General features: G+C 37.3%; 49 protein-coding genes and 1 other annotated feature. Of the genes, 39 read left to right on the top strand and 10 right to left on the bottom strand.

Going from position 1 to position 57,671, the window contains the following annotated elements:
* Positions 1–92: 92 nt before the first annotated feature.
* From L323_RS36985 to L323_RS36965, 5 genes are all read left to right on the top strand, one after another.
* Positions 93–1,751 carry a nucleoside kinase gene (locus L323_RS36985; RefSeq protein WP_020816725.1) on the top strand — a complete coding sequence of 553 codons (1,659 nt, stop codon included), beginning with the start codon at positions 93–95 and terminating at the stop codon, positions 1,749–1,751.
* 128 nt (positions 1,752–1,879) lie between these two features.
* The gene (locus L323_RS36980; protein WP_020816724.1) at positions 1,880–2,203 is read left to right on the top strand and encodes a DRTGG domain-containing protein; all 324 of its coding nucleotides are present in this window, start codon (positions 1,880–1,882) and stop codon (positions 2,201–2,203) included.
* Between the two features lie 30 nt (positions 2,204–2,233).
* Positions 2,234–3,031, top strand: a complete 798-nt coding sequence (locus tag L323_RS36975) for a TrmH family RNA methyltransferase (RefSeq protein ID WP_020816723.1) — start codon at positions 2,234–2,236, stop codon at positions 3,029–3,031.
* Between the two features lie 96 nt (positions 3,032–3,127).
* Positions 3,128–4,141, top strand: coding sequence for a LacI family DNA-binding transcriptional regulator (locus L323_RS36970; protein ID WP_020816722.1), 1,014 nt, complete (start codon positions 3,128–3,130; stop codon positions 4,139–4,141).
* Positions 4,142–4,217: 76 nt separating this feature from the next.
* Positions 4,218–6,572, top strand: a complete 2,355-nt coding sequence (locus tag L323_RS36965; protein WP_020816721.1) for a GH36-type glycosyl hydrolase domain-containing protein — start codon at positions 4,218–4,220, stop codon at positions 6,570–6,572.
* Positions 6,573–6,609: 37 nt separating this feature from the next.
* Here the strand turns inward: L323_RS36965 and L323_RS36960 are convergent, their stop codons facing one another.
* From L323_RS36960 to L323_RS36950, 3 genes are read right to left on the bottom strand one after another with little or no spacing between them, the layout of a single operon-like run.
* Complete coding sequence (locus L323_RS36960) at positions 6,610–6,960, bottom strand: hypothetical protein (RefSeq protein ID WP_020816720.1); 351 nt, start codon at positions 6,958–6,960, stop codon at positions 6,610–6,612.
* 21 nt (positions 6,961–6,981) lie between these two features.
* A complete protein-coding gene (locus tag L323_RS36955) occupies positions 6,982–7,926 on the bottom strand; it encodes a hypothetical protein (RefSeq protein WP_020816719.1) in 945 nt (314 codons plus the stop codon).
* 57 nt (positions 7,927–7,983) lie between these two features.
* Positions 7,984–8,697 carry a hypothetical protein gene (locus L323_RS36950; protein ID WP_020816718.1) on the bottom strand — a complete coding sequence of 238 codons (714 nt, stop codon included), beginning with the start codon at positions 8,695–8,697 and terminating at the stop codon, positions 7,984–7,986.
* A 146-nt stretch (positions 8,698–8,843) separates the two neighbouring features.
* Positions 8,844–9,087 (top strand) — a binding site (T-box leader).
* A gap of 268 nt (positions 9,088–9,355) precedes the next feature.
* Here L323_RS36950 and pheS point away from each other — a divergent pair.
* Both pheS and pheT read left to right on the top strand, forming a co-directional pair.
* Positions 9,356–10,387, top strand: a complete 1,032-nt coding sequence (pheS, locus tag L323_RS36945) for a phenylalanine--tRNA ligase subunit alpha (protein ID WP_020816717.1) — start codon at positions 9,356–9,358, stop codon at positions 10,385–10,387.
* 12 nt (positions 10,388–10,399) lie between these two features.
* Entirely contained in the window at positions 10,400–12,781 is a 2,382-nt protein-coding gene (pheT, locus tag L323_RS36940; RefSeq protein ID WP_020816716.1) for a phenylalanine--tRNA ligase subunit beta, read from the top strand.
* A gap of 104 nt (positions 12,782–12,885) precedes the next feature.
* Here pheT and L323_RS36935 read toward each other — a convergent pair whose 3' ends face one another.
* Positions 12,886–13,116, bottom strand: a complete 231-nt coding sequence (locus tag L323_RS36935) for an alpha/beta-type small acid-soluble spore protein (protein WP_020816715.1) — start codon at positions 13,114–13,116, stop codon at positions 12,886–12,888.
* A gap of 221 nt (positions 13,117–13,337) precedes the next feature.
* Here L323_RS36935 and L323_RS36930 point away from each other — a divergent pair, with 221 nt between their 5' ends.
* From L323_RS36930 to L323_RS36890, 9 genes are all read left to right on the top strand, one after another.
* Complete coding sequence (locus tag L323_RS36930; protein WP_020816714.1) at positions 13,338–14,690, top strand: glucose-6-phosphate isomerase; 1,353 nt, start codon at positions 13,338–13,340, stop codon at positions 14,688–14,690.
* Positions 14,691–14,838: 148 nt separating this feature from the next.
* Complete coding sequence (locus L323_RS36925; RefSeq protein WP_020816713.1) at positions 14,839–15,423, top strand: hypothetical protein; 585 nt, start codon at positions 14,839–14,841, stop codon at positions 15,421–15,423.
* 98 nt (positions 15,424–15,521) lie between these two features.
* Positions 15,522–16,796, top strand: a complete 1,275-nt coding sequence (locus L323_RS36920) for a bifunctional folylpolyglutamate synthase/dihydrofolate synthase (protein WP_020816712.1) — start codon at positions 15,522–15,524, stop codon at positions 16,794–16,796.
* 33 nt (positions 16,797–16,829) lie between these two features.
* Positions 16,830–17,957 (top strand): tetratricopeptide repeat protein, encoded by a 1,128-nt coding sequence (locus L323_RS36915; protein WP_020816711.1) that lies wholly within the window; start codon positions 16,830–16,832, stop codon positions 17,955–17,957.
* Between the two features lie 157 nt (positions 17,958–18,114).
* The gene (locus tag L323_RS36910; protein WP_020816710.1) at positions 18,115–19,200 is read left to right on the top strand and encodes a patatin-like phospholipase family protein; all 1,086 of its coding nucleotides are present in this window, start codon (positions 18,115–18,117) and stop codon (positions 19,198–19,200) included.
* Between the two features lie 163 nt (positions 19,201–19,363).
* On the top strand, positions 19,364–20,887 hold the full coding sequence (thrC, locus tag L323_RS36905; RefSeq protein WP_020816709.1) for a threonine synthase: 1,524 nt from the start codon (positions 19,364–19,366) through the stop codon (positions 20,885–20,887).
* A gap of 126 nt (positions 20,888–21,013) precedes the next feature.
* A complete protein-coding gene (locus L323_RS36900; protein ID WP_020816708.1) occupies positions 21,014–21,454 on the top strand; it encodes an ACT domain-containing protein in 441 nt (146 codons plus the stop codon).
* Between the two features lie 35 nt (positions 21,455–21,489).
* Entirely contained in the window at positions 21,490–22,734 is a 1,245-nt protein-coding gene (locus tag L323_RS36895) for a homoserine dehydrogenase (RefSeq protein WP_020816707.1), read from the top strand.
* Positions 22,735–23,274, top strand: a complete 540-nt coding sequence (locus tag L323_RS36890; RefSeq protein WP_020816706.1) for an ECF transporter S component — start codon at positions 22,735–22,737, stop codon at positions 23,272–23,274. It abuts the gene before it with no gap.
* A gap of 49 nt (positions 23,275–23,323) precedes the next feature.
* On the opposite strand, the gene L323_RS36885 is transcribed toward L323_RS36890, so the two are convergent.
* Positions 23,324–24,721 (bottom strand): hypothetical protein, encoded by a 1,398-nt coding sequence (locus L323_RS36885; protein ID WP_020816705.1) that lies wholly within the window; start codon positions 24,719–24,721, stop codon positions 23,324–23,326.
* A gap of 219 nt (positions 24,722–24,940) precedes the next feature.
* Between L323_RS36885 and L323_RS36880 the strand changes: the two genes are divergently transcribed.
* The 3 genes from L323_RS36880 (at position 24,941) to secA (ending at position 28,476) form a co-directional block, all read left to right on the top strand.
* Positions 24,941–25,249: a YerC/YecD family TrpR-related protein gene (locus L323_RS36880; RefSeq protein WP_014312859.1), complete on the top strand. Its 309-nt coding sequence runs from the start codon at positions 24,941–24,943 to the stop codon at positions 25,247–25,249.
* Positions 25,242–25,649, top strand: coding sequence for a hypothetical protein (locus L323_RS36875; RefSeq protein WP_020816704.1), 408 nt, complete (start codon positions 25,242–25,244; stop codon positions 25,647–25,649). Before L323_RS36880 ends, L323_RS36875 begins: the two co-directional genes overlap by 8 nt.
* An 88-nt stretch (positions 25,650–25,737) precedes the next feature.
* Positions 25,738–28,476 carry a preprotein translocase subunit SecA gene (gene secA, locus L323_RS36870; RefSeq protein ID WP_020816703.1) on the top strand — a complete coding sequence of 913 codons (2,739 nt, stop codon included), beginning with the start codon at positions 25,738–25,740 and terminating at the stop codon, positions 28,474–28,476.
* A gap of 113 nt (positions 28,477–28,589) precedes the next feature.
* On the opposite strand, the gene L323_RS36865 is transcribed toward secA, so the two are convergent.
* Positions 28,590–29,198, bottom strand: a complete 609-nt coding sequence (locus L323_RS36865; protein ID WP_020816702.1) for a hypothetical protein — start codon at positions 29,196–29,198, stop codon at positions 28,590–28,592.
* A gap of 205 nt (positions 29,199–29,403) precedes the next feature.
* Between L323_RS36865 and L323_RS36860 the strand changes: the two genes are divergently transcribed.
* The 19 genes from L323_RS36860 (at position 29,404) to L323_RS0121105 (ending at position 50,538) form a co-directional block, all read left to right on the top strand.
* Positions 29,404–32,880: a DNA polymerase III subunit alpha gene (locus L323_RS36860; protein ID WP_020816701.1), complete on the top strand. Its 3,477-nt coding sequence runs from the start codon at positions 29,404–29,406 to the stop codon at positions 32,878–32,880.
* Positions 32,881–32,947: 67 nt separating this feature from the next.
* Positions 32,948–33,181: a trp RNA-binding attenuation protein MtrB gene (gene mtrB, locus L323_RS36855; protein WP_004617461.1), complete on the top strand. Its 234-nt coding sequence runs from the start codon at positions 32,948–32,950 to the stop codon at positions 33,179–33,181.
* A gap of 26 nt (positions 33,182–33,207) precedes the next feature.
* Positions 33,208–33,405 (top strand): LAGLIDADG family homing endonuclease, encoded by a 198-nt coding sequence (locus L323_RS36850; RefSeq protein ID WP_024833688.1) that lies wholly within the window; start codon positions 33,208–33,210, stop codon positions 33,403–33,405.
* 112 nt (positions 33,406–33,517) lie between these two features.
* On the top strand, positions 33,518–33,943 hold the full coding sequence (locus L323_RS36845; RefSeq protein ID WP_020816700.1) for an acyl-CoA thioesterase: 426 nt from the start codon (positions 33,518–33,520) through the stop codon (positions 33,941–33,943).
* Positions 33,944–34,047: 104 nt separating this feature from the next.
* On the top strand, positions 34,048–34,611 hold the full coding sequence (locus tag L323_RS36840) for a CDP-alcohol phosphatidyltransferase family protein (protein ID WP_020816699.1): 564 nt from the start codon (positions 34,048–34,050) through the stop codon (positions 34,609–34,611).
* A gap of 95 nt (positions 34,612–34,706) precedes the next feature.
* A complete protein-coding gene (locus tag L323_RS36835; protein ID WP_020816698.1) occupies positions 34,707–35,585 on the top strand; it encodes a DUF5685 family protein in 879 nt (292 codons plus the stop codon).
* On the top strand, positions 35,569–36,210 hold the full coding sequence (locus tag L323_RS36830; RefSeq protein ID WP_020816697.1) for a J domain-containing protein: 642 nt from the start codon (positions 35,569–35,571) through the stop codon (positions 36,208–36,210). The genes L323_RS36835 and L323_RS36830 overlap by 17 nt, the downstream gene beginning before the upstream one ends.
* Positions 36,211–36,244: 34 nt before the next feature.
* Complete coding sequence (locus L323_RS36825) at positions 36,245–36,760, top strand: hypothetical protein (RefSeq protein ID WP_020816696.1); 516 nt, start codon at positions 36,245–36,247, stop codon at positions 36,758–36,760.
* 123 nt (positions 36,761–36,883) lie between these two features.
* Complete coding sequence (locus L323_RS36820; RefSeq protein ID WP_020816695.1) at positions 36,884–37,171, top strand: hypothetical protein; 288 nt, start codon at positions 36,884–36,886, stop codon at positions 37,169–37,171.
* A gap of 112 nt (positions 37,172–37,283) precedes the next feature.
* Positions 37,284–37,832, top strand: coding sequence for a helix-turn-helix domain-containing protein (locus L323_RS36815; protein WP_020816694.1), 549 nt, complete (start codon positions 37,284–37,286; stop codon positions 37,830–37,832).
* Between the two features lie 40 nt (positions 37,833–37,872).
* Complete coding sequence (locus L323_RS36810; RefSeq protein ID WP_020816693.1) at positions 37,873–39,552, top strand: AMP-binding protein; 1,680 nt, start codon at positions 37,873–37,875, stop codon at positions 39,550–39,552.
* Between the two features lie 59 nt (positions 39,553–39,611).
* On the top strand, positions 39,612–41,990 hold the full coding sequence (locus tag L323_RS36805) for an endonuclease MutS2 (protein WP_020816692.1): 2,379 nt from the start codon (positions 39,612–39,614) through the stop codon (positions 41,988–41,990).
* A 155-nt stretch (positions 41,991–42,145) separates the two neighbouring features.
* Positions 42,146–43,963, top strand: coding sequence for a translational GTPase TypA (gene typA / locus L323_RS36800; RefSeq protein ID WP_020816691.1), 1,818 nt, complete (start codon positions 42,146–42,148; stop codon positions 43,961–43,963).
* Positions 43,964–44,051: 88 nt separating this feature from the next.
* Positions 44,052–45,332: an endolytic transglycosylase MltG gene (gene mltG / locus L323_RS36795; RefSeq protein WP_020816690.1), complete on the top strand. Its 1,281-nt coding sequence runs from the start codon at positions 44,052–44,054 to the stop codon at positions 45,330–45,332.
* A gap of 105 nt (positions 45,333–45,437) precedes the next feature.
* Positions 45,438–46,079, top strand: a complete 642-nt coding sequence (locus L323_RS0121115) for an O-methyltransferase (protein WP_031342406.1) — start codon at positions 45,438–45,440, stop codon at positions 46,077–46,079.
* A gap of 19 nt (positions 46,080–46,098) precedes the next feature.
* Positions 46,099–47,319: a peptidase U32 family protein gene (locus tag L323_RS36790; protein ID WP_020816689.1), complete on the top strand. Its 1,221-nt coding sequence runs from the start codon at positions 46,099–46,101 to the stop codon at positions 47,317–47,319.
* A 601-nt stretch (positions 47,320–47,920) separates the two neighbouring features.
* Positions 47,921–48,286 carry a hypothetical protein gene (locus L323_RS41515; RefSeq protein ID WP_020816688.1) on the top strand — a complete coding sequence of 122 codons (366 nt, stop codon included), beginning with the start codon at positions 47,921–47,923 and terminating at the stop codon, positions 48,284–48,286.
* Positions 48,287–48,334: 48 nt separating this feature from the next.
* On the top strand, positions 48,335–48,790 hold the full coding sequence (locus L323_RS36780) for a GNAT family N-acetyltransferase (RefSeq protein ID WP_020816687.1): 456 nt from the start codon (positions 48,335–48,337) through the stop codon (positions 48,788–48,790).
* Positions 48,791–48,882: 92 nt separating this feature from the next.
* Entirely contained in the window at positions 48,883–50,538 is a 1,656-nt protein-coding gene (locus L323_RS0121105) for a peptidoglycan D,D-transpeptidase FtsI family protein (RefSeq protein WP_031342403.1), read from the top strand.
* A 90-nt stretch (positions 50,539–50,628) separates the two neighbouring features.
* Here L323_RS0121105 and L323_RS36775 read toward each other — a convergent pair whose 3' ends face one another.
* The 4 genes from L323_RS36775 to L323_RS36760 form a co-directional block, all read right to left on the bottom strand.
* The gene (locus L323_RS36775; RefSeq protein WP_020816686.1) at positions 50,629–51,333 is read right to left on the bottom strand and encodes a hypothetical protein; all 705 of its coding nucleotides are present in this window, start codon (positions 51,331–51,333) and stop codon (positions 50,629–50,631) included.
* On the bottom strand, positions 51,326–51,622 hold the full coding sequence (locus L323_RS36770) for a hypothetical protein (RefSeq protein WP_020816685.1): 297 nt from the start codon (positions 51,620–51,622) through the stop codon (positions 51,326–51,328). Before L323_RS36770 ends, L323_RS36775 begins: the two co-directional genes overlap by 8 nt.
* A 318-nt stretch (positions 51,623–51,940) precedes the next feature.
* Positions 51,941–52,159 carry a helix-turn-helix domain-containing protein gene (locus tag L323_RS36765; protein WP_020816684.1) on the bottom strand — a complete coding sequence of 73 codons (219 nt, stop codon included), beginning with the start codon at positions 52,157–52,159 and terminating at the stop codon, positions 51,941–51,943.
* Positions 52,108–52,458, bottom strand: coding sequence for a sigma-70 family RNA polymerase sigma factor (locus L323_RS36760; protein ID WP_014312889.1), 351 nt, complete (start codon positions 52,456–52,458; stop codon positions 52,108–52,110). The genes L323_RS36765 and L323_RS36760 overlap by 52 nt, the downstream gene beginning before the upstream one ends.
* Before the next feature lie 366 nt (positions 52,459–52,824).
* Between L323_RS36760 and L323_RS36750 the strand changes: the two genes are divergently transcribed.
* The coding region (locus tag L323_RS36750; protein ID WP_020816682.1) for an OmpL47-type beta-barrel domain-containing protein at positions 52,825–57,671 on the top strand (4,847 nt) is incomplete at its 3' end.

Raw genomic sequence — 57,671 nt, 5'->3', positions numbered from 1 at the left:
ATTGGAAAGGGTATTTAAAAATTCTTATAGAATAGTATAATTAGGTAAATGTTATATAAAGTCATATATAATAAAGCATTCGGAGGTTTTGGATGAGCAATAGTCAAATATTTATTACTATAAAGAATCAGAAGTATGAATTGGAGGATAGCACTACCTTACTGGAGTTGAGTGAACGCTTTAAAAAGGAATACGTATCCACCATTGTTGCAGCAAGAGTTAATAATGATATTAGGGAACTTAGCTTCAGAATAAAAGAAAATGCTGAAATAGGGTTTATAGATTTAACCGATGAAGACGGAATGAGAATTTACAGGAGAAGCCTGTATTTTATATTTATTATGGCAGTTCATGATGTGTTTCCGGATAGAAAAGCAGTGATAACCCATCCTATGAGCAACGGTGTTTACTGTGAAATAAACGGTAAGGATGAGCTTACCCAGGATGATATTGAGCTGGTTGAGAAAAGAATGAGAGAGATAGTCTCAAGGAAAATACCTTTTGAAAAAAAGGAGATTTCAACAGAAAGTGCGAGAAGGCTGTATAAGGAAAGCGGCAAACTTGACAAGTATGAGGTGCTGGAACACAGGCAGAAACCTTATGTAACTTTTTACAATTGTGGAGGATATGAAGATTACTATTATGGGTACATGGTACCCGATACAGGGTATATTAATTGTTTTGCACTAAAGTTTCATAAACCGGGGGTAGTCATTCAGTTTCCATCAAAGACAGACCCCTGCAGACTTCAGCCATTTACGGAGCAGAAAAAGCTGTTTAACGTATTTATTGAGTATAAAAAATGGGTGAGGATATTAGGTGTTGAAAACATCGGTTCACTTAATGAAATTGTAAGGGCTGGTGAAATTGGGGATCTTATAAGAGTAAGTGAGGCCCTGCATGAGAAAAAGATTGCGCAGATTGCAGATAAAATAACAAATCATGAAGAGGAAAAAAGAATTGTACTTATTTCAGGTCCATCGTCTTCAGGCAAAACTACATTTGCAAACAGGCTGGGTATTCAGCTGAGGGTAAACGGTTTTGTACCAAGAACGATTTCCCTTGACAACTATTTTGTAAATAGGGACAAAACTCCTATAGATGAAGATGGGGAATTTGATTATGAAGCACTGGAAGCTATCGATATTGAGTTGTTTAATGAACATCTTTCACAATTGTTGAAGGGCAATGAAGTTGAAATACCTCTTTATAATTTTGAAAGTGGCTCACGAGAACCTAAGGGTAAAAAAATGGTTATGAAGGATAATAATATCCTTGTAATAGAAGGGATTCACGGCCTGAATGACAAACTTACCGAAGCAGTGTCCAGTGAAGACAAATATAAAATCTATGTAAGTGCATTAACATCTTTAAACATTGATGACCATAATAGAATACCGTCAACTGATACCAGAATAATAAGGAGAATTGTAAGAGATAATCAATTCAGAGGGTGTTCTGCAATTAATACAATAAGCAGGTGGCCTTCGGTGAGAAGGGGTGAGGAAAAAAACATATTCCCGTTTCAAGAAAATGCAGACATTATGTTTAATTCATCCCTTGTATATGAGCTGTGTCTTTTAAAAGTATATGCAGAGCCTTTGCTGCTTAAACTGGGGCCTGATAATGAAAGATACTCGGAAGTGAAAAGATTAATAGAGTTTTTAAGCTACTTCCTGCCAATAGATGCAAAAGATGTTCCAAATAATTCAATTGTAAAAGAGTTTATCGGAGGAAGCTGTTTCTTCTAAAAGCCTTTTAAAAAGCTGTTTTTTAAGTGCTGTTCTGCTGGAAGGACGCAACAATTATCCTATAAAGCAGAGCAGCCGGGAAATTGGGGTTCATTGGGGTTATTTAACCTGTTTTTAGGAGGGAATGTATGACTTTGGAAAATCTTTTAAAGAAAATTGACGGTAAAGTGTTAACGGATAATTTAAAAGAGATTACTATTGATAATATTTACATATGCGATTTATTGAGCTGGGTTATGTCACATGCTAAAAAAGGCGATGCATGGATTACCGTACTAACAAATGTTAATGTACCTGCGGTTGCACTTCTCACTGAAGTAGCCTGTGTTATTATACCTGAGGACATTAGTGTAGAGGAGATGACATTAAGAAAAGCCAAGGGAAACGGCATTATAATGATAAGCACACGGTATAATGCTTTTGATATTTGTAAAAAGTTTACAGACCAATAGCTCGTACAATTTACGGAGGAAAAATCTTATATGAATTATATACAAAGCAGCCAGAATTCAACTTTAAAGGAAATCAAGTCACTGCACCTGAAAAAAAACAGAGATGCTCTGGGCTTATTTTTTGTAGAGGGAATACGCTTTGTCAACGATGCCATCGACAACGGACAGGTTATATCAAAAATAATAATTTCCGATAAGCTGGAAGGCCTTAATGGAGGTAGTGAACTGATAGAAAAGGCTAAGGGTGTTTGCAGCGACATAAGCCTTGTTCCTGAAAAATTGTTCAAAGAAGTCTCAGATACTCAGACCCCTCAAGGTATCCTTGCAGTGCTTGAAAAGAATCAATTTAATTTTGAGAAGGTTATTGAGGAAGGCAATTCTTTGGTGATATTGGATTGTCTGCAAGATCCCGGCAATGCGGGAACAATAATTAGAACTGCAGATGCCGCGGGAATCTCAGCTGTACTTATGTCAAAAGGCTGCGTTGACCTTTATTCTCCAAAAGTTCTTAGATCTACAATGGGTTCTGTTTTTCATGTCCCTATATTTGAAGGATTGAATATTACAGAAACTATCCAAATACTTAAACAAAAGGGTTACAAGGTAATAGCCTCTCATTTATCAGGCAAAAACAATTACTTTCAGGAGGACCTGACAGGCAAGAGTGCCATTATTGTAGGCAACGAGGCAAATGGTATTTCTGAGGAAACAGCCCATATGGCGGACAGTCTCGTAAAAATACCCATGCCGGGCAAGGCTGAATCCTTAAATGCTTCTATTGCAGCTTCTATAATGATATATGAAATTGTAAGACAAAAAGTCATGTAAATTTTTGTTATAAGTGCTTGTAGATTTACCAAAACCCGTATATAATATTCTTGAATGGGAACGTTCCCATTTTTATCAAATTTCATGGAGGAATTTTTGAACAATATTTTTGATATAGCGAGAATGGCAGGTGTATCAAAAACTACGGTTTCAAGGGTAATAAATAATCAGCCCGGTGTCAGGGAGGAAACCCGTATAAAGGTACAGGAAGCCATAAAAAAGCTAAATTACGTTCCAAATCATGCTGCCAGGAGTCTGGTTTCAAGAAAATCCGGAGTTATCGGAGTAGTTTTAAATGAGTTTAATGCTTCTGTGTATCTCAAACTTGCAAATTATCTGGAGAAATATGCTGCTCTATATAACTACAATGTAGTTTTCTGTAGCTCAAACGACAATTATGAGTCCAAATCCAGATATGTTCAGTACTTCACTGGAGGTGCTGCAGACGGACTTATACTTTTTGGAAGTGACACAAGAGACAGAGAGTTGGTTAAGAAAATTCTAAAAACAGGTTTTCCATTAGTATTAATAGAGAATTACTTTAACGATATAAATGTAAATGATGTAATAATTGACAACTTTTCGGGAGCAGTAAATGTTGTAAACTATCTGGTTAAGCTGGGACATCGTAAAATTGCACACATTACCGGAAATATAAACCACAAGGTTGCGTTGGAAAGGCTTAACGGCTATATAAAAGCCTTAAACGAAAACGGTTTAGCCTACAACAAGGAATACGTCATACATACAGATTCCGGCGAGCAAAGCGGATGCAAATCTGTAGACCAATTGCTAAAATTAAAGGAACCTCCCACAGCAATATTTACTTTTAATGATATGCAGGGATATGAGGTAATCCAAAGGGCTGCCGAGTTGGGAATAAGTGTTCCGCAGGATTTATCAGTGGTTGGTTTTGATAATATTTACGATATACTCAGGTTTATACCGTCAAATATACGGTTGACTTCTATGAAACAGCCCATGGACAAAGTAGCTGAGGCTGCAATAGGTTTAATGATGACAAATATTGAGGACGTTAATGCAAAACCTCAGATTATTTCATTTGAAACAGAAATATTTCATGGTACATCTTGTCGTGAAAAGAAATAGCTTGGTGAAAGCTTAATAAAATAATATATTTTAGCATAAAATGGGAACGTTCCCACTGTATGCAGAGGAGGTAAATATGAGGTTCGGATATTTTGATCGACAGAACAGAGAGTATGTTGTTACTAGGCCTGATACACCAACGCCATGGATTAATTACATAGGCAGCGGAAATTATGGGGGGATAGTTTCAAATACAGGAGGAGGGTACAGTTTTCATAAGGACCCTCAGAATCGCAGGGTAACACGATACAGATACAACAATATACCAATGGACAGACCCGGACGGTACATTTATATAAGGAATAAGGAGACAGGGGAGTACTGGAACCCCGGATACCAGCCTGTCCAGAAAAAACTGGACAGTTACAGCTGCCGTCACGGTCTGGGCTATACTGTTCTGACTGGAGAATATAAAGGGGTTATTGGAGAGGTTACATACTTTGTACCCGACGATAAGAATTTTGAACTATGGTTTGTCAAAGTATCAAATACACGGAGTATAAAGCAGAATCTTCAGATTTTCGCATACTCCGAATTCTGCTTCTGGGATGCAATCATGGATCAGCAAAATGTTGACTGGGTTCAGCAGATTAATCAGGGCAGGTTCGATGATGGAATTATCACCTGGCATCCCCACCACATCAGTGACAATTCTGCTTTTTTTGCAACAGGTGAGAAAGTAAGCAGCTTTGATACCAATCTCGAAACCTTTATAGGAAAGTATAGATCCGAAAGCAATCCGATTGCCGTAGAACAGGGAGGTTGCAGTAATTCCGTATCTTACAGGACAAACGGAGTAGGAGCTTTTTGTATAGATTGTGACCTTGGACCTAATGAAGAACGTGAGTTGGTTTTTGTACTTGGATTTGCAGAGGAGAAATCAGAAATAAAAAATGACATAAAGGATTACCTTCTGCCGGAAAATGCCAAGTCAGCTTTCAGCAGACTACAGGGCTCATGGGTTGACTTTATATCCAAGCTCAGTGTTGAAACACCTGATGAGGATATGAATCTTTTTGTAAATATATGGAACCAATATCAGTGCAAAACAACCTTTAACTGGTCAAGGTTTGTTTCATTGTATCAACTGGGTCTGGGAAGGGGTATGGGAATCAGAGACAGCGCTCAGGATACACTGGGGGTAATGCATACCATACCTGAAGAGGCAAAGGAGCTTATTATAAAGCTTCTTAAATGTCAGTACACAGACGGAAGGGCATATCATTTGTTTTTTCCGCTTACAGGGGAAGGCGGACAGGGGGATGCTCCCGTCAAGAAATTTGACTGGTACTCCGATGACCATCTGTGGCTAATACTTGCTGTAAATGCATATATAAAGGAAACGGGAGATTTTGATTTCCTTAACATGGAAATTCCGTATAACGATAAAATTACCTCCCAGACGGTAATGCAGCACCTTGATAAGGCCTTGGAATTTACAAACAATAACCGTGGCCCTCATAATATTGCTCTGGCGGGCCGAGCTGACTGGAATGACACACTTAACCTTGATACAGGTAAGGGTATTGCAGAAAGTGTATTTACGTCTATGCTTTATTGCAGGGCATTAATAGAAATGATTGAAATACTGGAATTCTTAAAAAAGACGGATAAGATAGAAAAATATTCCAACATGTATGAGGATATGAAGAAGGCCATAAACGATACCTGCTGGGATGGAGAATGGTACAAGAGGGCTTTTGATGACAACAGTCAGCCGCTTGGCTCAAAGGAAAACAAGTTTGGCAAAATATTTATTAATTCCCAGTCATGGGCAGTTTTAAGCAAAGTAGCTGAAAACGGAAGAGAAGAGCAGTCAATGGAATCCGTTGAAAAGTATCTGAATTCAAAGTACGGTATTGTAACCATGTATCCTTCTTACACGGAGCATGACACCACAAAAGGCGGAGTAACGACATATCCTCCTGGAACAAAGGAGAATGGAGGGATTTTCCTTCACACAAATCCTTGGGTAATGATTTCAGAAGTAATGCTTGGTCACGGAGACAAGGCATTTATGTATTACAATCAGATTTTGCCGGGCAAAAGGAATGATGATGCGGAGCTTTATGAGGTGGAGCCTTATGTCTATTGTCAGAATATTCTGGGCAAAGAGCATCCTCAGTTCGGAATAGGCAGAAATTCCTGGCTTTCAGGAACGGCTGCATGGAATATGGTAGCTTCCAGCCAGTACATACTGGGAATAAGGGCAAACTATGATTCACTGACAGTTGACCCTTGTATTCCTTCTAGCTGGAAAGGTTTTAAAGCTACAAGAGTATTCAGGGGTGCTACCTATAATATAGAAGTGCAAAATCCAAACAGGGTTTGTACAGGAATAGCAAAGATAATTGTAGACGGCGTTGAAGAGGAAAAGATACCTATTTTTAAGGCTGGAACAGAACACAATGTAGTGGTTGTGATGAAATAAGATAATTAAAAGGGAGTGCCGTGGGGCACTCCCTTTGCTAATTCCTTTCTTTTGAGAAAAAGCCATAAATAATGACCATAAGACAAATAATAAATTGTACATAAATCAAAAGTCTGGCAACCGGATTTAATTCACTTAAAATTCCTTCTCCGGGGCCTCCGCCATATGTCCTGCGGATTATGTTTGCATCATTCAAAGTGATTAATGTCAATAATTCTAATATACCTACAAACAGCAGAGCAATTCCGAATTTAAGCATAGATAATCCGATTTGGGATATTCTGTATACATGTTGGGGAACATCAACTCGTTCTACAAGGTCGATATGACAGTCACTGCACTTGGTATAACCTTTTTCATATTCTATTTTACATTTTGGACAAATCATTATTGCAGCCTCCTATAAAGCTTATATTTCTATGGACGAGATAAGGTCTGCCTTTTTGCTTTCATTATCGGACAGGTTTTTCTTTAGTTCCTTTCTGTTGGTTTCAAGAATTCTCAATGTTTTATTTATTTTATCAATAAGATTTCTTAGACTTTCAGCATCACTTCGTATTCTGTCTCTTACTTTTAAATCCGTAAAAATATTATCAAACCAGAAATCAACAGCTCTGGTAGTAGAATCTATTTCAGAAGAAAGGTACGAAGCCTGCAGATTCACATCCTGTAGTTCGCTCTCGAAATTTTTAACCTGTGAATTCAGTATGTTAAAATTTCTTTGTGCTTCTTCAATGTGGTTATATTTTGCCTTGTGAGTACAAATTCCTCCATCCAGCCATACATCAAGCGTAGCCAGATCTTCAGCCTTATTAAGATGCTCCATTGCATTGCCTGCTGTAATCAACACATTATTACCGGCCCTGATAGCCTCCTCGGCCTCAACCAGCTGCCCGGAAAGGAATTCATGCTCTTGCTCTATTTCTGTGTACGTTTTGTATGATTCGGCTGAAATATTATTTTTTATTGATTCCTCACGTTTTGCCAATTCATCCTCTACTGTGTGTTTCAATTCGTAAAGTTCAGACAGCCTAACATTTAGTTCTGATTCTTCCTTGCACAATACACTTACATTTTCGGTAGCCCTATCATACTCCATTTTGGCAGCAAACATTTCCTGAGTTTCCTTATTTACTTTTCCCTCGTATTTTCCAAGAAGTTTTCGTAGAGAGTTTGCCAAGGAATCCTTTTTTATATTTTCCACATCCAGAGATTCAGCTTCAAATTTATGAAGAAGAGTATTCACATTGGCCTTGGCAACAGATACTTTTCCACGAAGATTTTCCATTCTATGTTCCAGTACAGGAAGTACTTCGAGACGGTCTTTTATTTCCTGTAATTGCTTGTTGTCCATTTTAGTCCCCTCCGGTTATTTAAATTATTTTAGTATAAAGAACCATATTCTAAATTTTCAGGTAATATGTATAGGTGGTGTATCAACTACATATATTATTTTCTTCAATACATTTTCGTTTTCCTTGTAATAATCACTGTCCTTCAGGATATTAAGACTGGTTCCGTAGTCTATAAGTCCTCTTGAAATAATAGTGCCTTTTCGTATAAGAATACTGTCAACCTTCAATATATTTTTCCAGAATTGCTTTGAACTTGCCAAATCTATCTCCTTGCCGTTTTTAAACTTTAAAACATAGTGAAGGTCAACTTTTGAAGTAGATTTTCTGTTGTATGAACAGTAAACCTCCGCATTATTTATATCCTTCCAGCTATATGTCTGGGTTTTATGAATAAAACCATTGCATGATGCTATTTCATTCTCGTTTACCTTGGCATATGTAGAAAACATTTGAGTTACTGTTATTAAGAAAATAACAGAAATAATCAGAAAGACTTTCTTAGTACCCAATCGTGTTATGATTTTGTAGATTAAAACAGGAAAATAAGCTGTTTCTTCACGAGAGATAATTATAAAAAATACAGCAAAACCATACAAAACAAATACCCATTTCAGAAAGCCTGAACTAACTAACAGTAAATCTCCCGTGGACATAAATGTTTTTTGTTGAATATAAATAAAAAGATTGTAAAGCATAATTAAAACCAAAGAAATCGGTGCACCTGTAAATACACACTTTAACGTAAAACTTATTTTTTCTGCAGAATCCATGAAAACCTCATAAATTATAAAATATTTCCCAACCATTATATAATTTGGAAAAGCTGTAGTCAAATATAAACATGCAAAATTCTGCCTTGATTGTTTTGTACTAAGTTGCTATAATACCTTTATATATGTGGTTTTGAAATTATAATCCAATGGCAATGATGGAGAAAAGTAAGCGAGAGACGAATATTTCAGAGAGAAGGTATCATCGGCTGAAAGTACCTTTATTATACGACTTGCCCAAGTTCCCTCCGAAGCTGCAGCTTTGAACCGTGATATGATTTTTTATCATTTGTAGAGGTTGCCGGTTAAAACCGTTATATTTATAAAAGAGTCCGGGTAATCGTATCCGGAAATTCGGGTGGTACCGCGAAGATATCCTTCGTCCCTTTATTGGGGCGGAGGTTTTTTATTGCCTAGGATAGTATAAAGTTTTTTGTAAAAAATGAGTATTGGAAAGCCCACGGATTAAGGAGTATAAGACAAATGTAAAAGTTTTCCTAGACAATAAAAAACTATTAATTTATGCGCGTGCCAAATTTTCCTTGGCTAATAAGTGCAATGAAAACATTATCTGCGAGGAAAGGCACATGCGCAAACAAAAGTGGCCTTGCCACCTTTGTTATTTTGTGACAGTAAGTAATGAAAGGAGATAATAGAAGTGATTGAAAAAATCAGTAAGTTAAGAGATACTGCCATCGGCAGGATCAAGGAAGCCGTCAGCAGTACAGAGGTAGAAGAACTCAGAGTAAAGCTGCTGGGCAAAAAAGGTGAATTGACTGAAATGCTAAAGGACCTCAAGAATATGGATATTGAGGAAAGAAAGCAGTTCGGGCAGGAAGCGAACGCATTGAAAAATGAATTAACTGAAATAATTGAAGGAAAATTTAAGGAGCTTAGTGCAAATGATGTAAAGAAGTCTTTATCCAGTGGGTCAAACTTTGATATATCTTTACCGGGTACTAACTTCAAGCTTGGTTCTTTGCACCCTGTAACTATTGTTCAAAAGGAAATTGAAAGAATATTTACGGGAATGGGCTTCAATATAGTTGATGGGCCTGAGGCAGAGGAAGAATTCTTCAATTTTGAAGCATTAAATATACCAAAGCACCATCCCGCAAGAGATATGCAGGACACGTACTGGCTGGAAAACGGCTCTTTGCTGAGAACCCATACATCTCCATGCCAGGTTAGGGCAATGCAGAAGTACGGAGCACCTCTCAAGGTAATTGCTCCGGGAAGATGTTTCAGAAATGAAAGTACTGATGCTTCTCATGAAAATACATTTTTCCAGTTAGAAGGAATGATGATTGATAAAAACGTATCAATTGCAAATCTCATTTATGTTATGAAGCTGCTTTTGTCAGAGGTATTTCAGAGAGACGTTAAAATAAGACTAAGACCCGGGTTTTTCCCATTCGTTGAACCGGGCTTTGAACTTGACTTGAACTGTATGATTTGTGGCGGAAAAGGCTGTCCTACCTGTAAGCATTCGGGCTGGATAGAATTACTGCCTTGTGGAATGGTTCATCCCAATGTACTCCGCTACGGTGGCATAGACCCTGAGGAATATACAGGTTTTGCATTCGGACTTGGACTTACAAGACTTGCAATGATGAAATATGGAATAAGTGATATCCGTGTTCTTAATTCAGGTGATTTAAGAGCTATGGAACAATTTTCGGTAAGATAGGAGGGAAAAAGGTTGAAAATATCATTAAACTGGATTAAAGATTATGTTGATTTAGAAGGCATTGATATAAAGGAATTATGGTATAGGTTTACCATGTCCACAGCTGAAGTAGAAGATGTGGAGTTTGTGGGGCAGGACATAAAAAACGTAGTTGTGGCTAAGGTTTTAAGTGTAGTTCCCCATCCTGAATCTAAAAAGTTGAAAATTACACAGGTAGATTCCGGAGATGGTGTAATTCAGATTGTTTGCGGAGCTCCTAATGTAGCCGAGGGAATTCTGGTACCTTTAGTAAAAATCGGAGGTTCTGTAAATAAAGTACCAAAAATTGGAAAAGCAAAGCTTGTGGGAGTTGAAAGCTTTGGTATGCTGTGTTCTGCTTCAGAGTTGGGAATCAGTGATGATCACAGCGGGCTTCTTGTTCTGGACGGCGATTATGCACCGGGTACTGACATAAAATCAATAATTGATATTGATGATGTAATAGTTGAGATAGACAACAAGTCGCTTACTAACAGGCCTGACCTGTGGGGACACTATGGAATTGCCCGTGAAATTGCAGCTATTTACGGCAGAGAGCTAAAGCCAATGAACCTTGATAGTCTGGAAGGTTCCGAGGAAAAGGCAAAACTGGATATAAGTGTTGAGGATACAGAGAAATGCCTCAGATATTCAGGGCTCAAAATAGATGGCGTAAAGAAACTGGAAACTCCGTTGAATATGAAGGTAAGGCTTTTCTACTGTGGAATGAGATCAATATCTCCGCTTGTTGATTTAACTAACTATCTTATGCTTGAAATGGGCCAGCCTATGCATGCATTTGACAGCAGACAGGTTGAAAGCGGAATAGTTGTTCGCTCCACAAAAGAAATTACACCATTTACAACTTTGGACGGAGTTGAGAGAAAGCTCCCTGAGGATGTACTGCTTATTTGCACAAAGGAGCGTCCTGTTGCAATAGCAGGTATAATGGGTGGGGAAAATTCAGAGGTACTGGAAGATACCACTTCAATATTACTGGAATCTGCTACTTTTGAGGGTTCATCAACCAGAAAAAGCTCAACTAAAATAGGGCTTCGTACAGAAGCAAGTGCAAGGTATGAAAAAATGCTTGACCCCAATTTGACGGTTCAGGCAATACAAAGGTTTGTAAAACTCCTACGTGATATGCAGCCTGATATACAGTTTGCATCAGCTTTAACAGATATTTATTGCAATAAGCTAGAACCAATTGATATAGAAATAACCAAACCGTATATTGACAAGTATATCGGAAACACCCTGACTACCGAAAAAATGGTTGAGATACTCCGTGCTCTGGAATTCAAGGTTGACGTGGACGGAGATACTTTCAGAATAAAAGTTCCAACCTTCAGAGCAACAAAGGATATAACTATGAAGGTAGATATAATTGAAGAAATAACAAGAGTTTTCGGTTATGACAACATTCAGCCTCAGACTCTTGATATTGCCTTAAAACCGCTGCAATATAATGAAGAAAGACTTCTTGACCACAAAATAAAGGAACTGCTTTCAGAAAGATTTGGTGCTTCTGAGGTCAACAGCTATATATGGTATGATAATACTTTCAATTCAAGAGCAGGTATTGAAACTAATGCACAAGTAAAGGTTCTGAACCCTCAGGCTCAGGATTCCAATACCTTGAGAGATAGTATGGTTCCGGAAATGCTTTCATTTGCTGAAAAAAATGAAAAGACATATGACGATTTTTCATTGTTTGAAATTGGCAGTGTATTCAAAGCTGCAACCCCAAAAGAAAAGTGTGAACAGCACAAGAATATATGTGTTTTGGTTGCCAGCAAGATTAAAAGTGAAGATGAGCTTTTCTATGAATTGAAAGGAATGCTCTCCTTTATTGCCAAAACCGTAAAAAATATTGATCTTGAATTTACTGCAAGTACAAGTGGACATAACTGGGTTCATCCTATGAAATCAGTTGATGTAAGCTTTAACGGGAACATGATGGGATACATTTCGGTAGTTCACCCCATGATTAAGAAAAACATCGGCAAGAAACTGAACATTGCAGTGTTTGAGATAAACAGGGATGTTCTCCAGAGTATTGAACAAAAACTGGTTAAATACAAAGAACCGTCAAAATATCCGGAAGTTCTTCTTGACTACAGCTTCCTGGTTGACAATAGTGTAACATTTGACAAGATGATGCAGGACATCAGAGGCTTCAAGTCAAAGATACTAAACGGTTTTGAATTCGTTACAATATACAATGGAAAAGGTTTACCTGAAGGAAAAAAGAGTATGACTTTCAGATTTGTAATCGGTTCAGCTGAAAAAACCCTTTCCAGTGAGGATATAAATGAATTTGCAAACAGCCTGCTGAATTATATGGCGGGAATTGGTTACACCCTCAGATAGGGATGTAGTAGTTACTGATATAGATTGAGAAAAATAAAGCACATTAGCAAAAAGCTCTATTAACACTAGTTTCTAGCTAATGTGCTTGTTTTTTATTTATACATTTATTCTTGATTTTTCAACTGACTTTCATAGGCTTCAATCATTCTCTTAACCATTTGTCCACCAATAGGACCGCCTTCAGAGCCGTTCTGTCTTGCTGTCAAATCTCCCTTGTAGTGGTCGTTGTTTTCTTTGGTAAATTGAGTTCTGCCAATTTCAGCAGCACACTCCATTTTAAATCTGGTAAGAGCTTCTCTGCTGTCTTCCACAAGTGGTGTTTTAGGTCTCGACATAAATATTCTCCTTTTTGTTCATATTATTAACGGAAACCTTCCGTTTAAATGTAGTTTTGTCAACATCGCTGATTTTGTTACATGTAAATATTACTCGAATTGGTTCTAAGAACATTTCTTTTATGATAAAAAAAGGAAATATAACTTTTATTTGCTAAGACCTAATGTTATACTAGTAAAGATAAAATTCTTTAGCAAAAGAGCAATTTAGGAGGGTACTTATGGAAAAAGTAACATTTGACAGCTCCAAAGCTTCTGGCTTTGTTAGCGATTATGAGATTAACTATTTCGAGGGCTACGTAGAACAAGCACACAAAATGCTTCACGAAAAAAATGGTCCTGGAAGTGATTTTTTAGGATGGGTTGATTTACCATTAAATTACGATAAAGATGAATTTGCACGTATAAAGAAGTCAGCTGAAAAAATCAAATCCGATTCTGATGTGTTGATAGTTATAGGAATCGGGGGTTCATACCTTGGTGCAAGAGCAGCAATAGAAATGCTTTCACATTCTTTTTATAATATGTTGCCAAAGGACAAGAGAAAAACCCCTGAAATCTACTTTGTAGGAAATAACATCAGTTCTACTTATCTTTCTGACCTTTTGGAATTAATAGAAGGTAAAGAAGTATCAGTTAACGTTATATCAAAATCAGGTACAACTACAGAGCCTGCAGTCGCTTTCAGAATATTCAAGGAATACATGGAAAACAAATATGGCAGGCAGGAAGCTCAGAAAAGAATATATGCTACTACAGACAAGGCTAGGGGAGCTTTAAAGAAACTTGCTGATGAAGAAGGCTACGAGTCCTTTGTAATACCTGATGATGTAGGAGGCAGATTTTCAGTTCTGACAGCTGTTGGACTTCTGCCAATTGCTGTTAGTGGTGCAGATATTGATATGATTATGAAGGGAGCTCTTGACGCATACAATCAGTACAAGGACTTTGAATTCAAAAACAATGACTGCTACAGATATGCAGCTGCAAGAAATGCACTTTATAACAAGAATAAAACTATTGAAATTATGGTTAACTATGAGCCATCGCTTCACTTCTTTACAGAATGGTGGAAGCAGCTTTACGGAGAAAGTGAAGGAAAGGATCAGAAGGGCATTTTCCCTGCAGGGGTTGATTTTACAACTGACCTTCATTCCATGGGACAGTACGTACAGGATGGTTTGAGAAACCTGTTTGAAACTGTTATAAATGTTGGTAAGGCTAAGAAAAGCATAACAATAAAGGAAGATAAGGACAATATCGACGGTTTGAACTTCCTTGCAGGAAAAGAAATGGCATTTGTTAACAATAAAGCCTTTGAAGGAACACTCCTTGCACATACCGATGGCGGAGTACCTAATCTTATTGTTAATGTTCCTGAACTTAATGAGTATTACTTCGGAAACCTTGTATACTTCTTTGAAAAGGCTTGTGGAATAAGCGGGTATCTTCTTGCTGTTAATCCGTTTGACCAGCCCGGTGTTGAGGCATACAAGAAAAATATGTTCGCACTCCTTGGAAAACCAGGATATGAAGAACAAAAGAAGGAACTGGAAGCAAGACTTGATAAGTAAATTATACAAATTTAGTACTAAATTAGGAAATAAGCATATGACCGTGAAAAGTTATATGCTTATTTTTTTGCAAGTATCCCAAGTATATTCACATTCTTTAAAGCTAAGTATATAATTTAAGCAATAATAGGACATTAAGGAGAATACAATGGATAAATCATTAAAGCTAAAAATATCGGAAAATAAAAAAGTAAAAGGCGCAATATCAGATTTTACAATATCGTACTCCTCCAAAACTCAGAATAACAAAAGTGCCAGTAATAAAATAATATCAGCGCTTAAAGGCAATGAAAATATAATTATTGAAATAGACAGTTCACTGATGACTTTGGATGAGGATAAAAAGAACTACCTACTTGGGCGTCTTACAGCTGTGTTAGAAAAAATGAGCCTGAACTATATAATAAATAAGGTTCATTACGACAAAAAACGTTCATTCTTATCCGTTCCGATTGAGAGTAAAAAAGTTGAGGGTTTGAAAATCTGTGTTTTTGCCGACGATAACATTTGGAGAAATGAAGAATTCACTGATATGATTCCTGAGTACGGAGTAAGGTACTATATCTCAGGGGGATTTAATGATTTGGAAACCTTCATGAGAGAGGATGACGAAGAACGTATTAACAAGTGCAGTATGGTTATTTTTGATCATATAATACTTGGAAGTATGGGAATAAATACTTCAAAAAGTCTGGCAGAATTAAATAGTATGTTGGATAAAAACATGCTGTAACAGGCTCCTGACCGTTTCGCATTGACTGTGTATAAAAAAACTGCTATTGTTTAGTTATATTATATTTGGCTATACGTAATAATATTTGGAGGTTTACCATGAATTATGAAGCTGCATTGGAATATTTACATGGTACCCTGAAGTTTGGCAGTATATTCGGGCTTGACAGAATTACCAAACTTTTGGATTTAATGGGTAATCCCCATAAAAAACTAAAGTTCATCCATATTGCCGGAACAAATGGCAAGGGTTCTACAACAGCTTTTATCAACAACATTTTAGTTGAATCGGGATACAGAACAGGAATGTTTACATCTCCGTATATTCAAAGATTTACAGAAAGAATTAAAGTTGACAACACTGAGATATCAAATAATGAGCTGGCTGAACTGGTTTTACAAATAAAGTTGAAAATAAAAGAAATGGTAAGTAATGGGTTTGAACATCCTACAGAATTTGAAATCATTACAGCTGCTGCTATGGAATTTTTCTACAGAAAAAACTGTGATTTCGTAGTATTAGAAGTAGGCCTTGGAGGTATTGTAGATTCCACTAATGTAATAGATTTGCCGGAAGTATCGGTTATTACCACAATCAGTATGGATCATACGGATAGATTAGGAGCTACTCTCGGGGAGATTGCATCACATAAGGCAGGTATAATAAAACACAATGGAACGGTTGTGCTTTATCCTCAGGAGCAAGAAGCTGAAGAAGTAATTAAAAGGGTTGCTAAAGAGAAAAACGCAAAAATACATAAAGTAGATTTTTCAACGATATCTGAAAAATCTTTCGGTTTAGAAGGACAGATATTTGATTATAAAGACTATGAAAACATAAAAATAGGTTTATTGGGCGATCACCAGATGAAAAATGCTGCAGTTGCAATTGATACCTGCGAGCTTTTGTGTAATAAAGGATTTGCTATTACACATAGGAATATATTAGACGGGTTGGAAAAGACTATGTGGCCCGGCAGGTTGGAAATAATTAACGAAAATCCTTTGGTGATGATAGACGGCGCTCATAATTTAGAGGGCGGGCAGGCTCTGAATGCCGCATTGGACAAGTATTTTACACAAAAGAAAAAGATTTTTATCGTCGGATTTTTACGTGATAAGGATTTTAAAGGAATAATGGATATGTTGGGCAGTAAAGCAGATACTATTATTACCGTCACTCCCAATAATGAGAGAGCCGTTCCATCCGCTGAACTGGCCCAAATTTTACAAATATACTCTCAAAGCATAATAGATGGAATGAGTATTGAGAATGGATTACAGATTGCAGTTGGTCTTGCGGATAAAGAAAGCGTTATCAGCGCTTTTGGTTCACTTTATATGATTGGAGAAATAAGAGGACATTATAAATAGAAAAATTAAAACACTTTGAAGGGAGCTTTTGTTATGGATTTGAAACAGGAAATCAGAAGTTTTACTCCTATTGACATAGAAAAACTATCCCAGGAAAAGAACGTGTCCGAAAAGGTAATAGACTCTGTAAAAGGGTACAATAAGGCCATAGAGAATCTGCGTACCGGAAGCGAAGATATAGCCATGATTGAACTGAAGAAGGTAATTTCAGTTAATCCGGATTTTTATGATGCAGTTAATTTACTTGGATTATGTTATGCGTATACAAATCAGATAGATAAGGCACAAGAACTTTTTGGCAGAGTCGCAGATGCAGAGGACAATTCAGTTAAAGCAGCAGAATATTTAAATTATATAGGCAGAGGAAGTAATCCCGGAAAAGGCAGCGGCAATACCAAAACAGTAAAAACCGAAGTAAATCCACAGAAGCCCGTTCCCCAAAACAGATCTGCAAAACCAAAGAAGCCTTCTAACGAAGAAGTACAGGCAGAATATGTATTAATCAAAAATTTAGGTTCACAGTTAAAGAAGCCTTCTGTTGCCGTAACCATAAACATTTTAAGCGTTATATGTCTTATAGCTGCAATAGCAGTTTTCATGGCAAATTATAAAAATACCCGCAGTGATGAAAGCGGGCCGGATACAACTGTAAATACCGAGTTAAATGAGAAATACGACAAGGTAGTGTCTCAAAATGAAAAACTCAAGAAGGATTTGGATGCAGCTAATTTAAAACTCAAGCAAATACAGCTGTCTTCACAGTTATCCCAAATATCAGGATTATATGGACAATACAAATATATTGAAGCAGCAGATAAGCTTTTAGCAATACCGGCAAAAGACTTGTCCGCAGATAGTAAAAAGAAATATGATTCCATCAAAGCTAATGTACTGAAAAACGCAGCAAACCAATTAACCGTAGAGGGAACCAGCCTTTTTAATAAAAAGAAATACAAAGAGGCAATTCAGAAACTGGAAAAGGTGTTTACCTATGGAGCAAAATGGTCTTTTGGGGACAAGGCTCTCTACGTACTGGGTAAAAGTTATGTGGCTAATAATGAGCCTCAAAAGGGAGCAGAAACATATAAAAAGCTTATAAAAGACTATCCGGATTCATCTTATGTGAAATATGCCAGAAGCAGGCTGGAGTCATTACAATAACATTTACGTATATTATAAGGCACTTTACACCACCACATGTAAAAGTGCTTTTTTGCTACTTCAATTTGTACATGTAGTGAGAGGATGTACAATATACTAATTAACTTCCTGTCATAATATATATACATTAGATAGTTTTTTATCGAGGGATATGTATATGAATAAAAGAAGCCGAACAGTAAATATTGTACTCAGCGGAGGCGGAATAAAAGGCATAGCCTTTGCAGGAGCATATGACGAAATTGAAAAAAAATATAAAAGAACAGGCAATATTGCCGGTGTTTCAGCCGGTGCACTGGTAGGATCACTTATTGGAGCCGGATATACTTCCAGTGATTTAGGCAGGATTATGAAGGAGTTCGATTTTAGTTCATTTTCAGATATGGGGGAGATCCCAATGAATATCTCCATTGCTAATAGCATGAGAAGTATAGAGAAGGAGAAAAGGGTTCTGAATGAAAGTGATCTGGAAACATTGCTACACCGTCAGGATTACTCAGAACTGAATCTTGTCAGAAAATCCAAGGAAGACTTTGTGGGTTCCAGAGGAAACTTTCTTGTAAACCTGATTGCATTCAGTAAAAAGAATGCATTTTTGAATGGTGAGCTATTGGAAAGCTGGGTTGCTCAGCTCCTTGCCAACAAGGGAATACGTACCTTCAGTGATTTCCGGGGAGGAATAGCAGATAAGGTGAATCCCAGGGGTTACAAGGTAAGAATGACTGCGGTTGATGCCAATACAGGTAAAGTAATTGTTCTTCCAGATGACATGGCACTATATAATATTGACCCTGATAAACTGGAAGTTGCAAAGGCGGTCAGGATGAGTACATGTGTTCCTTTTGTTTTTGACCCGGTTACAATCGAGTTCAAAGATGCCGGAAACAAGCCTAAAACTCATTACATAATAGATGGAGGTGTTCTTGATAACTTTCCGGTTTGGCTCATTGACAGCACTGAAAACAATGTAGTTATAGGACTTAAACTGGAAGGCAAGGAGCCAAAAGGTCTCAGTTCTGCAGAACATATTTTAAAAAAATTACTCCATTCTTCACATGACACGGGGGTTCCCAAAAACTCCTACAATATAGATAATATTGCTCATATATATACCGGGGATATCTCCTTTCTGGATTTTGATATAACTGCCGAAGAATCCCTTTATCTGTATAATCAAGGCAAACTGGCTGTTCAGAAGCTTTTTGTCAGTATGCAGAAGAAAACCAGAGGATGGAGAATTTAGGGTAAATAGTTTTAATTGTTATTTTAATGTTAACTGCTTCGTTGCTTTTTTTCGATTTTTATTATATTATTAAGTTTAATGAGAATAAGAAAGCTAAGGCACTAAAGACTAAAGAATATATCTCATAAATAATATATGGTTGGGTATTTGGCAGGAGGTAAAAATGTTATATCGAAGCACAAGAGGAAGTTGCAGAAGTGTGAGTGCAGCTGAAGCTATAAAGAGAGGTATTGCAGCAGACGGAGGTCTGTTTGTACCTGAAAAGACAGTTCAGTTTAGCCTTGAACAAATAGCTCTCATGAGTGAAATGAGTTATCAGGAAAGAGCGGTTAAGATACTGGAAGGTTATTTGGAGGATTATACTTTCGAGGAACTTTCAGAGTGTGTTAACAAGGCTTATACCGCAGAAAAATTCGAAAGTAATGATATTGCTCCTTTGCATAAGCTTTATGATTCGGTAAATATACTGGAACTGTGGCATGGGCCTACAAGTGCATTCAAAGATATGGCTCTGCAAATACTTCCGCATTTTCTTGTTAAAGCACTTAAGAAAACAGGGGAAAAAGAAGAGATAGTTATTCTGGTAGCAACATCAGGAGATACAGGAAAAGCTGCTCTTGAAGGATTCAAGGATGTAAATGGGACAAAGATTATAGTATTTTTCCCAAGCGAAGGTGTCAGTCAGGTACAGAAAATGCAGATGGTAACCCAGGAGGGTGGTAATGTACACGCTATAGCTGTAAACGGCAATTTTGATGATGCTCAGAATGGTGTTAAAAGAATATTCGGTGATGAGGATGTATCGGTATTGATGGAAGAAAACGGATACAAGTTTTCATCAGCAAACTCTATAAACTGGGGCAGACTGGTTCCTCAAATCGTATATTATTTTTCAGCATATGCTGATATGATAAAGAACGGTGAAATTAAAGCGGGGGAAAAGATAAACTTTGTTGTTCCTACAGGTAATTTCGGTAATATTCTGGCTGCATATTATGCAATGCAGATGGGCTTGCCTGTTAACAAGCTTATTTGTGCTTCAAACGACAATAATGTGCTGACAGATTTTATTAATACAGGGGAATACAATAAAAACAGAGAATTCAAAAAGACCCTGTCTCCATCAATGGATATTCTCATTTCAAGTAATCTGGAACGACTTTTGTATCTTATAACCGGTGATAATGCCGAAAAGGTTTGCGACTGGATGAACAAGCTTAAAAATGAGGGTTCATATACTGTAGACCAGGATACCAAAAAGAAAATCCAGAATATATTCTGGGCCGGTTACTCAAATGACAGTGATACATTAAAAACAATTGAAAGTGTTTACCAGGAGACTGGATACGTGGTTGACACCCATACTGCGGTTGCAGTGGATGTATATGACAAATATGTTATCTCCACAAGCGATGTTACAAAAGCTGTTATTGTTTCTACAGCAAGTCCGTTCAAATTTAATGAGAGTGTTGTAAAAGCCATTGCAGGAGAAGAGACGATCAAAGGAAAGACTGAGTTTGAGCTGCTGTCTGTACTGTCTGAAAAGTCAGGCCTTAGAATTCCTGCTCCATTAAAGGAATTGGATAAAAAGCCTGTTCTTCACAAGGATTTTTGCGAGCCGATAAACATGATTGATAAGGTTAAGGATGCATTAAATATTCAAGAAAATATCAAAACAGAAAAATAATTATAAATATAAAAAAAGGCACTGATCTTGTATGATTAGTGCTTTTTTAGTTGCATAAAAAGAAAAAATATGCTAATATTACACCAAGGAAACACAATTGTACGTATCACACGGACAGGAGAAAATATGAAACAAGAATCTATATTTTTTTTAGTTGATTCATTTATTTTGCCAGACATATTTTCAAAGGTTATAGAGGTTAAAAAAATTCTAAGTCTTGGTAAAATAAAAACTGTTAACGATGCCGTCAAAGAAGTAGGAATCAGCAGAAGTGCCTACTACAAATACAAAGATTATGTTTTCCCTTTTAACGAGACATCAAGGGGTAAGGTCATAACGTTATTTTTCGTTGTAGAAGACTTTTCGGGCATTCTATCGAGTATTATAAATAAAATTGCTTCAGCCAGTGCAAATATATTGACAATAAACCAGAACATTCCTATAAATGGTTTGGCAGATGTGACAATTTCTATTGAAACAATGAATATGAAAATAGATATTCAAAACCTTTTAGCAGAGATTAACAAGGTTGAGGGTGTCAGAAAAAGTGAAATATTAGCTAGGTAATGTAACAAGATGTAATTTATTGCAGGAGGGTTTTTATGGTTAATGTAGCTATTCTAGGTTACGGAGTTGTTGGCTCCGGTGTTGCAGAGGTTATTAAGAAAAATAGTGAAAGCATAAGACAGCGTGCAGGAACAGACATAAAAGTAAAATGGATATTGGATATAAGAGATTTTCCGGATAGTCCTGATAAGGATGTGCTTACAAAAAATGCGGATGACGTATTCAATGACAGTGAAGTTAGTATTGTAGTAGAAACAATTGGAGGGGCAAGGATTGCCCATGAATTTACAAAAAGAGCTCTTATGGCAGGAAAAAGTGTTGTAACTTCCAACAAGGAGCTTGTTGCAACTCATGGACCGGAGTTGCTGCAAATGGCAAAGGACAATGGTGTCAGCTATCTGTTTGAAGCCAGTGTAGGAGGAGGTATTCCTATAATACGTCCTTTGAACCAATGTCTGGCAGCAAATGAGATAAATGGTATAACCGGTATATTAAACGGGACTACAAACTATATACTGACCCAAATGAAAAAAGAAGGCAAAAGCTTTGAAACTGCACTAAAGGAAGCACAGCAGAACGGTTATGCGGAGCAGAACCCTACAGCTGATGTTGAGGGTCATGATGCCTGTAGGAAAATTGCCATTTTATCATCCATTGCGTATAATGAATTTGTTGATTGTGAAAATATATACACAGAAGGCATAACAAAGATAACGGTTGATGACATGAAATATGCAGATGCCATAGACGGAGTTATAAAATTGATTGCCGTTAGCAAAAAATCAAATGGTAAGATATTTGCACGTGTTTCACCTGCCATTGTGCCTAATGAACATCCTCTTTCTAATGTTGAAGATGTTTTTAATGCCATTGTTGTTAATGGTGATGCTGTAGGAGATGCAATGTTTTATGGAAGAGGGGCCGGAAAATTGCCTACTGCAAGCGCTGTTGTAGCCGATGTTATAGACATAGCAAAACATCCGGGTTTCGGAACAGCGGGTGTGTGGGTAAGAACAAAGGAAAACAATATACTGCCCATCCAAGAAAGCACTACTAAATTTCTTGTTAGGGTAACCGCTAAAAGCACAGCTGATGCAAAAAAGGATATTTTATCAATATTCGGAGAAACTGAATTTGTAGAATTACATTCCAAAGCAAAGGACAATGAGTTTGCTTTTATAAGCGGTAAAATAGCAGAAAGCGAATTCACCACAAAGCTTGACAAGCTTGAATCCGCCCCTGACATTACAGTATTAAACAGAATAAGGATTGAAGAATAAATGAGAATTACCACAAAAAAATTAGTACTTTGTGCATTAATGACAGCGATTGTTTTTTTGATTACCTTTACTCCGTTTTTGCAGATTCCAAGTCCAATGACTCAGGGATATTATAATATAGGAGATGCGGCCATAATGATTGCTGCTATTCTTTTAGGAAGAAGGGTAGGATTCATTGCGGGCGGAATAGGTTCGGCACTAGCGGACATTGTAACAGGGTATTATATATATGCACCGGCGACCTTGATAATAAAGGGTATTGAGGGATATATAATAGGAGCAATCGGAAGTAGGAAAAATGGTGTTCCATCACGCCTGAGGCAGATAGTAGCTGTTGTAGCTGGTGGACTGGAAATGGTTGTAGGGTATTTTATATATCAGGCAACTGTTATGAGAATGATTAACCCTACTCTGGGCATGGCAAGCATTATTGCAGATCTTCCGGGAAATCTGATTCAGGGTGCCCTTAGTGCAGTCCTTGCATTGATTTTTCTTACTGTATTATACAGGACAAAAGCCGTTAAGAATTTACTACGTTAAATAATAGAAAGCCGGAAATTTAAACATTTTCCGGCTTTTATGCTATCCTTTAATTTTTCAATACGTCAGCATCAATTTCACAGAGGTCTTTCGTAACCAGTCTGACTGCAAAATCTGTGTTTTTAGCCAAAGTAGTTTTAGGAATACTGATTATCTGTACTCCTTTTCTGCACGGCGTACCGGTAACAATTATATTGTTTTCAAACAAATGTACCGAATCAACAGAGAAGTTCTTTATAAAGAAGCCAGCATTTTTTTTGTTTATGGAAGGACTCTTTTCAAAAAAGCCCAGTTCTCCATACAAGTCGTTTAGCACATCAGTATCTGAAGGAAGTACAAAAATTTCTTTCATATTAAGATATATTTTTCTTGGTAAATAGCACCATTCAAGGTCGTAGTTTTTCTTCCAGTCAGGATGGTAAACCGGGCTTTTGTATTTCAAGTTATTGTAAAGAAGTTTATGTCCCAGAGGCTTGGAGCTGTTGAAGGCTTCTTCCAAATCTATGTTTGTATCAAGGACATCAGATGTCTGATAGCCTCCATTTTGTTGAAAATAGATTTCCTGAGAGGAGTCTGAAATATAGTGTGTCAATTCCTGACGCAACCGGACATTCTGTTTAGTTAAATCTGAATTATTTTCTGAATAAGTTAAGACAGTATCATCATCAATCCCGTAATCCTCAGGAGTCTTTCCGGTATTGCCCAAAGCTATATTTTGATAATCCAGTTCATAGCCTGCCGGAGTGCAAAGCTGTACTATTATATTGTTATAATTTTCATAATTATTTATATCCTCTTTTTTAATGGATACTATCTGAACGCCCTTTTTTAAAGGTTTTCCAAAAAAGACAATTCTATTACCCCGCTTAACCGCATTTTCTAAATCAAAATCGTAAATAAGGAAGTTTAGATAGTTTTCGTTATCTATTGATATGTTAGGATAGAATCCCAATTCTCCTTCTATATCTAAAATATTTGCTGAATTTCCTGTGTAAGCAAACAAATTATGCCTTGCATATATTAATTTACGAGGTAGATACAGCCACCCGCGATAATATGCTTGTTTCCACGAATTCACATAAATTGGCCTTAAATACTCCTCGTCAGAGTAAATTGTATCATAAGAAAGAGAATCTCCCGAATTCTGTATGTTTGCAGGCCTGACATCCAGAGTACCAGCCGGATTTTTTGAACTACTTGTTTTTCTGAAATCATCCTCATACAGAATTTTATTATCCCCCGGAACAATGGAAGATAAAATTTCCTTCAATCGCTTGTTATCCTTTTGAGAACCGGAAAGATTCTGTGGCTTTGTGGGAATATCATTTATTTTAGTTTTTGGAAATTCCAGCATTGAAATTAAGGCGGCAGATAGTATAATAAATATAACAGATATGGCCAGTATTAGAAGTTTTTGTTTATTGGTTATCATAATAAGCCGATTCATATATTCCTCCTTATAAACTTTGGTAAATACGCTTGGCACAATATATAGTTATTCATTTATCTGTGATTATAGAATTGGAACTATGTATAATACATAGCTTTTGTAGAACCTTGACTGATTTATAAAAAGCTGTTATTGTATCTTTTGTTATTGTATCTTTATAATAAAATAATTTTATGCAGAATATTTTTTGCTTTTATAAGTTGAGGAGTTTTAATTATGAATTCCAAATTAAGGGATGAACATACAGACAGTCTATTTGATGCAATTTTACTTTTAAAGGATAGGGAAGAATGTTATAATTTTTTTGAAGATCTTTGTACGATTGCAGAACTTAAGGCTTTGGCACAAAGGCTTCAGGTAGCAAAAATGTTAAGGGAAAAGAGAACCTATACAGAAATTTGTGAACAAACCGGAGCCAGTACGGCAACCATAAGCAGGGTCAACAGATGTCTTGTTTATGGTGCTGACGGGTATAATACCGTACTTGATAGATTGCAAGAGAAAGATGGGCAAATGAATGTTTAAGAAGCTTTTTTTAAGTATAATCATATTATCTGCATTAGCCTCTGAAAATGGGGTTTATAATGCTGCTGATTTATTTGACTTATACTTGGTAAATCTTACACATCTTGATATGATTCAGGAAAGCGGAAGTGCTGTTTCTGTTTTAGAATCACTGAAAGAGGACTCTTTAAGTAAAAAAGGAACACCTCTTTCATTTTTTAAGGCAATTTCAGCAGATGCTATAAATAAGGAAATGCCAAATAATAACAGACATGGGGAACTTGCGTTACTGATGTCTGTTTCTATTGCCATTCTTAGTCTTTTGGTCTTAGTTTATTTTAATTCAAATATAAATAGAGCTTTTTCTCCAAGAAGGCTTTTGTTTAGCCAATCTGATTCCTCACCGCCTGTTTGCTGCTGATTTTATAAATTATCCCACAATTGATGGGTTATTTTTGTGCAGCCAGATTTAAAAAATTTTCCCGTTACGGGTCATGGAGGATTATGTTATGGTTAAAAATTTTATAGAAAAAATTATCGGGTCATATAGTGACAGAGAATTAAAAAGGATTTATCCGATTATTGATAAAGTGGAGGCATTTGAGCCGGAGATACAGAAATTAACAGATACAGAGCTTAAAGCTAAAACACCTGAATTTAAAGAACGTCTTGCCAATGGTGAAACCTTGGATGATATTTTACCGGAAGCTTTTGCTGTTGTTCGTGAGGCTTCAAAAAGAGTATTGGGTATGAGACACTTCAGAGTTCAGCTCATAGGCGGTCTTGTATTGCATCAGGGAAGAATTTCAGAAATGAAAACAGGTGAAGGAAAGACACTTGTTGCAACATTACCTGTATATCTGAATGCCCTGTCAGGAAAAGGAGTTCATGTAGTAACTGTAAATGATTACCTTGCCAGACGTGACAGCGAGTGGATGGGAAAAATATATAACTTCCTGGGATTGACTGTAGGTCTTATAGTACATGATATGGAAAATGAGGATAGGCGTGCGGCATATAACTGTGATATAACTTACTGTACAAATAACGAACTGGGCTTTGATTATTTGAGAGATAACATGGTTATATACAAGGAAGACAGAGTTCAGAGAGACTTGAACTATGCCATAGTGGATGAGGTTGACTCCATTCTCATAGATGAAGCCAGAACACCTCTTATTATTTCAGGTATGGGTGATAAGTCCACCGATTTGTACAAAAGAGCAAATTCCTTTGCCACAAAATTAAGGGCAAAAGTAATTACTCAAATGGATGACAAGGTTGATGCCGATGAAGTATTTGACGAAGATTACATTGTGGATGAAAAGGCACACACAACGGTAATTACAGCTAATGGTATAAAAAAGGCAGAGCAGTATTTTGGAATAGAGAACCTGTCCGACCCTGAAAATATGACAATTTCACACCATGTTAATCAGGCATTAAAAGCACATGGCCTTATGAAAAGGGACAAGGATTACGTTGTTAATGACGGAGAGGTAATTATTGTTGATGAATTTACAGGTAGACTTATGTATGGAAGACGTTACAGCGACGGTCTCCATCAGGCAATAGAAGCAAAAGAAGGCGTAAAGGTTGAAAGAGAAAGTAAAACACTTGCTACCATTACATTCCAGAACTACTTCAGAATGTACAGCAAGCTGGCAGGTATGACAGGTACTGCTCAGACAGAAGAAGATGAGTTCAACACAATATATAAACTGGATGTAATCGTAATCCCTACAAACAGGGAAATGGCAAGAAAAGATTATCCGGATGTTGTTTATAAGAACGAAATTGGTAAATTTAATGCAGTTATAGAAGATGTAGTCCAGTGCCATGAAAAAGGTCAGCCGGTTCTGATAGGTACAATATCAATTGAGAAATCCGAATTCCTTAGTACTATGTTGAAAAGAAGGGGTATTCCTCATCAGGTATTGAATGCAAAATACCATGACAAGGAAGCTGAAATTATTGCTCAGGCAGGTAAATTTGGAGCTGTAACAATTGCAACTAACATGGCAGGTAGAGGTACCGATATAGTTCTTGGCGGTAATGCTGAGTATATGGCAAAACAGGAAATGCGTAAGATGGGTTATGACGATGAACTTATAAATGCATCAACCAGCTATAACGAAACAACTGACGAACTTATTATTGAGGCAAGAGAGCAGTTCAGAAAAATGAATGATAAATTCAAGGCTGTTATAAATAAAGAGAGAGAAAAGGTTGTTGAAGCTGGCGGATTGCACATTATAGGTACTGAGAGACATGAATCCAGGCGTATAGACAATCAGTTGAGAGGGCGTGCAGGTCGTCAGGGAGATGCCGGTTCATCAAGATTTTACATTTCACTGGAAGATGATTTAATGAGACTTTTCGGCTCAGAGAGATTAACCAATATAGTTAATGCACTTGGCCTTGAAGATGATCAGCCTATAGAGCATAGAATGCTGTCAAATGCAATTGAAAATGCCCAAAAGAAGGTTGAAGGAAGAAACTTTGACGTACGTAAGAGAGTTTTGCAATATGATGATGTAATGAACAAGCAGAGGGAAATCATATACGCTCAGAGAAAGACAGTTTTAGATGGTGAGAACCTGAAAGATTACTTTATAAAAATGTTTGAAAGCGTTATAGACGGTGTTATAGCAAACTACTGTTCAGAAAGTGAATATTCCGACGCATGGGATTGGCCAAGCATAATAGCTTATCTTGAGAGTGTATTTATTCCCCAGGGTGCTCTTGTTCTGACTGATGAAGAAAAGGCTTCCATGGATAAGATAGACCTTAAAGAAAAACTCATGGAAATTGTTAATAAGATATATGAATTCAAGGAAATGGAAAACACTCCTGAATTAATGAGAGAGTTAGAAAGAGTAGTACTTCTCAGAGTTGTTGATGAAAAGTGGATGGATCACATTGATGCAATGGATCAATTAAGGTCAGGAATAGGTTTGAGAGCGTACGGACAGAGAGATCCTGTTGTTGAATATAAGTTTGAAGGATTCCAAATGTTTGAAGAAATGATTAAGAGTATTCAGGAGGATTCTATCAGACTTCTGGTTAGAGCAAGGATTGACAGAGAACATGCACCTCAACGTGAAAAGGTTGCAGAACCTGTTGCAGCAAGTCATGGGGACGAACCGCAGAAACCCGTTGTAAACAAGGGAAAAGTCGGAAGAAATGATATGTGCCCATGCGGAAGCGGAAAGAAGTATAAATTCTGCTGTGGTCAAGGCGAATAATAAAATACGTATTATATAAATATAAATAAAATAACTCAACTTCTTTGTTAGAAGTTGAGTTATTTTATTTTAAGCACTAATAGGGGTTAGGCGTAAAACGTAAATTAAAGGGTTTAGGACACATTGGTCATAGGAGAGCCATAACTTGTGTAGTATTCCTTGAGATTATCATAAATAATACTGCATCTGCCGGTTTCCTTGGCACGGGAGGCATATCTGCATCCCGTATAAGCGTCTTTATTTACCAAGGCACATATATGACAGGGAATTTCTCCATAGCATTTGCCGGTCAATATACCTTCAAGAGTTTCCAATTTAATAATACTGCTTGACATATTCAGCGAAAGAAAATTCCGATAATAACGCTTAGGCTCTAATACGTCAAAATTAAGACATGGGTTTTTAAAAAGCCAGGGTATTTGAAAAGCCTCTTCACTATATGTTTTAACCAGCTTTGAATATGAGTCGGGAATAATACAGGGAACAAGAGAGCTACTTGCTTCATATTCCTTATGTGAACAAACGTATTTTTTTATGGTCTTGTTGTAGTGCAGATTGCGGCAAAAAACACAGGACCTGAAGGATGAAATTCTATGTCTGTAATACAGGTTTGAACCGAATAGTAGTTTATAGTTTATCATATAAATTAAATCTACGGATAATAGTCCTGCTTTTCTAAGTATGCCTGTAAAAGAATTTATTTTATCTTCTGTATATTCCACTTATTACCACCTCGCAGATACATTGTATCACTAAAATTCCATTAGGTCGCTATATTTCCCGAAACCCGTTTGTACCAAACTGTTTGAAGAAATAATCAGACATTTTGCGACTGATTAAAACATAAAAATTGTTTTATCTATTGTGGTATAATTATTATAGTTAGTTTGAATAAAATGTTTTTATATATAGTTTGGAGAGAATAGAATGGGGAATTTTGTACACCTGCATGTACATACTGAATATAGTCTTCTTGATGGAGCAAATAGAATAAAAGACCTTATACAAAGGGTTAAAGAACTGGGCATGGACAGCGTAGCCATTACTGACCACGGAGTAATGTACGGAGTTGTAGAGTTTTATAAAGAAGCCGTAAAAAATGGAATTAAGCCTATACTTGGTTGTGAGGTATATACTGCAAAAAGAAATATGAAGGACAAGCAGCCGGGAATTGACTCTAATTACGGCCATCTTGTCTTACTCGCAAAAAACCAGATAGGGTACAAAAATCTTATGAAAATCGTCTCACTGGGGTTTACCGAAGGGTATTATTATAAACCCAGAGTAGACTATGAAACCTTGGAGAAATACTCAGAAGGGATTATAGCCCTGAGTGCATGTTTATCAGGGGATATTCCGTCTGCAATACTGAATAACGATTATGAAAAAGCAGTGGAACTATCTAATAATTTAAATCGTATATTTGGACAAGGAAATTTTTACCTTGAGCTTCAGCATAATGGAATAAGCGAGCAAAATCTGGTTAATCAGCAGCTTATTAAGATGTCAGGGGAATTGGGAATACCTTTGGTTGCCACAAATGACGCTCACTATCTCACAAAGGAAAATGCCAAATCTCATGAGATTCTTTTATGTATTCAAACAGGCAAGACAATTAACGACGATAACAGAATGCGGTTTAATACGGATGAGGTTTATGTAAAATCCCCGGAGGAAATGTATGATAACTTTAAAAATGTTAAACAGGCTCTGGAAAATACCGTAAAAATTGCTGAAATGTGTAATGTTGAACTGGAATTCGGAAAGCTGCACCTGCCAAGCTTTGAGGTTGAGGAGGGTTATACTCCTTATGAATATTTGAGAGAGCAATGTTATAAAGGACTCAAATCAAGGTATGGTGAGAATTGTTCGGAAGAAATAATTAACAGACTTGAATATGAGCTTTCAGTTATATCGCAGATGGGCTATGTAGACTACTTTCTCATTGTATGGGATTTTATAAGATATGCAAGAAATCAGGGTATAATGGTAGGGCCGGGAAGAGGTTCAGCAGCAGGAAGTATAGTATCCTATGCCCTTGCAATAACCAGTATTGACCCTCTTAAGTATAACCTTCTGTTTGAAAGGTTTTTAAATCCTGAGAGAATCAGCATGCCTGATATAGACATTGACTTTTGCTATGAGCGCAGACAGGAAGTAATTGATTACGTAATCGGAAAGTATGGCAAGGACAGGGTTTCACAGATAATTACCTTTGGAACCATGGCTGCGAGGGCGGTTATAAGAGATGTTGGGAGAGCGTTGGATATTCCTTACGGGGACGTTGATGCCATAGCAAAAATGATACCGTTTCAAATAGGTATGAACATAGATAAGGCCTTGGAGCTGAATCAGGAACTGAAAAAAAGATATGAAACCGACGAGGAGACTCAGGTGCTTATTGACACAGCAAGAACCCTTGAAGGTCTTCCGCGTCATGCATCCACACACGCCGCCGGAGTGGTTATCTCAAAGGAACCAATAGTGGAATATGTACCTCTCCAATTAAACGACAACAGTGTGACAACCCAGGTAACAGCAGTACCCCTTGAAGAGTTGGGACTCCTAAAAATGGACTTTCTTGGACTAAGAACCCTTACTGTAATACGTGATGCGGTAGATTTGGTAGAACAAGGTCATGGCAAGAAAATAGACATTCAGCTAATCGATTATGATGACAAGGAAGTCTATAAAATGATAGGAGAGGGCAGAACAGCAGGTATATTTCAGTTGGAAAGTGCGGGAATGACTCAGTTTATGAAGGAACTTCAGCCAAACTCACTGGAAGATATCATAGCGGGTATTTCTCTCTATAGACCGGGTCCTATGGATCAGATACCAAGATACATCAGAAATAAAAACAACCCAAAAGAGATAAAGTATCACCATCCGATGCTTGAAAATATTCTTGATGTAACATATGGCTGCATGGTTTATCAGGAGCAGGTAATGCAGATAGTAAGAGAGCTTGGAGGCTACTCAATGGGCAGGTCTGACCTTGTAAGACGTGCCATGTCCAAAAAGAAGATATCCGTAATGGAACAGGAACGCAAAAACTTCATATACGGAATAACAGATGAGGAAGGTAACGAGATTGTAAAGGGTGCTGTAAAAAACGGTGTAGATGAGATTACAGCCAATAAGATATTTGATGAAATGATGGACTTTGCAAGCTATGCCTTTAACAAATCTCATGCCGCAGCATATGCCGTTGTTGCATATCAGACCGCATGGCTTAAATACTATTATCCCGTAGAATTTATGGCAGCTTCTATTAACAGCTTTTTGGGCAGCAGTGACAAAGTATCCCAGTACGTCAATGAGTGTAAAACCCTCAACATACAGGTGCTTCCGCCGGATATTAATGAAAGCAACGTAAAATTTACAGTTATAAATAAAAATATTCGTTTCGGTTTGGCAGCAATTAAAAATGTAGGAGAAAATGCAATAAAATATGTTATTACAGAAAGACAACAGAACGGAGAATTTAAGTCTTTTCTGGATTTCTGTCAAAGAATAGAGGGGCGTGATATTAACAAAAGGTGTGTTGAAAGCCTTATTAAAAGCGGAGCATTTGACTCGCTTAATGTATTCAGATCCAAACTGATGGCGGTATATGAGAGGCTTCTGGATGGAATTTCACAGAACCGTAAAAAGAATATGGATGGTCAGCTGTCAATATTTGATATGATGAGTGAACCACAGGAGCTTTTGCAGGAGGATTTTCCCGACATAAAGGAATACCCGGCAAATGCACTTCTTTCAATGGAAAAGGAGATGCTGGGATTGTATGTATCAGGCCATCCGCTAAGTGAATACCAGGGGATATTGGAACGAAATGTTAACCTTTACAGCAGTGATATGTTTGTTGACGATGAAAATTCAAGTGATATGGAGATAAGCAGTAAAAAACTCCAGGATTCTATGAGAGTAACTGTAGGGGGGATAGTAGTATCCAAAAAGACCAAGGCAACAAAAAATAACAATTTAATGGCTTTTGTGGGTCTTGAAGATTTGTTCGGTACTATGGAACTCATAGTTTTTCCTACAGTATATGAGAGATTCTCCCAGCTATTACAGCAGGAAAGTTTAATCATTGTAAACGGCAGACTAAGTGTGAGAGAGGACGAACAGCCTAAAATAATTGCGGAGGAAGTTCTGCCTATAAAGGGTCTTCAGGAGAAGGGGCTTTATTTAACTTTGCCTGAACAGCTTCCAAAGGAGGATGGGGCAGCTTTGAGAGCATTGTTAAAATATTTTTCGGGTGCTACTCCAACTTATGTTGCAAAAAAAAATCAAAATTTTTTTAAAAAACTTGACAGGCAATACTGGATATATGTCAATAATGTAATAATGGAAGAATTAGTAAACAGGCTAGGCCAAGAAAATGTAGTATTAAAATAACGAATAAGTAGCCAAATATTGATTTTTTGTACAAAATAATATAATATAAGTGTCGAGGTGGTTATATATGGACAACCTGGAGGATAAGTTATCTGGTGAGTACGTTGCTATTAAAGCTGGGGAAAACGGGGTCACGATTATCGGGTTAACGCGTGGAAGGGATACAAAATTTCATCATACCGAGAAGTTGGATAAGGGCGAAGTTCTTTTGGCGCAATTTACAGAGAATACTTCTGCGATAAAAATAAGGGGCAAGGCCACTGTTTATTGCAGATATGGTACTATTCAAAGCGGTGAATAACAATTTGAAAGGTAGTGTAGATGATAATGTGGACAGTGGTATATATGGCCCAAAGCAAAGATGTTGCTAATCAGCTTCAGGAGCTTTTGTCCAATGAGGGTATTCTTGTGAAACTGAGACCTATAAGTAAAAATCATGAAAATAATGACAATTATTATGAAGTTCTCGTTCCTGAAGCAGAGGTGGAAGAAGCACATAGCGTAATCATTGAAACGGGTTATTAATAAAAATGAATGATAGTAGCTCCGAGCTTTTGCCCGGAGCTACTACTGCTTATAAGACAAAAATATTATTATTTGTAAAATAATTATCATACTTTTTAAGGAGAATGATCGTATGCTATATATAGATGTACCGTTAACAGTCAGGTATGCTGAAACAGACAGGATGGGCATTGTTCACCATTCTAATTACCCCGTATGGTTTGAAGTAGGCAGAACAGAATTTATAAAACAAAGCGGAATATCTTATTCACGTGTGGAATCATTGGGGATAATGTTGCCCCTATTGGAGTTGCATTGTAAATATATCAACTCATCTACATATGAGGATAATATAATAGTAAGGACAAGTATCAAAAGTTACTCAAAAGCTAGACTGAATTTTAAATATGAGGTATTTAAATCGGATAATATGGAAAATCCTATTACAACGGGAGAAACCTCTCATGTTTGGACCACCTGTGATTTAAAGCCTATAAACTTGCAAAAACATTTTCCCGAACTTTATGAAATCATTGAAAAAGCGGCAAGGGATGACTAAAGTTATGTAAGTTGAAGAAATAAGAAGTTATTGCATTTAAATGACACATTATGATAAACTATGTGTGCTATTTACTCTAATATTGGTAATCAGGTGGTGTACTGGTGAGAAAATATATTCCAAACGCTTTAACATTTTTAAGACTCATATTAGTGCCTTTTCTAGGTTACTTTATTTACTGTGAAAAATATACTATAGCCATTATTTTATTCGCTTTTGGCGGGTTTACAGATGTACTTGACGGCTATATTGCCAGAAAGTATAATTTAATTACAAAATGGGGTAAGGTTTTTGACCCTTTGGCTGATAAGCTTATGCAGATAACAGCATTGGTCTTTCTTGTACTACATAAATTTATACCTTTAGTTGTTTTGGTTATTGTTGTAATTAAGGAGTCTTTAATGCTAGTGGGCGGTATAATGGTGTATAAAAAGGGAAGAACGGTTATAGGAGCCAACTGGTACGGTAAGTTAGCCACAGTGATATTTTATTTTGCAATACTGGCAACTATTATACTTAAAATTGTAGCTGGCGACAGCGATTATGCATTAAATGCTATTTATGTTGCAATAGGTTTGGCAGTAGCTTGTACGTTGTTTGCACTAACAATGTATATAATTATTTATTTTAGATTCTCCAAGGATTATAATGAGAAAAAAAACAAGTAAATTGCAGCTATATGTAAAGGTACACATTTTGTGTACCTTTTTAAAATAATAGTGGTTTTAAAAGGTCGCAGCAGTGTTTATCAACGGAGGATAAAATGTTCGGTTATATAATGCCGGAAAAACCGGAATTAAAAATAAAAGAATTTGACATTTACAGGGCGTATTATTGCGGTGTGTGTAAATCAATAGGCAAAAGACACGGACAGATTAAAAGAATGACGCTGACTTATGATGCCGCTTTTCTGGCACTCCTTTTAGGTTCTGTACTTAATATAAAAACAGGTCTCACCAAGGAAAGGTGTATTGTTCATCCATTTAAAAAATCTTTTGTAACCCATAATGAAATTATTGATTATTCTTCCGACATAAATATCATTTTAGCGTATAATAATATGAAAGATAAGTGGAATGATGACAAATCGAAAATAGCGCTGGCGGGTATGGCTGCTTTTAAAAGAGCATATGGAAAGTTAGTTGTGGAATATCCGCAAAAGTGTGCTATAATTAACCAAAGACTAAGCGACTTGTCTATTCTTGAAAAGGAAAAGTGCAATTCCATAGATGCTGCAGCAGAACCTTTTGCAAAGCTGATGGAAGAGGTTTTGGACTACGATAGACTAGATGATAAAACCAGACAAATTTTAAGATGGATGGGTTATAATATCGGGAAATGGATATATTTGGTGGATGCTTTTGACGATATGCAAGACGATATGAAAAATTCCAGCTACAACCCGTTTCTTACTAAGTTCAATTACACGGGACAAAATTTAGCGGTTTTTAAGAATGAAATCAAGAGTCAGGCGGAGTTTACGGTATTATATTGCTTGCAGGAAGCATCCAAGGCATTTGAATTGCTTAGTTTAAAAGAAAACAAAGGAATATTGGAGAACATTTTATATATAGGTATGTTAAGTAAAACGGATAAAATATTGTGCCAGAGGAGTTGTGGTAAAGGTGAAAAATCCATATGAAGTACTAGGAGTAAGTGAGGGAGCATCAGAAGAAGAAATAAAAAAAGCATACAGAGAACAGGTAAAGAAATATCATCCGGATCAATATCAGGATAATCCTCTTTCCAAACTCGCAGAAGAAAAACTCAGAGAAGTAAATGAAGCATATGAGTATCTTACGGGAAAAGGTCAGACCGCCAAAACCAGCAATGGCTGGAGTGGCAGAAGCGGAGCACCCGGGGCTTCAGGTTTTGGAGGTGCAGCGGGTGGAAATGCAGGGGGAGACAACTTCCGGCAGGTAAGAATGTATATAAATTCAGGTAACATTGCAGCTGCGGAATCACTACTTGAAAGCATTCAAAACAGAAGCGCCGAATGGTTTTACCTTCGCGGTCTGGTCTTTATGAAAAAAGGTTGGTACAATGAAGCTATAATGAATATCAAGCAGGCTGTAAACATGGACCCTTCAAACTATGAATACAGGGACGCACTTAACCGGATAAATGTAAGTAATAACATGTACAGGGGTAATGCTGCTAATCGTGGATACGGTGCAGGACCTAGCTTTTGCGATATGTGTACTTGTTTATGGTGTTCTGATTCAATGTGTGAGTGCTGTGGGGGAGATTTAATTTCTTGCTGCTAATACTCCAGATTTAAACTTAATTTATGAGGTAGATATGAATAACGCAACAAGAGCCAAAAAAATTACATTAAGCGGAATTCTTCTTGGGTTTACCGTCATATGTGTATTTCTTGCATCTGTTTTACCTACCAGCAGGCTTTCGTTATATGCAGTAAGTTCGCTTTTTTGTGCAATTATGATAATTGAATTCGGCTCAAAAGCAGGATGGACTTTTTACGCTGCATCTGCTGTTTTGTCGGCGGTTTTGATTCCAAGACTTGAAGTACTGCCATATATAGTGTTTTTTGGAGTTTACGGACTGCTAAAACTATATTTTGAAAGACGGCAAAGCAGAGTTTTTGAATATATATTAAAGTTGGTTTATTTTAATATATGTTTGCTCCTTGGGTTTGTATTTCTAAAGGAATTTATAATGGCGGGTGTTGAATTAGCTGCTCCTGTGTATATAGTTGCAGCTTTGATGGAAATAGTTTTTTTAGTGTACGACTATGTGTACACTTTATTTATAAGGTTTTATTCGTCTACACTAAAACCAAAACTTAAAATATAATTAGTTATTTAGTCTTGATTTCCTTTAACTGAGAAATAATTTGTATTAAAGCACTTAGTATATTACAATATTTGTAAAGTATTCAGTGCTTTTTTAATGCGTAAAATCAAATGGAGGTTATTTATGTCACCTGCTTTTTCGTATTCAATAGCAGTTTTTATAATAATATTTATTGCAGGCTTCGCAGTTAATCTGCTAAAGCAGCATTATGCATTTCAGTTGCTGGGAATTGCCTTCTTTTTTACGTACATTATATTCAATTCTGCCATTTATATGGAAAGAACCTCTGAAACAACATTTCAAACTCTTTTTTTAAGGTCAATGCCATCTCTTTTTGGTATTTCTGCCTGTCTTATAACCATGACTCTTGGTTTCTGGTTGTATCCCGTCCTGAGAAAAAAAATCAGATAATGAATAGATAAAATATAGTAAACCTCCTTGGCTAAATATGCTATAATAAGAATATTGTTGTTATTTTTTAGGCAATATTTACATTGTTATAACACTCATGGAGGTTTTAAATATGAATGAAAAAGTCAAAGACATTGCTGTCAGAATAAAGGGACTCAGGCTTCTCGCAGGGTCTACCGAGGAAGAAGTTGCAGAGCAGCTGGGAGTTAAGCTTGCACAATATAAATCATACGAAAATGCCGAAGACGATATTCCTGTCAGCCTTTTATATGAGTTGGCAGAGATTTATACGGTCAACATTACTGAAATTTTAACTGGAACATCACCAAAGCTCCATGATATATGCCACGTTAAAAAAGGTGAAGGTCTCAAAGTTGAAAGATATGACCAGTACAGTTTTGAAAGTCTTGCTTACAAATACTCCAACAGAAAAATAGAACCTATGCTTGTTGTACTTGATCCGGGAAATAGTCCTGAAATGGTTTCTCATAAAGGACAGGAGTTTAATTACTGTCTTGAAGGGAAAATGCAGGTCTTAATAGGGAAAGAAAAATTTGATTTGGAACCAGGGGATTCTTTATATTTCAACTCTTCACTTCCTCACAAACAGATTGCCTTGGACGGTAAGGAAGCCAGATTCCTTACGATAATTTTACTTTAATTTAAAAAATATGGTTTAAATGTATTGGGAGGATATACGAATGAGTTTGGAAACACGATATTTGAGTAAAACTGATTTTGAATCCTATGAGGATTTTAGAGAGAACTTTAAGCTAAACGTTCCATCTAACTTCAACTTTGCTTATGACATAATAGATGAGTATGCGAGACTGGAACCTGATAGACTTGCGTTGGTGTGGTGCGATGACCACGGAAACGAAAAGAAGTTTACTTTCGGAGATTTGAAGTACTGGTCAGACATGACTGCCAATTATCTGGTTGCCAACGGATTAGGCAAGGGAGACAAGGTAATGTTCATATTAAGAAGAAGATATGAATTTTATTTCTTTGCATTGGCTGCCATGAAAATAGGCATTACCTTTATTCCTTCCACAAACCAGCTAATGAAGAAGGACATAGTATATAGAAACAACGCAGCAGAAGTAAAGGCTATTATAGCATATAATGATTCGGCAATTATTGAACATGTTGAGAATTCAATGGAAGATTCCCCAACTGTTAAAAAGTACATATTGGTTGGCGGAACCAAGGATAAATGGCTGGATTATGATAAGGACATAGAAGGATTTTCCGATAACTGGATAAGGCCTGAAGGAGAAGTGGATACTCAAAATAAAGACTATATGATAATCTATTTTACGTCAGGCACCACCAGTATGCCTAAAATGTCCATACATGATTTTACATATCCGCTGGGACATATTGTTACCGCTAAGTACTGGCACAGAGTTGTTGAGAATGGACTGCACCTGACAGTTGCCGATTCAGGTTGGGCAAAATTTGCATGGGGCAAGCTTTTTGGGCAATGGATATGCGGTGCAGTACAATTTTTATATGATATGGATAGATTTGATCCTTGCAATCTGCTTGAGAAAATAGAAAAATATCAAATAAAGACTTTCTGTGCTCCGCCTACAATTTACAGGTTTATGCTTCAACATGATATTACAAAATATGATTTATCATCTCTGACGCACTGTTCAACAGCAGGGGAACCTTTGAATCCTGAGATTTTCAACAGGTTTATAAAGCTGACGGGACATGAAATATTAAATGGCTTCGGACAGACTGAAACTACCGTAATTGTAGCAAATTATGAATGGTTGCCGGTAGACCCCGGTGCGATGGGAATGCCGAATCCTGCCTACAACATTGATGTAGTGGATGAAGAAGGAAACTCCTGCCAGGTTGGAGTAGAAGGCGAATTAGTAATAAGGGATGTTGATACCAATAAGCCCGCAGGGTTGTTCTGCGGATATTATAAAGACCCTGAATCAACGGCAAGAGTGTGGTATAATAACACGTACCATACAGGTGATGTTGTTTACAAGGACGAGCATGGCTACCTGTGGTTTGTAGGAAGAAATGACGATGTTATAAAAGCATCGGGCTACAGAATAAGTCCCTTTGAAGTAGAAAGTGCTGTAATTGAGCATCCGTCAGTTGTAGAATGTGCCGTTACCGGTGCACCTGACAGTATAAGGGGTACGGTTGTAAAGGCAACAATTGTTCTTGCAAAAGGTTATCAGCCTTCGGATGAATTGAAAAAGGAAATTCAGAATTATGTAAAGAAAGTTACGGCACCATACAAATATCCCAGAATAATAGAATTTGTTGATGAATTACCAAAAACAATTAGTGGAAAAATAAAAAGAGCACAGCTTCGTCAGGATGATCATAAAAAGTTTGAATCTTCATGATTCAAACTTCCAAATCATCATAGAAGCTGATGTTTCATATGAATTGGAAGGATTATCTTATGAATGAAAAAACTCAAAGAGTACTTGAATTTGATAAAATTATTGATAAATTAAAAGGCTTGACCGCATCTGAATTGGGGAGGGAGCTTGTTTTAGAGCTAACTCCTCAAACTGATTTAAGGGCGGTTGAGAAAATGCTGTCAGAGACCAATGACGGTGTAAGTTGTGTATTGAAAAGGGGTTCACCGCCTCTTGGAGGAATTACGGATATCAGGATGACCCTTAAAAGGCTTGATATGGGGGGCGTGCTTAATCCAAGCGAATTACTGCGCCTTGCGGGAGTATTAAGAGCTGCCAGAAGGCTAAAAGGATATATTAACGATAAACTAGATGAAAATAACTCCAATGTGGTCAATGAACTGATATCCTGTCTTGAATCAAATCAGAGGTTGGAACAGAAAATTGAGAACTGCATATTAAGCGAAGATGAGATTGCTGATAACGCAAGCCCTGCACTAAGCAGCATCAGACGCCAGATTAAGGAGCAGCAGGTGTCTATTAAGGATAGGCTGAACTCCATTATTCGTTCCACAAAATATCAGAAGTTTATTCAAGAATCTGTTGTGACCATGAGGGGGGACAGGTATGTAATCCCTGTAAAACAGGAGCACAAGGGAGATATACCAGGGTTAGTGCATGATTCTTCTGCCAGTGGTGCAACATTGTTTATTGAGCCAATGGCGGTCGTTGAAGCGAACAACAGTATAAAACAGCTTAGAGTGAAGGAGCAAACGGAGATAGACAGGATACTTGCCGAGCTGTCTCAGGATGCTTCTCTGATATTGCCACAGTTGAATGCAAACATGAGTATAATGGCAAGGCTTGATTTTATTTTTGCAAAGGCAAAACTGGCAGTAGATTATAAATGTATTTGTCCTAGAATCAATGATACCGGCAAAATCATTATTAAAAAAGGGAGACACCCTCTTCTTGATCCTCAAAAAGTAGTACCAATTGATTTCTGGATTGGTGAAAAATTCAGTTCATTGATTGTTACCGGGCCTAATACAGGGGGGAAAACCGTATCCCTTAAAACAGTGGGACTGTTTACTTTAATGGTACAGTCGGGGCTTCTGGTTCCTGCAAATGAGGGAACTGAGATGAGTGTATTTGAAAAGATTTATGCGGACATTGGGGACGAGCAAAGCATTGAACAAAGCCTTAGTACATTTTCATCCCATATGAAGAATATTGTGGATATACTAGGCGGTGTCAACAACAAGTCACTGATACTGCTGGATGAGTTAGGGGCAGGGACAGACCCCACAGAAGGGGCAGCTCTGGCTATGTCAATTCTTGAATCTCTGCACCAGATGGGTGCTACAACTCTGGCAACAACACACTATAGCGAACTTAAGGTATATGCTATTTCTACTACAGGAGTTGAAAATGCATCCTGCGAATTTGACGTAGAAACGCTGAGACCTACCTATAGGCTTCTTATAGGAGTACCCGGAAAGAGTAATGCATTTGCCATTTCTAAAAGGCTTGGTCTGACGGATGACATAATAGAAAGGTCAAAGGAGTTTCTGTCTCAGGAGGACATAAGGTTTGAGGATATACTATTAAGTATAGAAAAGAACCGTAGCGAAGCCGAAAAAGAGAAAATGCGTGCCGAAAGCTACAGGCAGGAAGCGGAACGACTTAAAAAGGATTTGGAGGAGCAAAAAAGGAGATTAGCAGCCCAGAAGGAAAGCGAACTTCGAAAGGCTCGTGAAGAAGCACGACGGATTCTAACAGATTCAAAACGTCAAGCTGACGAGCTGGTTTCAGAAATGAAAAGACTGGCAAAAGAGCAGGAAGAGGCTGAAGTTCGAAGACAAACTGAGGAACTTCGTCAAAGACTTAACAAGAGTATAAACAATTTGGATGATTCTCTGGTTGAGTCTATAATGCCTAGACAGGGGCTAGTGAAACCGCCTAAAAATCTCAAACCCGGTGATACTGTATTAATAGTTAACCTTAACCAGAGAGGAACGATTTTATCTCTACCGGATAAGAATGGAGAAGCACAGGTTCAGGCAGGAATTATGAAAATAAATGTTCACATATCAAACCTTAAATTGGTAGATGAGCAGAAACAGCAGATACAAAGAACCGGAATGGGTAAAATAGGTGTTTCTAAAGCACAGAATATGTCAACTGAAATTGATTTGCGTGGAATGATGCTCAGTGAGGCCGTTGACGTTGTTGATAAGTATCTTGATGATGCAAGTATAGCAGGTATGGGAGAAGTAACACTTATTCACGGAAAAGGTACCGGAGCTTTGAGAGCCGGACTCCATCAGCACCTGAAGCATAATCCTCATATAAAAAGCTTCAGAATTGGTAAACTGGGTGAAGGCGAAAACGGTGTTACAGTGGTGGAGCTTAAATAACTTACACCCAAAATATGCAAAAGGTTGACAATTTAGACACAGTAAATTAGAATAATTAGTGGCTTTTTACTTTATATTAGATATATTGTTTAATATGGCTTAAAAAGAAGATTAATTATAGATAATAAATTAGGAAGTAGTGAAGGAGAGTTTTTGTGGATATCAGACAGGATATAAAGAACATAGCAATAATAGCACACGTTGACCATGGAAAGACTACTCTGGTTGATGCCATGCTCAGACAGAGCGGTATTTTCAGAGAAAACGAGGCTGTTGCTGAAAGAGTAATGGATTCCAATGACCTTGAAAAGGAAAGAGGTATTACAATACTTGCAAAAAATACTGCTGTCAACTATAACGGAACTAAAATAAATATTGTTGATACTCCCGGACATGCCGACTTCGGCGGAGAAGTTGAACGTGTACTGAAAATGGTTGATGGTGTTTTACTATTAGTTGATGCATTTGAAGGTGCAATGCCACAGACAAGGTTTGTACTTAAAAAAGCATTACAACTGAACTTAAAGCCAATTGTTGTTGTAAATAAGATTGACAGACCGGAAGCAAGACCGGAGGAAGTAGTTGACGAAGTTCTGGAATTGTTTATCGAACTGGGAGCAGACGATGACCAGTTGGAATTCCCGGTTATTTATGCTTCTTCAAGGGAAGGTTTTGCAGTTTGCGACCTTGGCGGGGAAAGAAGAGATTTAAAGCCTCTATTTGATGTAATCATAGACAAGGTTCCTTCACCTCAGGGTGAACTGGACGGAACGCTTCAGTTGTTGGTTTCAAACATTGACTATGATGAATATGTCGGAAGAATAGCTATAGGCAGAGTTGAGAGAGGTTCTGTAAAACTTGGCCAGCCCGCAATAATTTGTAAAAAGGAAGGAAATCAGCTTAACGCTAGAATAACAAAGCTGTATTGCTATGAAGGTCTGAAAAGAATTGAGACTTTAGAAGCAAAGTTGGGGGATATAGTTGCGGTTTCCGGTGTAGGTGATGTTACAATCGGAGATACAATATGTGAAGTAGGCGCACCTGATCCATTGCCATTTGTTGCTATTGACGAACCAACTTTGTCAATGACATTCAGCGTAAATAACAGTCCGTTTGCAGGAAGAGAAGGTACCTTTGTAACTTCAAGACATTTGAGGGATAGGCTCTTCAAGGAGTTGGAAACAAATGTAAGTTTAAGAGTTGAGGAAACTGATTCTGCTGATGCTTTTGTTGTATCAGGAAGAGGCGAGCTTCATCTGTCAATATTGGTTGAAACAATGAGAAGACAGGGATATGAATTCCAGGTTTCAAAGCCTTCGGTTATTAACAAGGAAATAGACGGCGTGTTAATGGAGCCTATCGAATACCTGATGATAGATGTTCCTGAAGAATTCATGGGAACAGTAATGGAAAAACTCGGACAAAGAAAATCCGAGATGGTTAATATGACATCTGCAAATCAGGGCTATATGAGGCTTGAATTTAGGATTCCGGCAAGAGGATTGATTGGATACAGGTCTGAATTGCTTACCGATACAAAAGGAAATGGAATAATGAATCACGTATTCCACGGATATGAACCATATAAGGGCGAGATTCCTACAAGGTCAAGAGGTTCACTGATTGCCTGGGAGGATGGCGAAGCTGTTACTTACGGCTTGTACAATGCTCAGGAAAGAGGAACTCTTTTCATAACACCGGGAACAAAGGTTTATGAAGGTATGATTGTAGGTGAGAATGCCAGATATGATGATCTGGTTGTAAATGTTTGTAAGAAGAAGCATGTTACGAATATGAGAGCTTCCGGGTCAGATGAGGCATTGAGATTAACACCTCCTACGATTTTGAGCTTAGAACAGGCACTGGAATTTATTGCTGAAGATGAACTTGTAGAGATGACTCCAAAGAGTATCCGTTTAAGAAAAAAAGTACTGGATACAGAATCAAGAGCAAAAATTAGAAGTAAAATGTAATTACCGGGAATATGGACAAAATTTAAAAAGAATATTATAGTAGTTATTATAAAAGCTTTTGAATTTTTAGAATGGAGTCACATATTTGATGGATAGAAGATTAAAAGTATCATTGACAGGGATACTGACTGTGATTGTCGGGATATTGCTATCAATCCCAAACATCATGAATTATTTCGGAACTCTGTTAAAAGGCTTTGATGCTAAGTTTGGCCTGCTAAATGCAGTGTTTACGGCAGTAGGGCTTACATTGGTTCTTTTTGGGATATTTATAATATCAGCCGGATTAAGGAAGATGTCCTTCTGGCTGACCATTTTTATTGTTTTTGTATTTATTTTTACTGTGGGAGCCGTTATAACTTTTAGAAGTACGGTTTCCACCGATACATCTGAGACAGTAACCAAGGAAGTCAAAATAAAGGCTGATTCAGAGGGTGCAAAGATGGTTGATATACCTATGGGATCAGATACCAAGACTATTGCCGGAATACTTGCAAATGAAGGTATTATCAGCAAACCTCAGGTTTTTACAATTGTGTCAAAAATTAACGGCTTTGACGGCAAGTATCAGGCTGGTACACACATTCTGAAACCGGGATTGGAATTCAACACTATAATGACAATTCTTACCGGAAAGCCGGAAAGTAAAAAAGTAACCATACCCGAGGGCTTGAGCTACAGACAGATTGTGAATACCTTTGTTAAAAAGGGACTTTCTACTGTAGACAAATTTGATTATGCAATGAAGTATCAAAAGTATGACTATGATTTCATAAAGGACATAAAAGACAGTAATAATCGTGAATTCAAGCTGGAAGGATATTTGTTTCCCGATACATATGAATTTGCAATGAATGCCAGTGAAAAGACAATCATAAATGTTATGCTGAGCAACTTCAACAACAAAATAACAAAAGAAATGTATACTCGTGCCAAGGAATTAGGTATGTCAATGGATCAGGTTATTACTCTTGCCTCAATAATTGAGAGAGAGGTAAGCAACAGTCAGGAAAGAAGAGTTGTGTCGGAAGTATTTCATAGGCGTTTGAAAGATCAGAATCCTAATCTGAGAAAGTTAGAGTCATGTGCCACTCTCCAGTATATTTTCCTTAATACTGAGGGAAAGGTGCATAAGGTAATAACATATAATGATAAAAATACTGATAATCCTTATAATACTTATCTTCATGCGGGTTTACCACCGGGACCTATTTGTTCACCAAGTATTGATGCAATAAATGCGGCACTGTATCCTGATGAGGATACGGATTACATGTTCTTTTTATCAGCAGGTGATGGTACTACTAAGTTCTCCAAGACATATGCGGAGCATTTAAAGGCTATGAAGCAATATGGATTGGCAAAATAATTACGCAAAAATTAATTAGGCTGGCTTAAATGCCGGAAATGTTAAAAATAAAGATGGCAGTATGCCATCTTTATTTTTAACGTTGTAGCTGATTGGAGCAATGAAATGATTAATTACGAATACATTACTCAATATATAAGAGAGACAATTAAACCCAATACCGGTCTTTTAGCGGAGCTTGAAGAATATGCTGCAAAAAATCACGTGCCAATAATTCAGCCTGAGGTGGCAGCACTTTTGAAGGTTATTGGGAGTATGAAGCGGCCCTCAAGAATTCTGGAAGTTGGGACAGCCATAGGATATTCTTCTATTTTGTTTTCAGGATTTTTGCAGCAAAAGGGTATAATAGATACCATAGAGCGAAATGAAGAAATGATTGAGGTGGCCAGAACAAATATAAAGCGTGCCGGACTTCAGGGTACTATAAATGTTATTGCAGGAGATGCTTTAGAGGTTCTGGCCTGCCTTGACAAAAGTTATGATATGATTTTCATTGATGCAGCAAAAGGACAGTACGGTGAGTTTTTTGAACATTGTAAGAGGATGCTTGCTCCAGGCGGAATTATTGTTTCCGACAATGTTCTATATAAGGGTATGACTGCGAGTGATGACCTTGTGGTAAGGAGAAAGAGAACCATAGTAAACAGAATGAGAAGTTTCCTAAAGGAGCTTTGCGAGGATGAGTCATTTGAGACAGGTATAATTCCTATTGGAGACGGAGTAGCACTTAGTTATAATAAACAGTAAACAACGTTGTGGAGGATTTATGAATAAAGTTGAGCTTCTGGCTCCGGCCGGAAATCTTGAAAAGCTTAAAATGGCAATTATGTATGGTGCAGACGCAGTATATATTGGCGGACAGAAGTTTGGTTTAAGGGCATCTGCTGACAATTTCTCACTTGAAGACATCAAGGAGGGACTTTCCTTCGCACACCAGCGTGATTGTAAGGTTTATGTCACTGTTAATATAATTCCTCATAATGAGGACCTTGAGGGATTGCCTGAATATATAGAGCAGCTTGATGAACTGGGAATAGATGCGGTTATAGTTTCTGATCCAGGAATTTTTGATATTGTACGTGAAAATGCTCCTGACATGGAGATTCATATAAGCACTCAGGCTAACAACACCAACTACTCCAGTGCTATGTTCTGGTACAGGCATGGAGCTAAAAGAATTGTTACTGCAAGGGAGCTTTCTCTTCAAGAAATAAGTGAAATCAGGTCGAAAACACCAGACGACTTGGATTTAGAGGCCTTTGTTCATGGTGCAATGTGCATTTCCTACTCAGGAAGATGCTTGCTCAGCAACTATATGGCAGGACGAGATTCCAACAGGGGAGCATGTTCTCACCCTTGCAGATGGAAGTACCATCTGGTTGAAGAAAAACGTCCCGGAGAGTATTATCCTGTCTATGAGGATGAAAAGGGAACATATATATACAATTCAAAGGATTTATGCATGATTGAGCATATTCCTGAATTGGTCAAAGCAGGTATTTATAGCTTCAAGATTGAAGGCAGAATGAAAAGCTCGTTTTATGTAGCCACAGTTGTAAGTGCTTACAGACAGGCTATTGATGCGTATTTGGCTGACCCTGACAATTACAGCTTTGATCCCGAATGGCTAAAAGAACTCTCAAAAGCCAGCCACAGAGAATATACCACCGGATTTTATTTTAATAAGACTACAGGTGCCGATCAGATATACAATACCAGTTCCTATATAAGAGAATACGACTTTGTGGGAATGGTACTGGAACATGACAAAACCACCGGTATTGCAAAGATTGAGCAGAGAAACCGCATGATCGTAGGAGATGACATTGAAGTGGTAAGCCCACGAAAAGGCTATTTTACACAAACTATTAAAGAAATGCATAATGAGGATGGTGAAAGCATCAGAACTGCACCTCATGCACAGATGATTGTATATATGCCTATTGATGAGGAAGTGGGGCCTTTTACGATTTTGAGAAGGAAGTAAAAATTATCTTAAAATTAAACAGTACTATATAAAAAAGAAGAATGCCATTGGTATTCTTCTTTTTTATGATTTGATTAGGGAGGTTCGGCTGCTCCTCTAGCGGGTCAAATCCGGAATTAGAGGCTAACGAACAAGTCTATGTTCTGGTTGCAATGGAAGTATGTTGTTAAAGACTTGTATCATCAATATAGGCACTTTATAGGCATATCAACGAAGCATTGGATACAACGGTAAGAGAATTACGAGCATTAAAATATGCAATTACTTGACTTATGGGTTGACAGAATATAACATGGAATTAAGAGGAATTACACACTTGTTTATATATTACAAAGTAAAGATAAACCAAATTTATGTATAGTAGGTGAGTATATGGAATACCAGATATTGAAAATGCAGTAAAAATACTAAACGAAGATGAAAAATTAAACCCTGGAACATGGGTTGAACATAACAAAACAGCAGGTATGTGTGCAAGAGCAATAGCTTCGAAATGCAATAATTTCGATAAAAATATAGCTTGTGTTTTAGGTTTGCTACATGATATTGGTCGCAGAGACGGTGTGATGGATATGCATCATATTTTATCAGGATACAATTCATGATTTCACAAGGATATGACGATAGTGCCCGTATTTGTTTTACTCATTCATTTCCGTACAAAAATGTTAGTGCTTATAATGGGGATAATGATTGTAGCCCTTCTGAAACTGATTTTATTCAAGGCTATATTTCTAATATAGAATACAATGATTATGACCATTTAATTCAGTTGTGTGATGCAATTTCGTTTCCTACAGGACCAACTTATATTGAAAAAAGATTTGTTAATGTCGTATTAAGAAGAGGTTTTAACGAACCAACTATCCCAAAATGGGAATCACTTTTTGAGATTAAGCATTATTTTGATAATAAAATTAATGGTGATATTTATAAAATTGTTAAAGGTGTAATTTCCATTCTGTAAAGTATTCTAACAGACCTATGAGTAAAAATGAAAGGAGATGCAGCTTTAATGCCTTATAATATCATTAAATTACAACCCCAAGATTACTATAAATGCAGCAACATATGGGATATGAATCGTAATTTTGAAAATGCCAAGAAGTGGTATGATGAATTAGAAAAAGGTATAAGAATAATTTTTGTTTATATAGAAAACGGGGGATTTATTGGAGAGGGGGCCTTGGTTTTACACAATAGTGACCCGGATTATACAATTCCGGGTAAACGAGTATACCTTTCTCGTATGATAGTTAAAGCCGAATATCGTAATCGAGGTATTGAAGGGATTATTCTTGATTTCCTTATTAATTATGCCAAAGTAATTGGATTTGAGGAAATTTCTGTAGGGGTTGATATTGATAATATAGTTGCTAAACACCTATATGAAAAAAAGGGTTTTACAAATATTATTTTTGAGGGAGAAGATGAACTCGGCAAATATGTAAAAATTCTTAAAAAAATATAAATCAATTTGAGGAATATTCATAAGTTGTATAACCTCCCCTTTGACATGGAAATAATTAGTATAATAATCATTTTCAATTAAAGGGGTTTATTATGACAAAAAGAATTAAGACAATACTATTTATATTTATGGCAACATTTGCATTACTGGTAACCAGACTATTTTATATACAGGTTGTGGCAGGTCCAGGTTATTCAAAGGAAGCGTCCAGCCAAAGAGTGAACAATGTTAATATAGAGAATTCGAGAGGCGATTTTCTGGATAAAAACGGAATAAAGCTTACAGGAAGAACACCAAAAGTCACTGTAGTTCTGAAACCCTCTCTTTTACGTGGGCAGAATGAAGCAGTTGATAATATATGCCGGATACTGGGGCTTGACCCCGAAAAAACAAACGAATCTTTGCAAAGAAAAAATACCCCCATGATAATGGAAGTTGACAGTGAAACAAAGGATGTTCTTTCTCAGCTTAATTATGAAGGAATATCTTTTGTAAACACATTAAGCAGATACAACACTGATACCAGGGCGAAACACTTGCTTGGTTATTTGAACAAGGTTGACCAAGTGGGAAGTTTTGGGCTGGAAAAAATATATGAAAAGACATTGAATTATGGCAAAACAGACTCAATAGGTGTAATAACAGACGGAGGTAATAACTTGCTGGGTGGTCTCGGGTATAGAATAATTGAGGAAAACAGTGAGAATAAAAAGCTGGATATCAGGCTTACCATAGATTACCATATACAGAGTATTATTGAAAAGGTTCTGGATGAAAAGGGAATGACAGGCTCTATAGTAGTAGAGGATGTGGCAACGGGAGACATTGTAGGTATGTGCAGTAAACCTGATTTTGACCCCAACGATATTGAAAATTATCTGCTCAACAACAAAAAGCCTTTATTTAACAGAGCTGTTGCACAGTATAATATCGGTTCGGTTTTCAAGTTGATCGATTTGGCTGCCGTATTTGAAAAAGACCAGGATTACAACATGGTATTCAACTGTCCGGGATATATACAGATAGGAGATACAGAGTTCAAATGCTCTTCATATAATACCGGAGGCCATGGCACAATAGATATAAATAGTGCTCTTGCAAAATCATGCAATGCTTATTTTATAAATATGTCCTTGGAACTGGGGGCTGAACCAATAATCTCAATGTGTGAAAAACTAGGTCTTGGAAAATTTACAGGACTGTCCAAACAGGGTATTGAAGAAGCAAAGGGAGTAATTCCCGCCATAACGGATCTTAAAAATCCCGGTGATGTTGCAAATGTATCTATTGGGCAGGGACAAACTATGGCAACTCCGGTTCAGATAGCTGATATGGTAGCTACAATTGCTAACGGTGGAATAAAAAACAATATTAATGTAGTTGATTGTGTAGTAAACGAAGAAGGTAACAAAGTCAGGGATTTAAAGGAAACAGAGCAAAAAAGGGTACTGTCAAAGGCCACCAGTGACAGGATTAAAAACCTAATGGAAGGTGTTGTAAACACCGGAACAGGAAAAAAGGCCAGTATTGATGAGTATGGGGGCGCAGGAGGCAAAACTGGGAGTGCTGAAACAGGTCAATATGTAGATGGCCAAAAAATAGTTCAGGCGTGGTTCGCAGGATATTTTCCGGCAAAATCTCCAAAATACTCGGTAGCTGTTTTTATCGAGGATGGAAGAAGCGGAGGAGAATCTGCAGCACCTATATTTGCAGAGATTGGAAAAGAGATCATGAAAAAAGGACTATAATAAAGCATATTATAAAAAATGGTTTCACAACTAATAAAGGAGACTGTGAAACCATTTTAACGTAAGGGCTTGCAGTGAGTAAGCAATTTTTTATTTGTCCTTACATCCAAGTACCTTTACGATGTTCACTATAAAACTGTCAAAATATTTGATTTCTTTAAGCTTTGGCAGCCAGTATTCTGGATTGCTTTGGGTTCTCTTAATTATATCTTCTGCATTTGTAAAATCGTGTCCCAGAATTTCCTGACATACCTGTAAAACCTCTTTTGCCTTACACTTTGTATTCGGACCCGGAATTCCATCATTCACAAGTCCAGTCATAGATTGAAAATCTTTGACATTCATAGTACAATTTACCCCCTTCAGACAGCTGTTCCTGATAGCTATTTTTTGTTCCTCACTTATCCCTGTATGCTCAATCAATTGAACATGCCAAGGCTCATAGGACATGGGCTTTACTAAACCATACTTTTTTAGCTGGCAGTTGGTAAGTTCTTCAAACCAGCCATTCATGTCCATTGCAATACAGAAGCAATGATTTGATTTTCCATAAGCAGCTGCAAGACATCTTCTGTTACTTCCCGTACCAATATACACTGAGCCGTCATTTAACTGATAGCTGCCCTTATTCTGAGCCAAAACCAGTTTGGCCGTAGCTTTTTGGCAATCAAGAGAACGATACCCTGCTGAACACTCGGCATCTTTTTGAAAATCGTTGCATACTCTGTTTACTGCGTCAAGCAATTTAGGAAATATGTAAGCCTGCTCAGGATGTTTAAATTTTACACTATGCATCCTTAACCAACTCCTCTCTTATTTCATTTATTCTGAGATGAGCTTGTTTTGTACTTTCCTCAACACGGGCCAATCTATCTGCATGGTTGCTTACCGTATTATTAAGGCACCTTATTTCAAGCAGTGTAGTATCGCTGCTACGTTTAATGTAGTCAATATCTGCTTTAAGCTGACCGGCCTCAATACCGCTTTGCTTGGATTCACCTTTAATCCTCGCCTGCATTGTAATATAACCGAAAATAATTCCACAAACTGCCGCAACGCATGTAATTAAAATGTTTAATTGCATCTGCACCCCCTCTTTCTTTATTTATATAAAAAGGACTACCTATTTATAAGTAATCCTTTCCGCCCATATTACAATCATATCTTATAAAAATTTTTACAACCTGTCCGATTTGATGGATTTAATAAATAGTTTTTGAAAATAAGTTTATGGAAATATTAGTTTGGCTATGAAATAGCCGAAGTGGATGACAGATTTTTGCACAGGACATTTTAGAATATGTTTTCTGCAAAAGGACTGCAATTATTTCCATAGCAGCTACATATTATAGAATTAAAAACTGAATGGATATAAACAAATTGTTCTTTCCGCTATAAGTGATTATAACTGATCATATATAATACTCATTAATTCAATTTTAAGTGTTTGAATAGCATCCTCTCTTGGAAGCATGATATATCTGGATAAATATTCAATATCGGCAGTAAAATAATCCAATATTTTATCCATGCATTCTTTATCACCTTGTTGAGCCTTCTTAACCATCTCTAAAAATCCATTAGATTTTTCCGCAATAACTCCAGCCCTTTCTTTTTCCATTTGTTCACCCCCTGTTGAGTCATATGCAATTCGAGTGCAACTTCTTTTTCAGTCATTTCATCAATTATTGTTTTTTCTAAAATAAATCTGCACTTTTCCCATGGTATTGTATCCAATAGTTCTTTTACATATAGTTTTGAAAGTATTTCAGTTTCAAACCCACAGTTATATGCCTGATTTTCAAAAATTATCTGACATTCTTTAGCTTGTTGAACACGTGCTTTATACTGTATTCTCCATGCTGCTCTTCTCAGTAGTTTTCTGCAATTTTCCACCGAGATGTCATCGTTTGTATACATAAATATACCTCCGAAGTTTGATGGTTTTGTAATTCAATAACTTAGTCTTTTAACAGTGTTTTACTTGTGTGAATTTTCTTTCCGCTAGTGATGTCTTCCCGTGGTGTTTCACTAATATAGTAATATTTTCGGTACATATAACAACCATAATTTAAAAAAATTACAATTAATTACATAAAATTGTAACTAGATTTTTAAAAAAAGTTGTAACGGGCGGGGAGAAATTGCCTTTATATAAGAAGGAGGTTTATTTTGAAAGGTTGTATGCTGATTTTCATATAAAAGGGGGTGTTAGTTTTTATGTATTTGTAGGATGCCTAAGAGTATATTTTGAAAAATACAAAATAAGCAATTGGAGGAATTCAGATGAAAGAAAAAAAATCGCCTTTTGTGGCGAAGAGTAAGAGCATTAGCATGCTACACAAGTGGGTGTGTTATTTCCTGCTTGGGGTACTGTCATTCTCGTTGGCAGTAGTATTAAGTGATGGAGAGGCATTTTCTGCTGATAGCTCGGGGTCTGCTTTATATGCAGTTTCTCCCCTACGTCAACAGATGATGTTATCACAGCCTTCGCCAGCAGTAACCGGGGGAAGAGGATTTATGATGCCTCTGACGGTTGTAGCGAAGGATGCTGAAGGAAAGCCTCTTGCCGGTATCCCGGTTACTTTTGAAATTTCTGAAAGTAAAATAGTAATTGCTCAAATGAGAGGTTACGAAAGCAGATTTATAACTGTTACAACGGATACAAATGGTATGGCATCTTGTGTAAATACATATACAGGTTATGTAGGTGAAGGATACCAACTGTATTCACTAATCGTAGGGTCAATAGAAAATCTGCAGGTTAAGGCAAGTGTACCCGGATGGAATACTGTAACCTTTAATGTACAGGTAGGAACATACAAGGCAAACCTTGTAGATAATACTCCTCCACTAATGACTGTAAGTGCAAAGGATGACACCGGCGCCGAATATATAGCCGGAAAGTGGACAAATCACACGGTTACAGTAACCTATGATGCTAAAGATACAATGTCTGCTATTAAAAGCTGTACACCGGAGGATGTTATCTCATATGAGGGTAAAAACATCATATCTACAGGTACTGCCGTTGATATGGCGAACAATACTTCAACTCTGACATTTGGTCCCATATGTATTGATAAATCTCCTCCTTCTACCAATGCCACATTACCAAATACGGTAGCATTTGGATGGTACAACAAAAATGTTTCAATTGATTTTGTTGGGACGGATTCCTATTCCGGTGTTGAATCAATTTACTACAGGATTGGAGACGGTGAGGAAATTAAACTTCCCGGCCCGAGTGCATCAGCAGTTATTGAAACAGAAGGCTCTTATCCTATCTACTGGTATGCAGTTGACAAAGCCGGAAATATAGAAAGTACTCAAAGAGCATACCTCCAGATTGATAAGTCTCCTCCAGTAGTAGAATGCAGTGTAAGTCCTGAAAGTTACGAAAATGGCTGGAATGACACTAATGTTACTGTCACTCTAAAAGCAACGGATATAAATTCAAATGTTAAAGAAATTCATTACAAAATCGGTGAAACCGGTACAGAGAATGTAATTCCGGGATACCTGAAATCCTTCACGGTAAATAGCGAGGGTATTACTGATGTAATTTACTGGGCTGTTGATAGAGTAGGAAATACCAGTGCTCAGCAATGTACCCAAGTAAAGATTGATAAAACAAATCCAGCGGTATACCCACCTAAAGATATAACTGTTGAAGCAACAGCAGTAAAAACACCTTTGGAAATAGGTACTGCAACGGTTGAAGATATGTCAAGTGTTGAACTGACAAACGATGCACCTGTAGACGGATTCCCTGTAGGAGTAACTTCTGTAACATGGAAAGCAACGGATAAAGTCGGAAATATGACTTCGGCTGTGCAGACGATTACTGTGAAAGATACTATAGCACCGGTGCTTACGGTACAAGGTGATATAGTTGTTGAAGCCACCGGGGTAGGAACAAAGGTTTCACTTCCTCCTGCAAAGGCAACGGACATATTCCCTGTAGCTATTTCAAATGATTCTCCTGAAGAATTTCCTGTAGGAGAGACAATTGTTACATGGACTGCAGAAGACGCAAATAAAAATATTACTAAAGCGACTGAAAAAGTAATAGTAATTGATTCTACAAAACCTGTTCTTACTGTTCCGGAAAATATGACGGTAGAAGCAATTGGAAGAAGAACACCAGTAAATATAGGTCAAGCTTTGGCAACAGACATATTTAAAGTGGATATAACCAATAATGCTCCTGCTGACTATCCGGTGGGAAAAGCTACAGTTACATGGAAAGCAACAGATGCAAATGGTAATGTGACCACCAAAGATCAGATAATAACAGTTCAGGATACAAAAGCTCCGGATCTGGTTATTCCGGAAGATATAACAATTGAGGCGACAAACAGAAAAATGGTGTTGGACATTGGTAAAGCAACTGCAACAGATATATTCAATGTTACGGTTACCAATAACGCTCCTGAATACTATACTGTAGGAACAAAACCTGTAGTCTGGAAGGCTGTTGATGAAAATGGCAATGTTACAACCAAAGTTCAGAATATAACGGTAACAGACAAAACAAAACCTGTCATAACAGTACCTGCAGATATTAAAGTCGAGGCTACCGGAATTTTGACACCTGTACAGATACAAGTACCCGAAGCATACGACATATTCCCTATTGTAATTTCCAGCAATTGCCCAGAGACTAAACTGTTTCCTATAGGAACTACCATTATAAAATGGAAAGTAATTGATGAAAATGGAAACGAAACCATTGTTGAACAGCGAATTACAGTAGTAGATACAACAAAGCCGCTGTTAACTGTACCAAAAGACGTAAAAGTTGAGGCAACGGCAATAAGAACTCCTGTAAACATAGGTCAAGCCATAGCAAGTGATATATTCCCTGTAGAAATAAAAAATAACGCACCAAATGACTATCCGATTGGTACAACAAAAGTAACATGGACGGCTACCGATGCTAATGGCAATATGACTATCGGCTATCAGAACGTAACCGTAGAAGATACAACAAAACCCGTTCTTTCAGTGCCCGGGGACAAGAAGGTAGAAGCAACTGCAATAAGAACACCCGTAGACCCCGGTATAGCTACAGCAAAAGATATATTCCCGGTTACATTAAAAAATGATGCTCCGGCAGATTATCCTATTGGAACAACACCTATCACATGGACCGCAACTGATGAAAATCAAAATGCAGATACCAAGGTTCAGAATATTACTATTGTTGATACAACCAAGCCTTTATTAATTATTCCTGCGGATATAACAATTGAGGCAACGCAGGTAAGAACACCAGTAGACATAGGCAAAGCAGAAGCTACGGACATATTCCCTGTGAAAATAGAGAATAACGCTCCTACAGATTATCCTGTGGGAATTACTAAAGTTCTGTGGAAAGCTACAGATGCAAACGGAAATCAAAGCGAAGCTTTGCAGAACGTAATTGTAAAGGATACTACCAAACCTGTGTTGACAGTTCCCAATGACATTACAATGGAGGCTACAGCTAAACTGACACCTGTTAATATCGGAAAGGCTGATGCAAAAGACATTTTCCCTGTCGAAATCAAAAATAATGTACCTGAGGCTTATCCTCTGGGAACAACCGTCGTAACATGGACAGCAATTGATGCAAACGGTAACACAATAACTAAGACACAAAATATAACCATTACGGACAAAACATGTCCAATCCTCGAAGTACCGGAGGACATAACTAAAGAAGCTACCGCAATATTAACACCAGCAGACATTGGTCAAGCCATAGCGACTGACATATTTGACCCGACTACAAAAAATGATGCACCACAAGCTTATCCTCTGGGAACAACCGTGGTAACCTGGACAGCAACTGATACAAACGGAAATAAAACAACTAAAACACAAAAAATAACAATAATTGATACCACAGCACCTGAACTTGATATTCCGGGTGATATAACCAAGGAAGCAACACATAAATTGACTCCTGTGGATATTGGCCAGGCATCAGCAAAGGATATATTCGACGTAAAGGTTGTAAATGACAAGCCGGAAAACTATCCTGTAGGAACTAAAGAAGTGACATGGACAGCAACCGATGCCAACGGAAATTCTACAACTAAAGTACAGAAAATAACAATAAAGGACACTACCAACCCTGTATTAAAGGTTCCAGAAGATATAACCACAGAAGCAACAGCAATAAATACACCTGTTGATATTGGAATTGCAGAAGCAACTGACATTTTTGAGGTTGACGTAGTGAATGATGCTCCAGAAACCTTCCCAATCGGAACAACTGAAGTAACATGGACAGCTACTGATGAAAACGGAAATGTAACAACAGATGTCCAGAAAGTAACAATACAGGACACAACCAAGCCGTTGCTTTTAAAGCCTGATGATATAACAACTGAAGCAACTGCAGTAAATACACCTGTTAGTATTGGTGAAGCAAAAGCAACAGACATTTTCAAGGTAGAAGTAAAGAACGATGCTCCAGAAACCTTCCCAATCGGAACAACAGAAGTAACCTGGACAGCTACTGATGAAAACGGAAATGTAACAACAGATGTTCAGAAAGTAACAATACAGGATACAACAAATCCATTACTTTTAAGACCTGATGATATAACAACTGAAGCAACTGCAGTAAATACACCTGTTAGTATTGGTGAAGCAAAAGCAACAGACATTTTCAAGGTAGAAGTAAAGAACGATGCTCCAGAAACCTTCCCAATCGGATTAACAGAAGTGACTTGGACAGCTACCGATGCAAACGGGAATGTAACAACAGCGGTACAAAAAGTAACAATACAGGATACAACAAATCCTGAATTGGTTATACCAAAAGACATAACAACCGAAGCAACTGCGGTAAATACACCAGTAGCAATAGGAACTGCAGAAGCAACTGATATTTTTAAGGTAGAAGTAAAGAGTGATGCTCCAGAAGCCTTCCCAATTGGAACAACCGAAGTAACCTGGACCGCAACCGATGCCAACGGAAATGTAACAACCAAGGTTCAGAAAATAACAATACAGGATACAACAAATCCTGAATTGGAAATACCAGAGGACAAAACAGTTGAAGCAACAGCAGTAACTACACCTGTGGAAATAGGTGAAGCAACAGCAACGGATATATTCGAAGTAAAGGTTAGTAA

The sequence above is a fragment of the Ruminiclostridium papyrosolvens C7 genome (assembly GCF_000421965.1).
In the GTDB taxonomy this organism is placed as follows: Bacteria; Bacillota; Clostridia; order Acetivibrionales; family DSM-1351; genus Ruminiclostridium; species Ruminiclostridium papyrosolvens_A.
The sequence above is the reverse complement of the archived record's forward strand: the minus strand, read 5'-3'. Positions and strand labels throughout refer to the sequence as shown.

Coding starts and splice junctions, on each gene's coding strand:
- L323_RS36985 (WP_020816725.1), top strand. CDS start 93: ATGAGCAATAGTCAAATATTTATTACTATAAAGAATCAGAAGTATGAA.
- L323_RS36980 (WP_020816724.1), top strand. CDS start 1,880: ATGACTTTGGAAAATCTTTTAAAGAAAATTGACGGTAAAGTGTTAACG.
- L323_RS36975 (WP_020816723.1), top strand. CDS start 2,234: ATGAATTATATACAAAGCAGCCAGAATTCAACTTTAAAGGAAATCAAG.
- L323_RS36965 (WP_020816721.1), top strand. CDS start 4,218: ATGAGGTTCGGATATTTTGATCGACAGAACAGAGAGTATGTTGTTACT.
- L323_RS36960 (WP_020816720.1), bottom strand. CDS start 6,960: ATGATTTGTCCAAAATGTAAAATAGAATATGAAAAAGGTTATACCAAG.
- L323_RS36955 (WP_020816719.1), bottom strand. CDS start 7,926: ATGGACAACAAGCAATTACAGGAAATAAAAGACCGTCTCGAAGTACTT.
- L323_RS36950 (WP_020816718.1), bottom strand. CDS start 8,697: ATGGATTCTGCAGAAAAAATAAGTTTTACGTTAAAGTGTGTATTTACA.
- L323_RS36935 (WP_020816715.1), bottom strand. CDS start 13,116: ATGTCGAGACCTAAAACACCACTTGTGGAAGACAGCAGAGAAGCTCTT.
- L323_RS36930 (WP_020816714.1), top strand. CDS start 13,338: ATGGAAAAAGTAACATTTGACAGCTCCAAAGCTTCTGGCTTTGTTAGC.
- L323_RS36925 (WP_020816713.1), top strand. CDS start 14,839: ATGGATAAATCATTAAAGCTAAAAATATCGGAAAATAAAAAAGTAAAA.
- L323_RS36920 (WP_020816712.1), top strand. CDS start 15,522: ATGAATTATGAAGCTGCATTGGAATATTTACATGGTACCCTGAAGTTT.
- L323_RS36915 (WP_020816711.1), top strand. CDS start 16,830: ATGGATTTGAAACAGGAAATCAGAAGTTTTACTCCTATTGACATAGAA.
- L323_RS36910 (WP_020816710.1), top strand. CDS start 18,115: ATGAATAAAAGAAGCCGAACAGTAAATATTGTACTCAGCGGAGGCGGA.
- thrC (WP_020816709.1), top strand. CDS start 19,364: ATGTTATATCGAAGCACAAGAGGAAGTTGCAGAAGTGTGAGTGCAGCT.
- L323_RS36900 (WP_020816708.1), top strand. CDS start 21,014: ATGAAACAAGAATCTATATTTTTTTTAGTTGATTCATTTATTTTGCCA.
- L323_RS36895 (WP_020816707.1), top strand. CDS start 21,490: ATGGTTAATGTAGCTATTCTAGGTTACGGAGTTGTTGGCTCCGGTGTT.
- L323_RS36890 (WP_020816706.1), top strand. CDS start 22,735: ATGAGAATTACCACAAAAAAATTAGTACTTTGTGCATTAATGACAGCG.
- L323_RS36885 (WP_020816705.1), bottom strand. CDS start 24,721: ATGAATCGGCTTATTATGATAACCAATAAACAAAAACTTCTAATACTG.
- L323_RS36880 (WP_014312859.1), top strand. CDS start 24,941: ATGAATTCCAAATTAAGGGATGAACATACAGACAGTCTATTTGATGCA.
- L323_RS36875 (WP_020816704.1), top strand. CDS start 25,242: ATGTTTAAGAAGCTTTTTTTAAGTATAATCATATTATCTGCATTAGCC.
- secA (WP_020816703.1), top strand. CDS start 25,738: ATGGTTAAAAATTTTATAGAAAAAATTATCGGGTCATATAGTGACAGA.
- L323_RS36860 (WP_020816701.1), top strand. CDS start 29,404: ATGGGGAATTTTGTACACCTGCATGTACATACTGAATATAGTCTTCTT.
- mtrB (WP_004617461.1), top strand. CDS start 32,948: ATGGACAACCTGGAGGATAAGTTATCTGGTGAGTACGTTGCTATTAAA.
- L323_RS36850 (WP_024833688.1), top strand. CDS start 33,208: ATGTGGACAGTGGTATATATGGCCCAAAGCAAAGATGTTGCTAATCAG.
- L323_RS36845 (WP_020816700.1), top strand. CDS start 33,518: ATGCTATATATAGATGTACCGTTAACAGTCAGGTATGCTGAAACAGAC.
- L323_RS36835 (WP_020816698.1), top strand. CDS start 34,707: ATGTTCGGTTATATAATGCCGGAAAAACCGGAATTAAAAATAAAAGAA.
- L323_RS36825 (WP_020816696.1), top strand. CDS start 36,245: ATGAATAACGCAACAAGAGCCAAAAAAATTACATTAAGCGGAATTCTT.
- L323_RS36820 (WP_020816695.1), top strand. CDS start 36,884: ATGTCACCTGCTTTTTCGTATTCAATAGCAGTTTTTATAATAATATTT.
- L323_RS36815 (WP_020816694.1), top strand. CDS start 37,284: ATGAATGAAAAAGTCAAAGACATTGCTGTCAGAATAAAGGGACTCAGG.
- L323_RS36810 (WP_020816693.1), top strand. CDS start 37,873: ATGAGTTTGGAAACACGATATTTGAGTAAAACTGATTTTGAATCCTAT.
- L323_RS36805 (WP_020816692.1), top strand. CDS start 39,612: ATGAATGAAAAAACTCAAAGAGTACTTGAATTTGATAAAATTATTGAT.
- mltG (WP_020816690.1), top strand. CDS start 44,052: ATGGATAGAAGATTAAAAGTATCATTGACAGGGATACTGACTGTGATT.
- L323_RS0121115 (WP_031342406.1), top strand. CDS start 45,438: ATGATTAATTACGAATACATTACTCAATATATAAGAGAGACAATTAAA.
- L323_RS36790 (WP_020816689.1), top strand. CDS start 46,099: ATGAATAAAGTTGAGCTTCTGGCTCCGGCCGGAAATCTTGAAAAGCTT.
- L323_RS41515 (WP_020816688.1), top strand. CDS start 47,921: ATGATTTCACAAGGATATGACGATAGTGCCCGTATTTGTTTTACTCAT.
- L323_RS36780 (WP_020816687.1), top strand. CDS start 48,335: ATGCCTTATAATATCATTAAATTACAACCCCAAGATTACTATAAATGC.
- L323_RS0121105 (WP_031342403.1), top strand. CDS start 48,883: ATGACAAAAAGAATTAAGACAATACTATTTATATTTATGGCAACATTT.
- L323_RS36775 (WP_020816686.1), bottom strand. CDS start 51,333: ATGCATAGTGTAAAATTTAAACATCCTGAGCAGGCTTACATATTTCCT.
- L323_RS36770 (WP_020816685.1), bottom strand. CDS start 51,622: ATGCAATTAAACATTTTAATTACATGCGTTGCGGCAGTTTGTGGAATT.
- L323_RS36765 (WP_020816684.1), bottom strand. CDS start 52,159: ATGGAAAAAGAAAGGGCTGGAGTTATTGCGGAAAAATCTAATGGATTT.
- L323_RS36760 (WP_014312889.1), bottom strand. CDS start 52,458: ATGTATACAAACGATGACATCTCGGTGGAAAATTGCAGAAAACTACTG.